Source organism: Eubacterium sp. AF16-48, from assembly GCF_003479405.1.
In the GTDB taxonomy this organism is placed as follows: Bacteria; Bacillota; Clostridia; order Lachnospirales; family Lachnospiraceae; genus Eubacterium_G; species Eubacterium_G segne.
Window position 1 is genome coordinate 57,672 of record NZ_QUHB01000009.1, and the last position, 52,118, is coordinate 109,789.

Genomic DNA, 52,118 nt, shown 5'->3' on the forward strand with positions numbered 1-52,118 from the left:
AAGCTCTCGGACTACCTAACTCTTTATATTTTTGTAATGCATCTTTCAGAATGCTCTTTTGAGATTCAGTAAATACTTTTCCCTTATATCGTTCATTGTATATTTTCTCCAGTTCGCCAAGTTCCCGTTTTATATCAATGTCTGTTATTGCATCACTGATATCCATGTTTTTTGTATTTCGGGAGAAATCCATATTATCCTTTTCTGTTACATATGAAGTTCCACCACCTACTTTAGAACTATCCACCTTATACACTACAATATTTCCATTATTATCATATCCAATTGTGATATCAATGTCTTTCATAAATTGACCTGTTTTATGTGCAAACCATTCTTGATAAAACATTTTTGCTTCCATTTCATCCTTAAATCCATAACGTTTTGAATTATGAACGATTTCCTTTATTGTTTCTGTACTCTCTCCCCATATAGATTTTACTTTCGGATTATTCAATAAAGCATCAAATTCCGTTCTTAAAAAAACCTTATTAGGATTTAATTCCCACATTAAAGGTTTCACATCCCCTGCTGCCACTTCAAGCATCAGTCTTTTTGATGTATAATCACTTAGATTTAAAACACCACTGCCCTCTTTAATTTCTAACAAGCCATCCTTTCCTCCATAAAGAACAAGTTTTGCATTTTCTATGCCAATCTTATTCCCTAATGCTATACCTAATGGTTTATCATTAATTAAATTTCCCAATTCCGTGCTACTAATATATTGATATTTTTTTTCTTTACTCAATGCTTCGGCTACTTTATAAAGTGGAAGCCACGCCTCTCCCACCTTGGCGCCTCCACAGTAAGGAAGTACTTCTCCTGTCACTCCGTTAAAACTTTCCCTATTCAAAAATTTTTCCAATGCTCTGGTAAATTCCACCAAACTAGATTCCGTAATTTCTCCTTCATTATCGTGCTTTAAACCATCATATCCTTCAATAAACTCTATTGTTCTTTCTGCTAACTGACTCATTTTGCCCTCTTTTCATTTAATATTCTAACGTTTTTTCATATAACATAAGCTTTCTCAAACTAAACTTCTAAATTAATTATCTCGCTCTAGATTTTTATTAATTTACAATCTCAATTTTTCGATTTTCAAAAGCTTTGTCCAAAAATATTTCTAATGCATTTCTCATTGCTTCAATAACATACTCTTCCTCTTTCTTTAGCACTTCATCTACCCTAAATTCTTTATATTCTACGTAAAGTACAAATTTGTCTTCATAATAGTCATATTTTATAGTATTAACTATATTTTTATATATAAAATTTGCCACTTGGGGACCATCTACTCCCTCCAGCACCAACCCTAACGGAGCGTCATTATCCACAAAATACATCCCCTTTTCCTTATCATAAACCCAATACACCACATCTACCATTCCACCATGATACACCCTATTAATATGAAAAGATTCAATAAATTTTCTGTCTTCCTCTGTTATCTTTTCATAAACAAAATTAAATTTTTTTGTTTCCATCATTTTCTCTCCTTAACTTTCTTATTTATTTTATACAAAAATTTTGTGCAATAATTTACCAAAATACAAACACTGATAATCCATGAAAACTGTTAATAGATATGTTATTTCTGACAAAGAATATTTCGTTTTTCTACAAGAAAGATATCCTCAATAAATCGTTATCCTTTTTATAAGAATACATCTGAATTCCATTCCTCTCCTGTGCTTTCCGACCTCTCATACATAATAATAACCTTTCCTCTGCAAGATATTTAACCTCTTTCATTCGCTCTCAACAGCAAAGAGTACTTCTTTCGCTATTATTTATGCTGTATTTTTTATAAAAACATTATTATGATACCATATATGTATACCAAAGTAAATATATTGTTTTATATTTATCAAAATTATATCGTATTTAAATCCACATATTATTTTACATTTTTCAAGCTCAAATTTTATTTATTAATTTGCAATCTCAATTTTTCGATTTTTAAAAATTTTACCTAAAAATATTTCTAATGCGTTTTTCATTGCTTCAATAACATACTCTTCCTCATCCTTTAACCTTTCATCTACCATAAATCCTTTATATTCTATAGAAAGCACAAATCTATCAGAATGATAAACATACTTTATAGTATTAACTATATTTTTATATATAAAGTTTGCCACTTTAGGTCCATTCACTCCATCTAGCACTAATCCTAACGGAGAATCATTAATAACTAAATACATTTCTTTTTCTTTATCAAAAGCCCAATATACAACCTGTACCATTCCGCCATGATACACCCTACGAATATGGAAGGATTCTATAAATTTTCTATCTTCCTCTGCTATCTTTTCACATACAAAATTAAATTTTTTTGATTCCATCATTTCCTCCTAAACTTTATTATTTATTTTGCATTGTGCTTATGTAATTCCCTTGCACAAAGTTTTTATCAATTTAAAACCTTCATTTTTCGATCATCAAAAAAATTCCCCCAAAACACTTCTAATGCTTTTCTCATTGCTTCAACAACATACTCTTCCTCATCTTTTAGCCTTTTATCTACCCTAAATTCTTTATATTCTATAGAAAGTACAAATCTGTCAGAATGATAGTCATATTTTATGGTATTAATTATATTTTTATATATAAAGTTTGCCACTTTAGGTCCATCCACTCCCTCCAACACTAATCCTAATGGAGAATCATTAAGAATGAAATACATCCCCTTTTCCTTATCACAAGACCAATTTGACACATCTACATTTCCACCATGATACACCCTATAAATCTGAAAAGCTTCAATAAATTTTCTGTCTTCCTCTGCTATCTTTTCACATACAAAATTAAATTTTTTTGATTCCATCATTTCCTCCTAAACTTTATTATTTATTTTACATTGTGCTTATGTAATTCCCTTGTGCTAAGTTTTATCAATTTAAGGCCTTCATTTTTCGATCATTAAAAAAACTCCCCCAAAATACTTCTAATGCTTTTCTCATTGCTTCAACAACATACTCTTCCTCATCTTTTAGCTTTTTATCTACCCTAAATTCTTTATATTCTATAGAATGTACAAATCTATCAGAATGATAGTTATATTTTATAGTATTCACTATATTTTTATATATAAAGTTTGCCACTCTAGGTCCATTCACTCCCTCCAACACTAATCCTAATGAAGCATCATTAAGAATGAAATACATCCCCTTTTCCTTATCACAAGCCCAATACATCACATCTACCATTCCACTATGATACTCCTTCTCAATCTGAAATGATTCAATAAATTTTCTGTCTTCCTCTGTTGTCTTTTCATAAACAAAATTAAATTTTTTTGATTCCATCATTTTCTCCTAAACTTTCTTATTTATTTTGTACAAAAATTTTGCACAATAATTTACCAAAATACAAACACTGATAATCCATGAAAACTGTTAAAGATATGTTATTTCTTACAAAGAATATTTCGTTTTTCTACAGGAAAGGTATCCTCAATAAATCGTTATCATTTTTATAAAAAAATAAATCTAAATTTTATTCCTCACCTGTGCTTTCCGGTCCCTCATGCATAATAACAAACCTTCCTCCTCCATTTCCTTCATATGACACTTTTGTTGATGAATCTATACATAATGCCGGTCTTATCCCGCCTTTTCATATGCATTTTATATCGATATCTTGTCATCCCAGGTAAAAACACAAACTGCAGAACTATAATAAGTTTCCGGTGTTCTTAACATCCAGGTAACACGCTCTCCATTTAATGAACATTTTTTATTACGATTCTTTTTTAAATAATCAATGTTTTCCCCTCTTTCGCTATAATATACATACCACTTTCCATGTCCTCTATAAGAAAAGCGGCACTATCGCTTTATTCAACGCCATAGCACCGCTTTTATGTCAATATGAATGTATCACTGCCACTCACCATTGTCTACGGATTACTTTCTTGTTACGTAATTTCCGAAAACTCACATCACATTAAACTAACTTTGCCAGTTCCTCTGCTTTATCAGTCTTTTCCCAAGGTAAGTCTAAATCATTTCTTCCAAAATGACCATATGCAGCTGTCTGCTTGTAAATAGGTCTGCGAAGGTCTAACATCTTTATAATACCTGCAGGTCTTAAATCAAACTTATCACGAATGATTTCCACTAATTTTTCATCTGAAACCTTTCCTGTTCCAAATGTATCTACCATTACTGATGTAGGATGTGCAACACCAATGGCGTATGATAACTGAATTTCACATTTATCTGCTAATCCTGCTGCCACAATATTTTTTGCAACATATCTTGCTGCATAAGCAGCTGAACGGTCAACCTTTGTACAATCCTTTCCAGAGAAAGCACCACCACCGTGTCTTGCGTATCCACCATAAGTATCAACAATTATTTTACGTCCTGTAAGTCCGCTATCGCCATTTGGTCCGCCTATAACAAAACGTCCTGTTGGATTTATAAAGAATTTTGTATTTTCGTCTACCATATCCTGTGGAAGAATTTCATCAAATACATATTTCTTAATATCTTCATGTATCTGCTCCTGGGTAACTTCCGGATCATGCTGAGTCGATAAAACTACCGCATCTAATCTAAATGGCTTTCCATTTTCATCATATTCTACTGTAACCTGTGTTTTTCCATCAGGTCTTAAGTATGGAAGTGTTCCGTTTTTTCTGACCTCCGTCAGTTTTCTTGCTAACTTATGAGCCAATGAAATAGGATATGGCATTAACTCCTCTGTTTCGTTAGTAGCATATCCAAACATCATTCCCTGGTCACCGGCACCAATTGCATCAATGTCCTCATCCGACATTTTGTTTTCCTTAGCTTCAAGAGCCTTATCAACTCCTAATGCAATATCTGCTGACTGTTCATCTAATGCTGTTATAACTCCGCATGTGTCACAGTCAAATCCGTATTTAGCCCTGTCATAACCGATTTCCCTGATAGTATTTCTTACTATTTTTTGTATATCAACATATCCCTTTGTAGTTATTTCACCCATAACCAACACAAGACCTGTTGTAATACTTGTTTCACAGGCTACACGGCTCATAGGGTCCTGACGCATTAATTCATCTAATATGGCATCAGATATCTGGTCACACATTTTGTCAGGATGACCTTCAGTTACTGATTCAGATGTAAACAATCTTTTTTCCATTTACTTCTCCTTTTCTTTGTTTTAAATGCTTTAACTATAGTATCTTACAAATATTTATTTTCTACTTGTGAGAATTTATTTTTCTTTAAACCTTATTTTTATAAAAGAAAAAGTCCACTAAACAGTGGACTTGAATTCAAGGTATCAAATCCTCTTATTGATCAAACTTGTGTCTGCTCAGGTTGGCACCTTCCTGACAAATGTCGGGGTTGCCGTGGCTTCTTCGGTCCTTGTACCTCCACCACTCTGAATAAGAGAAAATATTTATTTGCAATGGTTATATTACTATTATAGCATACATATGTCAAGGAATAAATCCCAAAAACATTAATCTCTGCTGTTTCTAAACTGTACCGGTGTCATTCCGTACTTTTTCTTAAAAAGGCGGTTAAAATGTTCAACATTCTGGTATCCTACCTTTTCTGCAATAGATTCAACAGTCATGTTTCCCCCCTTTAAAAGAGTTCTTGCCTTTTTCATTCTGACATTTTTAACTAACTCTCCAAAGGTCTTTCCTGACTTATCCTTAATGTACTTTGATAAATAAGGTTTTGAAAGATGGAACTGATCTGCTAATTCATCTAAAGAAACCGTTAAATAATTTGTATTAATATAATTAATTATTTCAGTCAGTCTCTCGTCCTGGCAGTCTTTTTCACCTAATTCCTTAATAACCTGATTTACGGCTACTGTTAATGCATGGATTGATGATTTAATAATATCCTCGTCTAATCCTACGCCCCAATGCATAGCTCCGTTATAGCTTATTCCCACATAAGAAACAGCCTTTGAAGAAGAACCTCTTGATAATGAATGTTCCTCGTATACTGAAAGTTCGTAGCTAATATTAAAATACTGCTTAAATGCATTACTTACAGCATCTAATCTACCGTTACCTGTACTCTTAACAATTCTTACCCCGTCATTTTGTGCAATGGTAACTTCTGCCATAATGCCGTTTTTCTGCTGGAAATGTACTTCCGGAACAGAGAATGCTCCCACATCATTTATGTATTTATCTTCAAATATCTGATATACCCAGTCAGGTGATAATTCCTTATGCTCCTTATCTGAAACATGCTTAACTGTATATCCCACTTCTTCCTTCATCTTATCCGGCAAATCCAGTCCGAAGTTCTGCTTCAAAATGTAACTTACGCCACCTTTTCCTGACTGGCTGTTAATTCTAATAACATCAGAATCATATGTTCTTCCAATATCTACAGGATCAATAGGAATATATGGAACAGTCCACTCATCAGTTTTGCCTGCTGCCCTACATGCCATACCCTTGGCAATGGCATCCTGATGTGAACCTGAAAAAGCAGTAAATACTAAATCTCCTGCGTATGGCTGACGTGGACCTACCTTCATTCTTGTAAGTCTCTCGTAAACCTTGCTTATTTCATTTAAATTGCTAAAGTCAAGCTTTGGATCAACACCATGAGATAACATATTCATGGCAAGAGTAACTATATCAACATTACCTGTTCTCTCACCGTTTCCAAACAATGTACCTTCAATTCTATCTGCTCCTGCTAATACACTAAGTTCAGCTGTTGCCACACCGCAACCTCTGTCGTTATGTGGATGAACTGATATTGTTACTGCATCACGATATTTTAAATTCTTATGCATATATTCAATCTGGGTTGCAAATACATGCGGCATTGCATTTTCCACTGTAGACGGAAGATTAATAATAACCTTGTTATCCTTTGTTGGTTTCCACACATCTAATACTGCATTACATACGTCTAATGCATAATCCATTTCTGTTCCTGAGAAACTTTCAGGGCTATATTCAAATGAGAAGTTGCCGTCTACTTCCTTTGCTAATTCATCAAGAAGCTTTGCACCATCTACGGCGATTTTCATTATTTCTTCCTTGCTCTTTTTGAAAACCTGTTCACGCTGTGCCACTGATGTGGAATTGTACAAATGAATAACTGCGTGCTTTGCACCCTTTACAGCTTCAAAAGTTTTCTTAATAATATGCTCTCTTGCCTGAGTTAAAACCTGAACTGTAACATCATCCGGTATCATGTTTCTTTCAATCAGGGCACGCATGAAATTGTACTCTGTTTCTGAAGCAGCCGGGAATCCCACTTCTATTTCCTTAAATCCGATATCCACAAGCATCTGGAAGAACTCCAGTTTTTCTTCGAGACTCATAGGCTCAATTAAAGCCTGATTTCCATCTCTAAGGTCAACACTACACCATATAGGTGCCTTTTCAATGTACTCCTTCTTTACCCAGTCTGTAGTTACTACAGGTGGCATAAAATACTGTCTCTTATACTTCTTGTAGTTCATCATGATAATTATCTCCTTTAATCTTGTTTTAAAAAATATCTATATAAAAGTTTCCAACTTTTAATGCAAAAAAATATCCCTGTGCTCCATCTGTAGGAAGCACAGAGACGTAAGCTTTACTTGCGCGGTACCACTCTGTTTCATGTAATAAATACACACTCTCATAGGATGCATTCACATCCCTTCCTTTTAACGGTGGATTTCCGTCCTGACCTACTTGATGTTTTCAGCCGGAAGCTCCGGGGCGAGTTCATTAACCTGCATCTGATGTCTCGCACCTTCCGACATCTCTCTTGGTACAGCTCATTAATTACTATTCCTCTTCATAGCCTTTGCAATATTTTTAGGATGAACATATATTAACATATGCCTTTTCCTTTGTGTAGTGACAATATTAATCAGTTTTATTGATTTTTTTTATCATCCTACTTTTAATTTAAACTTCTGTTCTTCCCTTTCAGAATCTACTTTTGCGATAGTTGCTCCAAGTCCTGACAACTTTTCATCGAATCTTTCGTATCCTCTCTTAATGTATACAATATCATCTACCGTAGTAAATCCCTCAGCTGCAAGACCCGCAATAACCAATGCTGCTCCTGCCCTAAGATCAGTTGCCTTTACTTTAGCACCCTGAATACTTCCAACTCCGGTAATAATGGCTGTTCTGCCTTCTACCTTAGTTATGGCACCCATTCTGTTTAATTCTGCTACATACTTAAATCTGTTTTCAAAGATACTTTCCGTAACGGTACTTACCCCATTAGCCATAGTAAGCACTGCTGCCATCTGTGGCTGCATATCTGTAGGGAATCCGGGATAAGGAAGTGTCTTTATGTTAGCACATCTGATAAAATCACCGGCTTTAACCTTAACTGAATCATCATATTCTATAATTGTGCATCCCATTTCCATTAATTTAGATGAAATACACTCTAAATGCTTAGGAATAACATTCTTAATTAAAATCTCTCCACCTGTTGCAGCTGCCGCACACATAAATGTGCCTGCTTCAATCTGGTCCGGAATGGTAGAATACACTGTTCCGTGCAATTTCTCAACTCCGTTAATTCTAATCTTGTCAGTTCCTGCACCTCTAATGTCGGCACCCATGCTGTTTAACATATTAGCCACGTCAACAATATGCGGTTCCTTTGCCGCATTTTCTATAATAGTCTTACCTTCTGCCATAACAGCTGCCAAAATTATGTTAATGGTAGCTCCAACTGAAGAAACATCAAAGAAAATATTGTTTCCTCTTAATACATCTGCATGTGCATTAAGCATTCCGTGATCCTGGATAACTGTAGCTCCTAATGCCCTGAATCCCTTAAGATGCTGGTCAATAGGTCTCTCTCCTATAACACAGCCTCCCGGAAGAGCCACCTCTGCCTTTCCAAACTTTCCAAGAAGGGCACCAAGAAGATAATAAGAAGCTCTTATTTTTCTCATCTGTTCTTCTTCCACAATACAGGAATTAATGGTTCCACCATTTATAATTACACAATGTCTGTCAACTCTGTTTATCTTTGCCCCAATTGTTTCTATTGCATCTATTAACTGATTGATGTCACTGACATCAGGAATATTTTCTAAAGTTACATCTTCATCGGTCATAATTGCTGCTGCAATCAAAGCCAATGCTGCATTTTTCGCCCCGCTTATATCAACTTCACCATAAAGTGGTGTTCCACCTTTAATAATATATTTTTCCATTATTCACCTCGGGTTTTATGTAAACTCCAAAAATTTACTCAAATAAATAACAGTGTGCCTTAATTCTTGTCAAAATCTGCTTTTTTCACCTATTGATATTTTTATGCACACTTTCATATATTATAACACAATCTCCTACTTTGTAAACAGCTAAAGGCTTTTTATAATTTTAGAATATGCACTAAGCGGGTAAAAGTTACCCACCGTTTCCGGACTTTACATAATTAACGGGATTAACTTTTTTTCCATTAATTATTACTTCAAAATGAAGATGAGGACCGGTACTGTCTCCTGTATTTCCACTTAATCCTATTACCTGTCCCCTTGAAACCTTCTGCCCCTTTTCCACATTTAATTCCGACATATGAGCATATCTGGTTTCCACAAAATTTCCGTGATTAATTAAAACGTTGTAACCATAGCTTTCACTATAATACGCTAAGGTTACCCTTCCTTCCTTTGCCGCTTTTACCTTTGTTCCCACACATACTCCCCAGTCATGTCCTAAATGCCTTGAGCTTCTTGATATTGTATCCCCAAACTTTGAGGTGGTAATTCCTCCATTTACAGGCATAATAAAAGAAGCCTCAGAACTTTTTGCCTTTTTCTTAATGGTTTTCTTTTTAGTTACAACTTTTTTTGCCATTTCAGCCTTATCTTTAGCTTCTTTTATTTTTATATTTTGCCCGGCAATGAAACTATAAGCATGTATTTCCATTGCCATCTGGGAAAAAATAATAACTATCATCATTTGTAAGGCAAGAGCTGATACAGCCCAAAACCATCTCTTCTGATTAAATAGATTATTAATAATTTTAATTTTTCATTTCCTCCAATTTTTCAACAATTTTGTTCACAGTTTTCTGTATTGTACTGTGGTGCTCATTTACTATTATATCCGCATATTTTTCATATAACGGTGTTCTTTCATTATATAAATCCTTAAGAGTCTGTCCTTCCTTTAAAACCACCCCACGTTTTTTAAGACTTCCCAGTCTCTTTGACAACTCATTAAGTTCTAATTCCAGATACACAATGGTTCCAATTTTTGCAAAATGCTCCATTGCCTCCTGACCGTAAACTGCACTTCCTCCGGTAGCTATTATCGCCTTTGTTGTGTTAAGGGATTTATTTACGTCATTTTCAATCTCCTTAAATTTCTCTGTACCTTCTTCAGCAATAATATCCTTAAGGAGGCGTCCTGTTTTCTCCTGAATAACTAAATCAGAATCAATAAAGCTATAGCCTAATACCTTTGCCAGCACTACTCCTACAGTGCTTTTTCCAACTCCCGGCATACCTATCAATATAATGTTATCGCTGCTTTTGCTCATAATTTTCAGCCTCCTGATTCTTATTTTCTCTTTTTGTTTTTTCTCACTGAGAATCCAAATCTTCCCAGTTTTTTTCCTACTCCGTAATACTGTCCGTGGGAATAAACCAGCGGTGCTGCCATTGCCAAATCAAACTTTCCTTTAGAATCCATATATTTTTCATCAGCATGAACGCATAAAACCTTTGCCAAAAACATGTCGTGAGTTCCCAGATGTGTAATTTCAAGAACCTCACATTCAATGTTTACCGGACTTTCCTTTATAAGAGGTGCCGCAACATATTTTGCCTCCTCCTTTGTAAGATTCATTGCCTTAAACTTGTCCTCGTCTCTCCCTGACTTTACGCCACAGTAATCTGTAGCCTTGGCAAGTTCCTCTGTAGTAAGATTTATAACAAACTGACCTGTGTGTTTTATCATATCATAAGAATGCCTTGAAGGTCTTACTGAAATGTACACCATAGCAGGATCCGAACTTACCGTGCCTGTCCATGCTACTGTAAATACATTATCATTTCCTTCTCCGTCTGTAGCAGTAACTAAAACAGCCGGCAGGGGATACAACATATTTCCCGGTTTCCAAATATCTTTTGCCATGTAATTATCTCCTTTATTCCTTCTTAGTATTTTTGTTTAATAACTTTATATCCGTAAGTGAAATATCATCACCCTTTAAGGTATAGTTTAAAGTCATTTCACTTTTACATTTTCCGGATAGGGTATACACATAACTATTATACAATGTGGTCTTTGTAGATGCCATATAATTATAGCTATAAGTATATTTTAAAGTATAAACCTTTGTTTTGTCATTATACGTTATGGTATTCTTTAAATTATTTATATTAAAGTCAGATACCTTATAGTCTTCTATATTTTTAGTATCCGGCGGATATATTATATCCTGTGTCTTAGTAACAAGGTCCTTGACCTTACTTTTCAGCTTTTTATTATTAGGAAAGCATTTTATAAGGTTTGGATAGGATGGTTTTTTATCCCTTGCCGCCTTATAAAATAACTTAATGACTTTATCTCCTGACTGTTTTATTTTCCCGGAATATTCTTCACTGGCAGTGTAAGATTTTTTTGTCATATCAAGCGTTGTATCAGGTTTCTTTAAATCCACCTGACTGTTTACTGCATAATATTTGTTTGTAGCCACTACCTTGTAATCTCCCAAAAGAATACCCTTAAATTTATAAGTCAATTTACCATCCTTTTCTTCTACGGAAGCATTATCCTTTGTAATGGTTTTCCCGTTAATTTTTAATTGATTTCCACTGTTAATAACTACAGTAAAATTTTTTACAATCATGCTGTCGCAATTAACAGAGTATTCCGGTATAATATTCATTCCCTTTCTTATTTCATCAACATATATTTCAAAATATCTGTTTTCTTTTTTTGAGTCATCTATACATTTTACCCTGACTAACTTTTGTCCGTTCTTTTTCTCCGGGTCTAATATTTCGTAAGAATCAATTGTATACTGTAAGCGCATTTGCTTCATGGCTTCGATATATGTTTCTTTATTTATGTAAACCTCTTTTTCCTTTGTAAGGTAATCATACATTTTATTAAAATCACTGCTTACAAACGCTCTGAAATATCCTGCGGCAACATCTGTGGGATCTGACTCATGGTTTATATATGCCATTCCTGCTCCAATTCCCATGCAAACTGCTATAAATATTAATATGAAAAAAAGAGATACTACTCTTTCCCTTATTATCGATTTCTTCTTCATAAGTCTACTCCTGCATTAATGTCTGTTTTATATATACGTGTACTTAAATGTTACCCATTATCCTTGATTTTTGCAAGGCTTTTATGTATCATTAACATAACATATGAAAGGATTCAGTCGGATAAAAAGTTTTTCCGACTATTATATTGTTATGGATAAAAAAGCACAATTTAACGAGGCTCTTACTTCTCTTGTGGATTACGCAGCTACAAAAGGTAACGAAATCACTCAGGAAGATGTTAAGGTCTTTTTCAAGGATTTAATTGATGACGAAAGTCAGTACGGTTTTATTAACGACTATTTAAGCCTTAATAAAATAAAGGTTTTAGGATTTACACCAACGTCTTTTTTTGACACATTAAATGAAGATACCACAGAAAGCATAGCGGAGGATTCCCCTAATGAAGGCATTCCTGAAAAAGTTTCAAATTTTAAGGAGTCCCAAGAGGAAATCGCTTTCGTCAATATGTATATGTCAGATATGGAAAACATTGAACCTTTGTCTGACACAGAAAAGGTTGAATTAATAAATCAGTTACTTTCAGGTAATGCCGAAGCTTCAAAACGTTTAGTTGAAGGTAGTCTTTCATTAGTAGCAGAACTTGCCGGTAATTTTCGTGGCAAAGGGGTCTCCTTTGGCGACCTTATTCAGGAAGGAAATATTGGCATGATGCTGGCGGTATCTGATTATAACAGTAATTGCGGTGACTTTAATGAATTTATTACAAACCGTGTTACTGATGCCATAAAAAATACCATTAACGAACAGATTAATTCTGACCGCATAAGCCAGCATTTGGCTGACCAGCTTAATTTACTGGATAAAGTTACAAAGCAGTTAAGTGAAAAGCTTGGTCGTGTTCCTGAATTAGCTGAATTATCTGAAGCTATGGGTATTGACGAAGATGAGGTATCTCTTTTATTAAAAACATCCATTAACACTTTGTCAGTTAATCAGGATACCAAAATTGCAGAGGATACTTCCCAAACCGGAAATACTTCAGATTTAAACGACAATGATAATAATCAACCTCTTACATGGAGACATAGTAAGTAGTTTTTTTAGCTTAATAAGGCATAAAAGAGGCTGCGGCTTTGACTTATCAGGTCAAGACCACAGCCCTTTTTAATGAGATTAAGTAAAATATATATTTAAGAACAGAGTTCCAAAATATCTAACTGATATACAACTCTTTTCCTGTTTTTTATTTATCCTTGTAAGCTAATGCTTCCACACCAACTTCACCTGTACGAACTCTCATAACATCTTCTACATTTGTTACGAAAATCTTACCGTCGCCATAGTGTTCAGTATTAAGTGCCTTTCTTGCTGCTGCCACAACAAGTCCCGGATCAACTGTTGAAACTACTATGTCAACCTGTACTTTCTTATAAAGGTTCATTGTGGTTGGTACACCTCTGTATCTACCTGTCTTACCTTTCTCAGCTCCACATCCCATTACCTGAGATACCGTCATTCCCATTACTCCAATAGCATTCATTGTGTCACGAAGTACACCAAATCTTTCTTCCGGACATATAATGGAAATCTTTGTATATCTGCCTTCTTCTCTTTCGCCAAGAGCAAGAGCAACCGGTTTAACATCTGAAAGGTCAACTGAACCTTCGCTTTCTCCTGCATATGATGGTGCTGCTGGGAGGAAATCTGCGTAAGCTGATGCAAGGCCATGTTCTGAAATATCCATACCAATGATTTCTTCTTCTGGTTTAACTCTAAGTCCAATTGTATGTTTAATAATCTGGAATACAATTGTCATCATTATTGCTGCGTAAACATCAATTGCTACAATACCTAAAATCTGGATTCCTAAAAGTTTTGCTCCACCACCATAGAATAAACCTGCGTAGTAAGAACCATCTGCAAATGCATTAACTGTTTCTCCCCTACCTGTTGCAAATAAACCTACGGCAATTGTTCCCCAAACACCGTTTGCCCAGTGAACACCAACGGCACCAACCGGGTCATCAATGTGGAACTTCTTATCTAAAACTTCTACTACTACATCCACTAATATACCTGAAACTGCACCAATGATTAATGCTCCTACAGTATCAACTGAAGCACATCCTGCTGTAATTGCTACCAAACCTGCAAGGGATGCGTTAAGACACATACCAACATCAGGCTTTCCGTCTTTAATCCATGTAAATATCATACAAACTACTGTTGCTGTTGCCGGTGCAATTGTTGTATTCATAAAGATTGATGCTAAGCTGTCATTGTTTGTAGCTGCTGCACCGTTAAATCCATACCATCCAAACCAAAGAATGAAGCATCCTAATGCACCAAGAGTTATTGAGTGACCTGCAATGGCGTTTGATCTGATTTTACCATTAGATCTCTTTGTGTACTTGCCAATACGAGGTCCCACAATAATGGCTCCAACTAATGCCGCCATACCACCTACAGAGTGAATAACTGCTGAACCTGCGAAATCTACGAAATGTAACTGCTGTAACCATCCGTTGCCACCATAGTTCCAAACCCAGCCTGCTTCAATAGGATATACTATTAAGCTGATTGCTGCTGAATAAATACAGTAAGCACTGAACTTTGTTCTTTCAGCCATAGCACCTGAAACAATTGTAGCTGCTGTTGCACAGAATACTAACTGAAATACGAACTGTGACCAGTTAAATGTGTCATAATGGATAAAGATATCAAGATTTGGAATACCAATAATTCCCATTACATAATCCTCTGACATCATAAGCCCGAAACCTAATACTATGTACATTATAGTACCGATACAAAAGTCCATTAAGTTTTTCATAATAATGTTGCCGGCATTCTTTGCTCTTGTGAATCCTGTTTCAACCATTGCGAAGCCTGCCTGCATAAAGAATACCAGGCTGGCACCAATAAGGAACCAAATAGCAAAACTGCTGTCTGTTGCTGCTTTAATAATCTCTTGTGCTCCCATAACTAATTCCTCCATTCTTTTTTAGTCCTAAATAATATTTTTACCTGGAAAACATTTAAAGGGGATGTTTTCCCAGACGACACAATTACTGAATTTGCCATTGTGCTTTTCAATAATTATGTGCTCTCAGAAACGAAAAAGGGAGCTAGACCTTTACGTCTGCTCCCTTGCATTTCGTTCAACATGCATTAGTATAACATCATATTTTTTTATTTCAATGGATAAATCACTTTTGCTAATAAAAAAAAGTCCAAATTTAATTTTCTTAAATTCAGACTTTAATTTATTAATGTTAGGTTTTATTTCGTAAACTTTTTTCCGTTTTTTATAAACTTTATTAAAGATTACTGTATATTCTCCTTAATTTTATTATATATGCCTTCTCCATCCAGTCCAAACTCTTTTATAAGCTCTAAAGCCGGTCCTGAATGTCCAAACACGTCATTTACACCTATCTTAGTTACCTTTGTAGGGCATTTTGCACTTAATGCATCACATACTGCACTTCCTAAACCACCAATTACGGAATGTTCTTCCACTGTAAACACATTCTTAGTCTTTTCAGCGGATTTTACAATTATATCTTCATCTAAAGGCTTAATTGTATGAATATTAATAACCTCGGCACTAATTCCCTCTGCTGCAAGTTTTTCTGCTGCTTCAAGGGCATAAGACACCATAAGACCGGTAGCAACAATTGTAATGTCACTTCCCTGACGCATTAATATGCCTTTTCCAATTTCAAATTTATAATTGTTTTCATCATTAATAACCGGTGCTGCAAGACGTCCAAATCTCATATATACAGGGCCTTCCATTTCATATGCTGCCTTTACTGCTGCACGGGCTTCCACATCATCACATGGATTTATAACTGTCATTCCCGGTATAACTCTCATAAGCGCAATATCTTCATTACACTGATGTGTGGCACCGTCTTCTCCTACAGAAATTCCTGCATGAGTTGCCCCGATTTTTACATTAAGGTGTGGATATCCTATAGTGTTTCTCACCTGCTCAAAAGCTCTTCCTGCTGCAAACATTGCAAATGTGCTGGCAAAAGGTACCTTTCCACAGGTAGATAATCCTGCTGCTATTCCCATCATATTAGCTTCTGCAATACCGCAGTCAATATGTCTATCAGGAAACTCTTTCTTAAAAATGGCAGTTTTTGTAGCTGCTGCAAGATCCGCATCAAGTACCACAATATCGTCATGTTCCTTTGCAAGCTCTACAAGTGCTTTACCATAGCTTTCTCTTGTTGCTATCTTCTTTACTTCTGACATAATGCTTCACCTGCTTTCTCTAATTCTTCCATTGCCACGGCAAACTGTTCATCATTAGGTGCTGCGCCATGCCAATTTACCTGATTTTCCATAAACGAAACCCCTTTTCCCTTTACGGTATTCATAATAATGGCTGTAGGCTGTCCCTTTGTATTTTTTGCCTCATTAAGGGCATTTCTTATTTCATCAAAATCATGTCCGTTAATTACAATAACATGAAAATTAAATGCTTCAAACTTCTTATCAATAGGGTATGGTGAACATACTTCTTCCACTGTTCCGTCAATCTGAAGATTATTGTTATCTACTATTACCACAAGATTGTCTAACTTTCTGTGTCCGGCAAACATTGCTGCCTCCCAAACCTGTCCTTCTTCTATTTCACCATCACCTAATAATGTGTATACTCTGTAATCCTTATGATCCATTTTGCCTGCCAATGCCATACCTACTGCTGTAGATACTCCCTGACCTAATGAACCTGATGACATATCAACTCCCGGAGTATGCTTCATATCAGGATGTCCCTGCAAATATGAATCCGGCTTACGAAGTGTCACAATATCTTCTTTTGGAATAAATCCTTTTTCAGCAAGTACTCCATATAAAACAGGTGCTGCATGTCCCTTTGATAAAACAAATCTGTCTCTGTTAGGATTTTTTGGATTTTTGGCATCAACATTCATTTCCTCATAATACAGGAAAGTTACCATATCAGCAGCTGATAAAGAGCCGCCCGGATGTCCTGATTTTGCACTGTGAAGACCTGTAACAATGTTTTTCCTTACTTCGTTAGCAATCTTTTTTAACTGTAAATTTTCCATTGTTTCTTCCTTTCTTATACATTAAAATCTGATTCTACCAATATGTTATTACCTTCCTCATCTTTTTTAGATGCGAAGATACCCTTTAGCTTTCTTCCTATTCTTCTTGATTTAGAAATAGCCTCATCTACAATGCTTTCAACATCACTTCTGCCAATTCCCTTATTTACACCAAAGAAGTCATCTATAGCCTTATAAAATGCAAGGTTTGCAACCTCGTCAAAAACATATCCCTTGTCTTTTGCATAGCGTTTACCATATTCTACCCATTCCTTAATGTCGTATTCTCTTATGGTAACTACATGATTAAATACCCTTGCAGCCCTCTGGGATTCATTTAATATCTTTGTCATTCCATCAGTTTCGCCTTCTAAGATAATAATCATGTCATCTGTAAACATACCTGATACATCTGTTATTTCACTTAATGTCATAGGTCCTAACCTGTCAGCATTTTCAATAATCAAATCACTTCCAAGAAGCTTTGATAACACTGTTCTAAAACCTTTTCTGTTAAGTGCCACAGCATCTATTTTTGCCAGTTTTCTGTTTCTTCTGCCACGCTTTTTATTTACAAGCTTAATAATTTCTATGGCAAGTGTGGTTTTACCCGTCTTTTCACTTCCCATAATAACTATATTGCCCTCTGCTGAATTTCCATTAGGCTTGTAATTAATAATTAAATCCTTTAAAACATCCCTTATATTGGTGTCAAATCCTTCCACATTAAGATAGTTTTTAAAAGCTGACAGTTCTTCCTCTGTTAAAACTATTTCAGGCTCTACGTCCTCTGCAGAATCTCCATTAGTCTTATCGGTAGGCAGAATCTCCTCATTATATATCGGCTTTGCCTTTTTCCTTACTATAGCCTTGTCAGTATTTCCTTCTTTTCCTTCTTCCTTTGTATCATCCGGTTTTGCCTGTTTATCTTCCGGTTCTTCCGTTACCTCCGGTGTCACTTCTTCTTCCTCTTCCTTCGGCTCTTCTAATACTTCAGGTGATTGGCTTAAATTTTCATCCGGCTTTTCCTCTTCTACCATGTCAGGTACCTTGATTTCTAATTTTCCTTCTTCTACAATACCTGCTCCTGAAAGAATTTCTATACTTGCTGATGTAGCATTTTTAACCTTTAAATTCATGCCCGGCTTTTCAGCCTTTGGTGCCTCTGACTTTTGATTTTCAGTTTCTCTGACAGCAGATTTTAATTCATCTTCTGTTGGAAGTTCCTGGGTAACAAATCCTGAGTTGTCTATCTTAAGGTCTGCTACCATATCATCTTCTATTTCTTCCGGTTCTAAATTATTCTGTGCTTCCCTTTGGGCTTTAGGCTCTACATCCGTTTCCGGCTCAATTTCCGGTTCAGATTGTGCTTTCTGTTCAGCTTTAGCCTCAGGCTCAATTTCTGCTTTCTGTTCAGCTTCAATCTCTACCTCAGGCTCGGTTTCTACTTCCGGCTGTGGTTTTACCTCTGCCTCAGGTTCATTTTCCGGCTCAATAACCTCCTCTTCAACCTGTCCATCCTTCTGCAAATTATCTTCGCTGTTAAAATGAAGTAATTCATCCTTTTCCTTTAGAGATTCCTCTAACTCCTCTCTTGCAGAAGTTGCCTCATCTATAATATTTACAGCCTGCTTAACAGTATCCGCCTTTAATATGCCTCTTTCCTGAAGTTTCCTTAATATATCCGCAACTCCATTCATGTCACTAATGGTATTTTCGGCTTCATTCTGTTCCTGTACCGGCCCTGTTTCTTCTTTCAAATCCTCCGAATGGGATTTTTCCTGTATTTCCGATGTTTCATCTTTTTCTGCTTCCGGTTCTTTCTTATCCTCCGTAACTTCTGACTGCAAAGATGATTCATCAGCCTCCCTGCTTTGGGCTTTTGCCTTTTCACCTTCTAAGTCCGTTACTATTTCTTCCATTACCGGCTCTTTTTCAGTTTCATCCTCTTCTTCAAGTTCTGAAACCTCTTCCTCGATTTTTTCTTCATCTACCGGCTGTTCAGCTATTTCTGCCTCTTCCATTAACTCCTCAATGGTTTTATTGTTTAAGTCATCCTCTTCGGATTTTAATATAATTTCTTCCATATCGCCATTCATTTTAGGAAAAATCTTTGTTTCTCCTAAATTACCTGAAGCTGTATTGTCAAAAATTCTTGTTTTCGAAAGTTCGTCCTCTGTCTCCTTATTCTGTGCCATCTTAGACTGTTCTTTCTTCTCGTCTGCAAGAATCTCTTTCACGCTGTCTGCCACTGCTGCCTGAATATCCTCCTCCGCAGTTTGTGGTTCCACCTTAATTTCAGGAATATCATGAACAATATCCATTTTAACATCTAACGGCTTTAATTCCTCCGCATGCTTTTTAGCTGCTTCGGCTTCCATTGCTATTTTTTTCTTGTTTTCATCATATTTTTCCTGCTGTGCAGGGGTTAGCGGGCTATACATTTTCTTAAGATCCATTGCCTTAAATACATATTTTCCCTCAGCAAACCAAAGGCATATTTCATCACATATATCAATACATTTCTGCTTGTCACCGATTATGTGATACAGTTTGGCTAACTCATATGCCCATCTTTCCTCCATATCAATATTAACATACTCCTCCAGTATGCCAATTAACTCTTCAATAGGCTTTTCCTGTGCCTTTGCCATTTTGTATTTAAGCACAAATCTTGATGTATCCCTAGGTGCCATTTCCACGAAATCTTCGTAATAATCCTTAGCTGCGGTAAAATCTTTTGTCTTTATTGACAAAAGACATAGCTTATACGCTATATGACGACCGGTATTTGTGTTTTCATAGGCTGTAAGAAGCACTTCTTTTGCCTTCTCATAATTATGGTTTAATTCATATGCATTTGCCACGATGTTAAGTAAATTGTTATCTTTAATTTTCTTTATATCCAAAGCATCTGCTATTTTACCTGCCTCTTCGTAATCCCTGTCATGCAGTGCTCTTTTTATTTCCTCTAATTTCAGCTTCTGCTCGTTTTTGTCCATTTGAATTCCTCTTATTTTAATATTTATCCATGCTTACATTTTCTAAACCGTAACTCGTCCCTGTAATGCCCTGAGCAATGTTACATTATCAATACATTCTAAATCTCCTCCTACAGGAACACCGCTGGCAATTCTTGTAACCTTTATTCCCAAAGGCTTAACAACCTTGCTGATATACATGGCTGTTGCCTCACCTTCCACACTGGAATTAGTAGCAATAATCACCTCATTTACGTCGTCCTTCAGACGTTCAAACAGCTCTTTTAAGCGGATATCATTTTGTCCTATACCTGCCATGGGATTTATTGCTCCGTGAAGTACATGATAAACTCCCTTATACTCTCCGACCTTTTCGTATGCCGCCATGTCTTTGGTAGACTCAACTACCATAATAGTCTTATGGTCTCTTTCCTTACTACTGCAAATAGGGCATTCGTCCTGGTCAGTAAGGGTACAACATGTCTTACAGTATTTAACATTTTCCTTGGCGTTTATCATGGCATTTGCAATATCCTCTACCTGCTCTTTGGGCATGTCCAAAATATGAAATGCCAGTCTTCCTGCGGTTTTTGCACCCACTCCCGGAAGAGTCGATAATTCTTCAATTAGTTTTGTTATATATCCACTGTAGTAATCCAATGTCCTTACCTCTTTCTTTAAGTCAAACTATTAGAACAGTCCGCCTAATCCTCCGGTAATTTTGGACATTTTCTGTGTTGACATTTCTTCCATTTTTCTTATAGCCTCATTTACTGCTGCCATAACTAAATCCTCTAACATTTCAATGTCATCAGGGTCTACAACTTCCGGATCAAGTTTAATTTTTGTAATTTCCTTTGAACCTGAAATTGTAACTTCAACGGCTCCACCACCTGCTGTTGCAGTATATTCGGAAGCTTCAAGTTCTGCCTGGGCTTCCTCCATCTGCTTCTGCATCTTCTGTGCCTGCTTCATTATATTATTCATATTCCCCGGCATTCCTCCCGGAAATCCACCTCTTTTTGCCATTTTAAAAATCCTCCTGTACTACTTCCATATTAATATTCTTTAACACAACCTCCTGGAAATAATCTCCAAAGTTTTGGTTGCCTTCAAGCATTGTCATTTCTACCTTGACCTGCTTATTAATTTCTTCACTTATTATATTATTAAGCATTTCTATAATCTCAGGTTTATTGCAGCCCTCATATCCGATAGCTCCCGGATTAAATACTATAAGAAGGGTATCATCCCCTTTGACACTAAACCTGGCATCATTTAGAAATGTCTTATACGGATTTGAAATATGTCTTTTTACCTTTCCCCAGTTATCCACTACATACTGGATATCTGCCGGAACAGGCTTGTCAAAGACTTTTTTAGGTTTACTTTCTACCTTCTCCTCAGTTGCAGGCACCGCTACCTTTGCCACAAAATCCCCCTTTTCCATTTTGTTTTCCAAAATAGAAATTCTGTTAATTAGGGATGCCGTATCATTTTCCATCTGAGGCTTATTTAGTTTTATAAGTGCAATTTCTATCAGCACTCTTTTATTTGAAGCATATTTTATCTGACCGGCAAGTTCTGAGAACACCCGTATATATCTCATTATTACATCTGTCTCAACCATTGATGCTTCTTCCTTTAATGCCTCTATACGTTCTGCCGAAGCATCTATAAAATCCGTTGCTCCGTCAGAAGTCTTTATAAGCATTAAATTACGCAGGTACCATATAAAATCACTGACAAACTGCCCTAGTTCTCTTCCCTGCATAACCATTTCATCTAATATGTTAATACATTCAGTAACATTCCCTGCAATAATACTTCTGGTAAGTCTGCTGAAAATTTCATTGTCAACTGCCCCTAAAACCTCTAACACATTTTCGTAGGTTAGCTTCTGTCCCAGATAAAACGCTATACACTGGTCTAAAAGACTAAGAGCATCACGCATGGAGCCATCCGCTGCCTTTGCCACATATCTGATAGCCTTATCCTCTACCTCTATGCCTTCCTTTTCCATTAATTCCGTAAGTCTGGCAGCTATTGTATCTATGGTGATTCTTTTAAAATCATACCTCTGACACCTTGATAAAATAGTTATTGGTATTTTATGGGGTTCTGTAGTAGCCAAAATAAACATTACATATGACGGTGGTTCCTCTAATGTTTTTAAAAGTGCATTAAAAGCACCAATGGATAACATATGCACCTCGTCGATAATGTACACGGTATACTTTCCATTAGCCGGCGTATATTGGATTTCATCTCTTATCTGACGAATATTATCTACACCGTTGTTTGATGCCGCATCTATTTCAACTACATTCATTGCACTGCCTGAATTAATTGCCCGACACGTTTCACATTCATTGCACGGGCTTCCATCTATAGGGTGTTCACAGTTTACAGCTCTGGCAAAAATCTTCGCCACACTTGTTTTTCCTGTTCCCCGTGTTCCACAAAAAAGATATGCATGTCCTATTCTGTTAGCATTAATCTGATTTTTAAGCGTCTGTACTATATGATCCTGCCCTTTAACCTGCTCAAATGATGTAGGTCTGAATTTTCTGTATAATGCTGTATAAGACATGTTTTCTCCCTTCGTAATATTCACGCAAAATTGTTTTTTTAGATTTTGGGCGCACTACACCCATTGCGCCTTTGGAATCATTATAAACCAAAAAAGTTTTCCATACAAGACGTTGGAAAACTTTTCTATATTTTTATTAAGTATATTGACACTTATATGTCTTTATTTAATTTTACTCATTATGTAATCATATACCTCTGTTGGAATCTTATAATAACTTTTATCTACACGGCAATATCCATTATTATCGTCCGGTGAATATATTTCCACCATATCTCCTGAGGGTTCAATTTTTAAGTATGCAACGGGAGCTGATTTAAGCTCAAATCGGTTAATCTTCTCCCATTTTCCGGTATCCTCCACACTATCTGATGCATTGTCAATGCTGTTGGAATTTTGCTTATTGGTATTTTCCTCATTTTCCACTGCCTGTTCATATGCTGACTGTGCCTGAGTAAGCTGTTCCTGCAATTTAGTAAGCTGCTCTTCAAGTTGTGTTTTTGTCTATCCGGTGTTAATAGGGTGTATTTTTCGTGAGAATTAAATGAATAAAACCAGGCACACAAAAAGGGAGTTAAAACCAAACAGCTAAATAACTGTTAATGTTCTAACTCCCTTATATGTTTTATTTTATTAATCCGTGCGGTTTGCTTTGTGAATATCCCATAAGCGTTACCTTTACAGTTAACTCGGTCCAGGCACCCTCATGTCACACGAGATGATCTGCTTAGTGCTGCTCCATTCCTGACCTGACACGGTTCACAGGACCCCGTTGCATAAGACCCGGACGTCAACATCACTTATAAAGGGCAGCCCTACAAGATATACCCGACACAAACCATCACCCCTGCTATAGCGGATTGCAGGTTCAGGGCGCCGCTACCTCCCCGGCTGCACGGAAGTGTTATAACAAATTCATTTGTCAGAAATACAGTATAACCCAATGACTTTTTCTTTGTCAACTATGATTTTCTAAGATTTCTAAAAAAATCCTTTAAAAGGCTGCTGCATTCTTCTTCTAATATGCCCTTTTCAATCTCTACCTGATGGTTAAATTTGTCCACCTGCAACAGATTCATAATAGAGCCTGCACATCCTGCCTTTGGATTCATGCATCCTATATATACTTTTTTTATTCTTGCCTGAACTATGGCTCCTGCACACATCTGGCACGGCTCAGTGGTAACATACATCTCACAATCATCAAGCCTCCAGTCATCAAGCTTTTTACTGGCCTTTTTTATGGCATTTAACTCGGCATGGCTTAAAGTATTTTTGTCAACCATTCTTCTGTTATAGCCTCTGCCTATTATTTTATCCTTATATACAATAACGCATCCTATAGGTACCTCACCAATATCCCATGCCTTTTTTGCCTGCTTTATTGCCTCTCTCATGTACTTTTCTTTCATCTTAATATTCCATCTGATATTTTATATAAACTTTTAACATATTTATCCCACATATCTTACCTGATAACCGGCTCTTTTGCCTTCCTCCATATCAGCCCTGAATTCTCCACCTTCGTACTCATTACTAAATATGTATATTCCTGCTATTTCCTCCATGGAAAATCCGTTTTGTTCTAATTCATTCTTATCTACCTTTATGGTGTACATGGAATTTTCCACCACAGGATTTAAGGAACCAATTTTGTATCCCTTCTTACTTCCATAACGGTATAAGTAAATATTAACAAACTCTGCAAGATATCCCTTTGGTATTTTTAAAGTAAGATTAAATTTACAGGTAGTGTCCTTTTCCTTACATTCCACAAATCCTACATTCCTTACTTTTCTTCCGTTTACATAATAATAAATATACAATAACTTCCTATTATTCATTTTTGCCTCACTCCTTCACTGAATTATATGAGGCAAAAATGTAAATTATAACTATTATTTAAAATATTCTGAAATTGTTTTCCAGATGCCGTCCTCTTCCTGACCTAATGACCAGTAAGCAGCTCCTCCTAATTTGTACTTATTCATTAATTCCAGCCTTGACTTAACTGATGTTTCATCCTCAAGCCAAATCATGAAAGTACTGCTTCCCTTTGTATACGTTACAAAATTCTGTCCTGTAGTTTCGTCAAAAGCCGGCTTAACTCCTGCAGCCTTGTATTCTTTCTTTGCGGCATTCATTCCAACAGCCTTGCTTGATAAATAATAATTTCCATTTGCTGCATCTTCAATAAGCTTTCCTGAACCATCTGCATTGCCATCCTCTTCACTTTTTGTTTCCCAGATTCTTGTATAAAACGGCATTCCATTTATTACTCTGTCAGAATTTCCTGTTTCTTCCAAAGTATCTTTAATTGAATTTTGTGCATAAGACATAGATGACACTGAACCTGCCTCATCACTTGCAGAAGTATGTTCATCATAATTCATTATAATCAAATAATCCACTAATTTAATCTGCTGCTTTCTGTCATAATAGGCACTCCATTTAGATGGTGCATAATTATCTACCGAAAGAACTTTTTTAGCAGCCCTACACTCAATGGATAATTCCCTAAGGAACTGAAGATAGTCATCAATAATCTCTTCTGTTATATATTCAAAGTCAATATTAACGCCGTCTAGTTCATAACTGTCTGCAAAATACATTATATTGTTAATAAATTTCTTTCTAAGAGCAGTTGATGTTAATACCTTCTTTGTAAGTTTCCTGTCTGTAAAGTCATTAACTAACGCCCACACCTGCATTCCCTTTTTATGGGCTTTTTCCACATAATTTAAATCTGCAAGGGATGACAGATTTCCGTTTTTATCCACCAATGAAAACCATGTAGGGGAAATAACATTTACCCCTTTAACATTTGCTGTCAGTTCATCAAAGTTGTTATTGGCATTCTGATTATATATCTGATTCCATGCCAGACTCACCTTTGTATCTAATGTTACATGAGTGTATGTATCATCGTCATTTTTAAATGAAACCTCCTGAGTTCCACTATCATTTAACTCCGATACGGGAATGTATCCGATATAGCCGTTTTCTGTTCGTACTTTATCCCAGTTCTTGCCACTTTCTATAACCGTAACCTTTGTTCCCTTTGAAATTTCTTTTACTATAAGGTTCTGGTAATCACCTTTAGTACGCATTTCAATATTACTGTCAGTAGTCATTATATTTTTCTTTCCACTTTTATATGTAATACTTAAAATAGCCGGTGCATCACCTTCTGCCTTAGTTAATTTATAATTAATATCTACAAACTTTTTAACGGTTTCTATATTTATATAGCATTTTTTATTTTCTTTAATGCAGGTTGTATAATTAACCTTTTCCTTGTCTATAACATTTTCATTAAGAGGCATTTCATAGGAAGTTGTTGCGTTGGTAAACATTAAACTCCCATTGCTTTTATCATAGTAAAATCTTGGGTCTATATTGTCTTTAACCATATCAATGCTTACAAATACATCTGCATCCTTCATAATTCCGTACTGTTCGCTATATTTATCCTCTAATGCAACTGCCACTACACTGTCACCGCTTTTGGTAGTGTAATTAACATCCTTGCCATTGTCATCTTCATAGGTAAGTCCCATATACCATTTTAAATCCACTTTTCCATCATTAGTCTTTCTAAACATATCACATCCTGATAAAACAAACGCTGAAATCACTAATGCGGTAAGTGCAATATATCTTACGTTTTTTCTCACTGTAATTCCTCCTTATAATAAATGTAATGCCCCTACCTTTAATCAGAGGCATTTCGTCGGAAATGTCCCATAAATGGAACATAACACTTTTATCATACCATAAATAAAAAAGACTGCATACAGTATTTTCCCTTACATATGAAAACTTCTGCACTATAATAGTACAGAAGTCTACATTCATGGGGAAACCATAAACTTTCTTGTGAAATACTAATTTTAGTTATTGTTATGCTATGTTTCCGTATTATTCATTTAACCTTAAACCGATTATATCATATTGTTTATATATTGCAACCTATTTTTTGTAACAGCTATGCCTGTGGATTCGAGCTGGGATGGCTGAGCTGTAACTGTATCGCATGGCTAAGCTGTTACCATTTTTAAAAATTTTGTCATACTTTGTACATTTTTACAGTATATATATTGTACTTGTAAGATATTGCTAACCTAAAATCTTTACACTTTTAGGTTTATTGGATATACTAGTATCATAAATGTTTTTGTATTATAACGAATCTATTCGAATGAGAGGTGATTTTTATGAAAATTGAAAAAATCAATGACAATCAGATTCGCTGTACCTTAACCAGGGAGGACCTTGAGGATCGTGACATTACAATAAGTGAGTTGGCATACGGTTCCATGAAGATTAAAGAACTTTTTCAGGACATGATGCGTCAGGCAAATGATGATTTTGGTTTTGATGTTAGTAACATTCCGTTAATGGTAGAAGCCACACCGATTCCTTCTGATGGTATTGTTCTGGTTATAACTAAGGTTCCTAATCAGGATGAGGATGGTCATCACTATCCTTCATTGTTTTCCAACGGTTTTCCTGAGGAATTAAAGGAAAAAATTAAGGAAAGCTTATATGCACATTTTGGTGATGCAGGGGTTGAACTTGATGATTTTGATGAAATAATAGAGGATTCTTTAGATGACTACGATGACGAAGCTCCTTTAGATGAGGAATCTTCTTTAGATAAAGATAATAATCAGCCTAAATTAGAGGAATATTCAGTCCATCTTCTTTCTTCTTATGATGATTTGAATGTTTTAATTGATTTAGCAGGAATTTTAAATGATGAATTTTCAGGTGAAAGTTCCCTATATAAGTCTCCTTTAGATGGCAGATATTATCTTAACGTTCTTTTTACTTCAAAAGACGAATTTTTTGTAGCAAGGGCCAGAGGACTTATTTCAGAATACGGCAGGACCGAAGATGTGACGGCTTTTAAACCGGCATATCTTAATGAGCATTATGAAGTAATTATTGCAGATCATGCTGTTGAGAAGCTGGCTTCTATTGCCTATTAATTATAACCAAAAATAACCGGGTTCTAACGATTTCAAATCGTTAATGCCCGGTTATTTTTATGTTAATTATATTTCATCTATTGTATTTTGTCCCTGACAGCTTTTGCTTCATACATAAGAATTGCCGTGGCAATTGCTGCATTTAATGATTCCACCTTTCCTTCCATAGGTATCTTTATAAGTCTATCCGCCTTTTGTGACACTTCCTGACTAAGGCCCCTTGCCTCGTTGCCAATTAGCAGTGCAACATCCCTGTTAAACACACCGTTGTGGTACAAATCCCCCTTTAGATGTGCTGCGTAGGTTGTAATACCCCCTTGTTTTAACTTGTCTATGTCCTCCGGCAAATTATGGGAAATGGCAAAAGGAACCCTGAATATGGAACCCATAGTTGAACGTATTACCTTTGGGTTATATATATCTGCACAATCACTGCTCATTATTATGCCTGAAATTCCTGCTCCCTCACCGGTTCTCACAATTGTTCCCAAATTTCCCGGATCCTGCAACCGGTCTAATACCACAATACAGCTGCCATTTTTATTACGTTTTTCAATTATATCCTCTACGGTATATTTTTTTTGCTTTACTATGGCTAAAACTCCCTGCGGTGTAACAGTATCTGATATTTTTTTAAATATGTTATCACTTACTATATTGTAGCTATAGCCTTTAAGACTGTCCTTGTTTTCTTTTTCAAAACTTTCTGAAACATAAATCTCTTTCAGTTCGTCCCTTGGGACCTCCAAAAACATCTTAATGCCTTCTACCGTAAACAACCCGGTGGATTTTCGCACTTTAGACTTTTCTTTAAGACTTATAATATTTTTTATATGAGCATTTGTAGCTGATGTAATTAGCATATCCTAATCTCCCATTTTTTACTGAAGAAGCTTTACTAAATCCTCTCCGTAGATTTCCTTTAATTTTTCAACAAAATTCTTATTGGCATCTACCCTGTACTGTGCCGGCATCATTTTTCTCTGACGCTCCTTCGCCAATGCTATCATAACTCTGTCATTTCCTTTATTTTCAGATAAAAGACTGATTAACTTCTGTTCCCCGGCAATATAGGCTTCCTTATCCTTAAAGGCTATCCAAAGCTCTGACGGAACCTGAACAAACTCTTTTATTTCACTTGCCTTAACCTTTCCCGGAGCATTTTCCTGTATATCTGCCTCTCCTGTGATAAATATTTTTCTGCCTTCCATTAGAATTTCCCTATATTTATCAAATTCTCTTGGAAAAACAACGATTTCCACAGTTCCCACTAAATCTTCCAAAGTTAAAAACGCCATCTGTTCTCCACGCTTTGTGAATTTTCTCGTTACAGTGGTTATTATACCTCCTACCGTAACCCGGCTTTTGTCCTTTATTTTATAACTTTCCCCTTCTTCAGGAACAGCAAAATCAAGACTCATATTTGTAATAACACGTTTCCACTTTTCTTCCATGTCAGATAGAGGATGACCACTGGCATATATTCCAATAACTTCCTTTTCAAATTCAAGCTTCTGGTCATTATCATATTCACCAACATTTGGCATTTGCATTTTGTAATTCTTTTTCTGGTCCTCATCGGCAATGTCAAACAATGACATTTGTCCCTGCATGGTATCTTTTTTATCCTGGTTTACACTGTCCACAATCTGAACATAAACCATCATCATCTGCTTTCTCGTGGCACCAAATGAATCAAAGGCTCCCGCCTTAATGAAATTTTCAATGGCTCTTTTATTTACTCCAAGAGGTGCTGTCCTTGAAATGAAATCTTCAAGGTCTTTATATATTCCACGAGCCTCTCTTTCAGCTACTATATTGTCGATAACAGCTTTTCCTACATTTTTTATTGCTGTAAGACCATATCTGATACTGTCTCCTTTAGCTGAAAATCCGCTTTCACCTTCATTTATGTCCGGTGGCAAAATTTTTATTCCCATGGAGCGACAGGAATATACATATTCTGCTACCTTGTCAGTCATATCCATAACTGACGACAACATCGCTGCCATAAATTCAGCAGTATAATAATATTTAAGGTACGCTGTCTGGTATGTAACCACAGCATATGCCGCAGCATGGGACTTGTTAAAGGCATACTGGGCAAAATCCGTCATTTCGTCGTATATTTTATTGGCAATTGACTCGCTTATTCCATTGTTTACACATCCCTTGATGTTTTCTGGCTCGTCACCGTAAACAAAAACCTTTCGCTCCTTTGCCATAACATCCGCTTTTTTCTTTGACATTGCTCTTCTTAACAAATCGCTTCGTCCCAGAGAAAATCCTGCCAGGTCACGGACTATCTGCATTACCTGTTCCTGATAAACGATACATCCGTAGGTTGGCTCTAATATACTCTCAAGTTGAGGACAATCGTAGGTTACGCTGTCTGCATTATTTTTTCCCTCAATATATTTTGGAATGAAATCCATCGGTCCCGGTCTGTACAAAGAAATTCCCGCTATAATATCTTCAAGGCTTTCAGGTTTTAATTCCTTCATGAAGCTTTTCATTCCGCTGCTTTCTAGCTGGAATATTCCTTCTGTATTTCCGGTACCAATATAGTGAAGTACATTTTTATCTGAATAATCTATTTTGTTTAAATCAATATCAAGACCTCTGTTTTTCTTAATGAATCTTAGGGCATTTTGTATAACCGTAAGGTTTCTAAGACCTAAAAAGTCCATTTTCAAAAGTCCCAGTTCCTCTAATGTTGTCATTATGTACTGGGTAGTTATGGAGCCGTCTGAGGCTCTGGACAAAGGTACATATTCATCTACCGGCTTTCCGCAAATAACAACCCCCGCCGCATGCATGGATGCGTGTCTTGGGAGTCCCTCAAGTCTTTTTGACATATCAATAAGATACTTTACATCCGAATCCCCTTCATATAAATCCCTTAATTCCTTGCTTTGCTTTAATGCTATATCAAGAGTCATATGGAGATCATTTGGTATCATTTTGGCAATGGCATCTGCCTGGGCATAAGGCATATCAAGTACCCTGGCCACATCACGTATTACTCCCTTTGCCTTCAGTGTTCCAAAGGTTACAATCTGTGCCACATGGTCTTTTCCATATTTTCTTCCTACATAATCAATAACTTCCTGTCTTCTTTCAATACAGAAGTCCACGTCAATATCAGGCATGGAAACTCTTTCAGGATTAAGGAATCGCTCAAAAATCAGATTATATCTCATTGGCTCTATATCTGTAATCTCAAGGCAATAAGACACAATGCTTCCTGCTGCAGAGCCTCTTCCCGGGCCTACGGCAATTCCGCTGGATTTTGCAAAATGAATAAAATCCCATACAATAAGGAAATATTCAATGTAACCCATACTTTTTATTGTATTAAGTTCATAATTAAGTCTGTCTTCTAATTCTTCCCTGGAAAGCTTACAGTTTTCGTCCTTTTCACCTTTAAACGCCGGATATCTTTTATGTAAACCATTTTCACATAATTCCTTTAAATATGTCCATGATGTATACCCCTTTGGAACAGGGAAACTTGGGATTTTAGTTACTCCAAATTCAAAGGTTACATTACAACGCTTAGCTATTTTTTCTGTATTTTCCAAAGCCTGAGGAGCATACTTAAATAAATCCGCCATTTCCTCAGGAGATTTTAAATAGTATTGTCCCCCTTCATATCTCATTCTGTCTTCATCAGACTTCTTTTTTCCTGTCTGAATACACAATAAAATATCGTGGGCTTCCACATCATCTGCATAAGTGTAATGAACGTCATTGGTACATACTAAGTCCACTCCCAATTCATCACTTAATCTTAAAAGCTGCTGATTAACAGTTTTTTGTTCCGGAATACCATGATCCTGTAATTCCAAAAAATAATTATCCTTACCAAATATATCTAAGTATCTAAGTGCTGCCTCTTTTCCTGCCTGATAATCCCCTCTTGCAAGAAATCTCTGGACTTCTCCTGCAAGACAGGCACTAAGGCATATAATTCCTTCGTGAAACTCCCTTAATACTTCATAATCTACTCTGGGCTTATAGTAAAAACCATCTACAAATCCCTTAGATACTATTTTGCATAAATTAGCATATCCTTTATTATTTTCTGCAAGCAAAATAAGGTGATAGTACCTGTCCTCACCTGCATTTGCTTCTTTATCAAATCTTGAACCGGGAGCTACATACACCTCACAACCTATTATGGGTTTTATGCCGTTAGCCAATGCCGCACGGTAAAAATCTATTGCCCCATACATTACGCCATGGTCTGTAATGGCAAGACTATCCATTCCCAATTCTTTAGCTCTCTTAGTTATTTCTTTTATTTTACTTGAACCGTCTAACAAACTAAACTCTGTATGGACGTGTAAATGTGTAAAACTCATATATACCTGCTTTCCTGTCTTTATGCCCATGCATATTTTCTACACCGTCAATTCTAAATACAAGTATAACACAGTTTCCCTTCCATTTGGTTATAAAATTCTTAGGTTCATATTTCCGCTTTTTTATAATAATTACTGCATTTTAAAACCCCAGGCCTTAAAAGACCCGGGGTTTTAAAAAATTATATAGAGAAAAACATTCAAAGATAGTTAATATGCTAATAATATTTTTTTTGCTTTTCATTTGTTAGTATTAGTATCTTATTTTTCACATATTTTTTCAAGTGTCCATTTTTTTGTATATTCTGTTATTTTTTAGTTTTCCTGATATAACAACATCATTACTCCCCTTTTGTCCATGATAAAAAGAACCGGCTCCATAGTTGACTTTATCAACCCTAAGCCGGCTCGTTTTATTTTACTCTAATTTAATTTCTTAATTTTTGTTTCCTAAATATTTTTCTATGCTTTCTATTGCCTGTGCCTCATCTGCACCATCTGCAGAAACCTTTACTGTCTGTCCCGGCACAAGTCCTAAAGCCATCATTCCCATAATGCTCTTTGCATTAACCTTCTTTGTCTCGTACTCAACATAGATTTTACTTTCAAACTGGCTTGCAACCTGTACACATTTAGCCACCGGGCTAGCTTCCACACCCTGCTTGATATCAATCGTAATGTCCTTTGTTGTCATTTTATACTTCCTTTCTAAAGGGTCATTCCCTTAATTCATTTGCAATGGGACCAAATTTTCAGCAGTTAATCCCTCAATTCGTCTGCAATACGACAAATCTTTCTTAACCGATGATTAACTCCCGACTTTCCTAATGGCGGGTCCAGCATTTCCCCTAGCTCCTGTAATGAAGCATCAGGATTTTCCACTCTGACAGTAGCAATATCCTGTAATTTTTCAGGTAAATACGACAAACCTTTTTTTTCTATAATCATATTTATGTCATCAATCTGTCTTATAGAAGTAGAAACCGTCTTTTTAATGTTTGCAGTTTCACAATTAACCTGCCTGTTATAGTAGTTACTCATATCCTTAAGAATACGGATATTTTCCATCTTCATTAAAGCAACGTGAGCCTCCATAACATTTAAAACATTAATAATTCCTTCGCCTTCTTTGATATATACCACAAAATGACCTTTTCTTGCAACTGTTTTCGCTTCAATATTGAAATTTTTAAGTAAATTTATTATTTGTTCCGACTTTTTATCACTGCTACACTTTATCTCAAAGTGGTAGGATTTCTGAGGATCATTAATGGAACCTGCTGCCATAAACGCCCCTCTGATAAAGGCACGTTTGCAACAGTCCTTCATTATAATAACATTATTTGTTATTGATAAATTCTCCTCTATATCACCATAAGAATTAATCAGTTTCGTTGCCTGCAAAACTTTTAACGCCTCATCATGTTCCTTTATGGTAATAGTATATGTCTTTTGACTTTTTGAATATGCATTATTTCTTGATACAATTTCTGTCTCAATACGAAAAGTTTTCCATAAAAGCTGCTTAAGCTTATCTGCCGTTACCTTGGTTTCAGTACGGAATCTCACGGAATACTTTCCATTTTCGTCAATGGCAACACTTCCACACATGGATAAAATAGCCGCAGTCTCTGCGATCTTACAATGCATTGCACTACTTATGTGAGTGGCTAACTCTTCTTTCACCTCTTGGGAGAAACTCATAATATTTTCCTCCATGATTTTATCTGGTAATATCCCTATGGGCTATTCTGATGCCGTATCCTGCATCTGCGCTGTCAAGCTGCTTGTACAATTCCTTCGCCACGGTTACTGACCTGTGATGTCCTCCGGTACATCCTATTCCAATAACCAGCTGGTTTTTTCCTTCATCTATGTAATTAGGAATCAAAAATTTTACCATATCCGTAAGTTTCTCTAAAAATTCCTTAGATACTTCCGAATCTAATACAAAATCCTGCACCTCCTTATCTTCACCGGTTTTATGCTTTAACTCCGGAATATAATAAGGGTTAGGCAAAAACCTCACATCAAAAACCAAATCACAGTCTGCCGGCACTCCAAATTTGAAGCCAAAAGACATTATTGTTACAAAAAGGTTTCTGTATTCCTTATTCATAACAAAAATCTTTTCAATTTCAGTTCTTAAATTTCTCACAAGAAGATTGCTGGTATCAATAATATAGTCTGCCTGCTTTCTTAAAAATGCAAGCTTTTTTCTTTCTGTGTTAATTTCATTTTCAACACTGTCCGCATCACCCATAGGATGGCTTCTTCTTGTTTCTTTAAAACGCTTAATTAAGGTGCTGTTATTGCAGTCTAAAAACAGAATCTCATAATTCTGGTCCTTAATACGCAGATTTTCCAATACTTCATTTATTCTGTCTAAATTGTTGCCACTTCGTATATCAACTCCAATGGCAACCTTGTTTTTTTCGCTGGTCTGACTAAACAGTAAATCAGCAAAATTTTCTATTAAATCTATAGGCAAATTGTCTACACAATAATATCCATTATCCTCGAATATCTTAAGAGCCGTAATTTTTCCGGCTCCTGACATTCCTGTAACTATAACAAACCGCATTGCTGTCTCCCTTTAAATAATTTTAACTTCCGGTTCTAATGTAACATTAAATTTCTCTTTTACAGTTTTCTCCACGTCATTTATAACCTGCAAAACATCAGTTGCCGTTGCATTACTGTAATTAATAACAAATCCACAATGCTTTTCTGAAACCATGGCACCGCCTACCCTGTAGCCTTTAAGACCTGCATCTTCAATAAGCTTTCCGGCAAAATAGCCCTCAGGCCTTTTGAATGTACTTCCGGCACTTGGAAATTCCAACGGCTGCTTTGCCTTTCTCTTTTGCATAAGCATCTGCATAATCAAACTGATTTCCTCTGAAGTTCCTATAAATAAGCCAATGCACATCTGAAGAACTATCATTCCTTCTTTTGCAATTCTGCTGGTTCTATATCCCATATCAAGCTCTGATATATCTAGTTTTCTGACATTTCCATCCCTGTCTAAAACCTTTACCCACTTAATTACATCCTTCATTTCACCACCATAAGCCCCTGCATTCATAACAACGGCTCCGCCTACATTTCCCGGTATTCCATGGGCAAATTCAAAACCACCTAAGTCATTTACTGCTGCCGTCATGGCAATTGCTGATAATTTGGCTCCGGCATCTGCCACAATTTCCTCTCCGATAACATCTATGGTATTAATCCTTGAATTTACTTCAATTATTATGCCATCATATCCCTCATCTCTTACAAGGATATTACTTCCGTTACCTATAACCATATATGGTGCATTTTCCGCTCTGCATGCCTTTACTGTATCCACTAATTCATCTATTGACCCCGGAATTACGTAAAGGGCTGCATTTCCACCGCACTTAAAGGTACAGTGCTTTGCCATATTTTCGTTTTCCTTAACAAATTCTTCTCCAACAATTTCCTTTAATCTGTCTATTAACTGCTGTGTCATGAAAAAATCACTCCTAACAAATTATTTTATTATTAATGCTGCTGAACCAAACATTCCTGCATCATTTCCCAATTCTGCCAAATGAACTGCTGCATCTCCACATGCTGAAAAACATGTTTCCCTATATGTATCCTTTACAACATCAATAAGGTATGAACCTGCCTTACTTACTCCTCCACCTATGATAAACGCCTGTGGGTTTACTGTCGCTGCAATATGTGACATAGCCTTTCCAAGATAGTTGCCCATCTGCTTTGTTATGGTTATTGCACCTTCATTTCCTTCTTTTGCCAAATCAAAAACATCCTTAGCTGTAATATTTTCCCCGAATTCATTTAATTTTTCGTCACTATGAGCTGCCATATATCTCTTTGCAAGTCGTACAACTCCTGTGGCAGATGCATACTGCTCCAGACATCCATGTCTTCCACAATTACACTGTTCCTCTTCTCCATCCTGCATATGCATATGTCCGATTTCTCCTGCACCACCATTGTAGCCTGTAAGAATCTTACCATTAATAATGACTCCGCCACCTACACCGGTTCCAAGAGTAATCATTACAATGTCATCATAACCTTTTCCGCCACCTTTCCATGCTTCACCAAGGGCAGCTACGTTTGCATCATTTCCGGCTTTAACCTTTATACCATGGAACATTTCAGAAAGCTTCTGTTCAACATTGAAAGTTCCCCATCCTAAATTTACACACTGTAAAACTGTTCCATCTGCTAAAACAGGTCCCGGAAGTCCAATTCCAATACCTTCTATTTCATCAAGGCTGATGCCTTCTTTTACTAATTTACCCTCTAAAGCCTCACATATATCTGCAAGAATATTTTCACCAAAATTTTCTGTTCTTGTAGTAATTTCCCACTTATCTAAAACTTCTCCATTATTTTTAAAGAAACCTATCTTTATTGTAGTTCCTCCAACATCAATTCCAAAACAATACTCTTTCATTTTTTCCTCCTAAATTATTTTATTCATCGTCTTCTGTTGCTTTCTTCATATTTTTTTCTACACGATTATATAATTCCTGTGCCGCATTATATCCCATTCTCTTCTGTCTGTGGTTAACCGCCGCTGACTCAACAATAACTGCAAGATTTCGTCCCGGTCTGATAGGAATGGAGTGACACACTACTTTATTTCCCAGAAATTCAATGTAATTGTCCACAAGACCCATTCTGTCATATTCTTTTTCTCTATCCCACTCTTCCAGTTTAATAACCATATCAATGTTTGCCGTATCCAAAATACTTTCAACACCAAACAATGCCTTAACATCAATAATTCCAATGCCTCGAAGTTCAATAAAATGCTTGGTTATTTCAGGTGATGTTCCAATCAATGTTTCATCACTTACTTTTCTGATTTCCACCACATCATCTGTAACTAAACGATGTCCTCTCTTTATCAGTTCAAGGGCTGCTTCACTTTTTCCAATTCCGCTTTCACCCATAATCAGCACACCTTCACCATAAACATCCACCAAAACTCCATGTCTTGTAATGCAAGGTGCCAGTTCAACATTTAACCATCTTGACAGTTCAGCGTTAAATCTGGATGTAGCCATATCTGTTGATAAAATAGGAACTCCATGCTTTGCTCCAATTTCAATCATATCCTCATCCGGCTTATTTCCACGACAAAGAATAAGACACGGTATACCGCTGCTCATCAGTTTCTCATACACCCATTGTCTGTTTTTTCTTTCCATGTTATCTAAAAATGCACATTCCACATTTCCAATAATCTGAACTCTTTCTTTATCAAAATGTTCAAAAAAGCCTGCCAGCTGTAATGCCGGTCTGTTTACTTCCGGTATGGTAATCTTAATTTTATCTGTATCCACTGATGGTGTATGATTTGTAAGTTTGTAATACTCTACAATCTTTGTAAATTTGATGCTGATATCTGATTCCATTTTATGCTCTCCTCTCCTGTTATTATTAATATTTTATAACTTTACTCCTGTCTGATATAATATCATCCGGGCATTTTTTTGTACACATTATTTTTAAATTTAGTGAAAGAACTTATATACATCCTTAGCTACATTTTCATTCATAGATGGTGCTTTCTCCAATTCCTCCACCGTGGCAGTTCTGATATTTTCCAGAGTTTTAAAATGTCTCATAAGTGCTTTTCGCCTTGTAGGTCCCACTCCCGGAATATCATCTAAAATAGAATGTACCTGTCCTTTATTTCTAAGACTTCTATGATATTCAATGGCAAATCTGTGGGTTTCATCCTGTATTCTTGTAATAAGTTTAAAACCTTCAGAATGGCTATCTATTGGTATTTCCACATTATTATAATATAAACCTCTTGTTCTATGATTGTCATCCTTAACCATTCCACATACAGGAATATTTATTCCTAAATTGTCAAGAACTTTAAGAGCTACATTTACCTGTCCTTTTCCTCCGTCCATTAAAAGCACATCCGGAAACTTACTAAAACTTCCCATATTGTAATCACCGTCTTCTAAATCCAGTTTCTCACGCTCTTCCAAACCATGTTTAAAACGTCTTGTAAGAACCTCTTCCATGCTGGCGTAATCGTCCGGTCCCTTTACGGATTTAATTTTGAACTTTCGATAGTTATTTCTCTTTGGTTTGCCGTCCTCATACACAATCATGGATGCCACAGATTCATATCCATTGGTATTTGATATATCATATGACTCCATTCTGTGAATTCCGGTAATTCCCGTAAGTTCCTCTATTTCATGAACTGCACCTGTGGTCTTTCTCTGCTCACGTCTGTATTTTTCCTTGTTTTGCTCTAACAGATTTTCAGCATTCTTAGCTGCCAGTTCCACTAACTTTTCCTTACTTCCCTTTTTAGGATTTACTATTTTAACAGTATAATTCTGATTTCTGCTAAGCAATTTTGATAATAATTCCGGCTCTTCTACCTCCTCCTGTACCAGTAATTCGTGGGGAATAAAAGGTGTTCCTATATAATATTGTTTGATAAAGCTCGTAAGAATGTCCCTTCCCGTATCTCCCGGAACTGTTGTCAGATAAAAATGTTCCCTTCCTATGAGTTTTCCGTTTCTCACAAAAAATACCTGAACCACTGCATCATTACCCTCTTCTGCATATGCAATAATATCTCTGTCTTCAAATTGATGGGTTGTTATTTTCTGATTACCTGCCACGTGGTTAATACTGTTTATTAAATCACGGCACTCCATAGCCTTTTCAAAATCCAGTTCTGCCGATGCCTTTTGCATCTTTTCCTCTAGTTCCTTGATGGTGTCTCTGTAATTACCCTCTAGAAATTTTATTGCCTTATCTACATTCTCCCGATATTTTTCTTTCGATATATATCCCTGACACGCTCCATCGCATTGCCCAATATGATAGTACAAACAAGGTCGTCCATTAACATGGGGAACTTCCTTTTTATCCTCCTGTTCCTCCCATGGTTTTCTATTATCTATTATGGTTTTATTACAATTTCTGATTTTATACATTTTCTGTAATAAATCTATGGTGTCACGAACTGCCCCGGCACTGGTAAAGGGGCCAAAATATTTATTATTGTCTTTTTTCATTCTTCGGGCTAAAAGTATTCTCGGATAATCTTCACGCAAAGTAACCATGACATATGGATAAGTCTTGTCATCCATAAGCATGGTGTTGTACTTTGGTCTGTATTCTTTTATAAGGTTACACTCTAAAATGAGGGCCTCTAATTCGGAATCTGTCAATATATATTCAAACCTTTTGATATTTGAAACCATTGACTGAATTTTCAGGCTCTTCTTAGTGCTTTCCCTAAAATATGAACTTACCCGCCTTTTTAAATTAACTGCCTTACCTACATATATAACGTCGTCCCGTTTATCATGCATAAGATAAACTCCCGGCGTTTCCGGCATTTTCTTCAATTCCTCTGAAAAATTAAACTCACTCATATGGCTATTGTACCAAATTGCAGGCAGTATGACTAGCCACTAATCATTGGAAATACATTTTGAATTTTAGAAAATAACGTATAAAAAAGCTGCTTCTTTAAAGCTTACAAAACTCTGAAGAAACAGCTCACATATATTTCAATTTAAATATTTAATTTTAACTCTTTATTTCCTTCAAGAATATTCACGTCCGTTTCCAAAGTATTATCCTTGCATGAAACCGTTACATAATACTTATATTGACTTTTGTCCTTTAATTCCACCAACATATTAACATCCACTGTGTCATCTTCCCTCAGTAAGTAAGTATATTTTACATTTTCAAGAGTTTTGGAATATTTATTCTTAATTTCATTGTCAATTTTTTCCTTTACGTTCTTAGCATTTGACATTTTAAAGAATTCCTCTTCTGATATTTCTTTAGCCTCGTATTCCTTACATGTCTTCGAATTATCATCCCATTTAAAATGATATTTCTGTTGAGATAAACTCATCCAGTCCTTAAAATCGGATTGTAATTCATAATATGAATAGTTATATGCGTACAGTTCATTATTTTCTACGAATAAATTAATTCTATTTTTAGAATACAATTCGACTGCCTGATTTTTTTCCACTCCATATATTATGGTCTTCATTTCATCATTCTGTCTCACCTGTACCTCATTAAAAAGCACATACTTATGCCCCAGATTAATTGTTTCAATTGACGTATCACTTGTAGCTATGAATGCATCTGCTAATTTTTTGCTTTCCTTCGAATTTAAGAACCAAAGTTCAAACTCACTTTCATCTCCGTTCTGTTTGCCCTTTGTTAATGCAAATGCCTCTTCCTCTCCATCCTCATCAAAATCGTCCACAACCATTTTAAACACTTCTTTATCAGTTAATTTTTTAATTTCATTTTTATAGTTCACTGTTATTTTTTCAGAAGTGTCGTTTTCAACCTTGTTCTTTGATGTACCACATCCTATTAAAGTTATCACTAATGCTGATAAAATAGTTACTAATGCTATCTTTTTCATTTTGTTTTCTCCCTACTTTTCTCCTACAAATTCTGCCCTGCCAATCACCAGTGAATCAGTTTCCGCATCATATTTTAAATACACGTTCAGCTTACCAATCTCTTTAGAGCCAATAGTAATCCTCAGTGAAGTCCTGATTGTTTTATCATCATTTCTTTCTTTGAAATAATCATATTCCGCATAATGGTTATCCCATGTTTCTGCCATTAAAGCATGTAAACTCAATGCACCGGCTGTATCTTCTTCAGTCATTCCAAGTTTGCCTTCTTTGTAAACACGAGCAGCCTGATTATCTGATCTATCCAAATCATTTGGATCTACATATTCCAATTCACTTTTTTGGCATCCTAAATCTAAAAGAGAAATTATCTGCTCATAATTAAATTTAACTCCTGTGATTTTCATTTTATAATCGTCCAACAATTCGACACGAAATGCATCTCTCTCCAACTCTGCCGTCTCAACATTACTGTATATTCTTTTTAATTCCTTACCTGTGAATTCATAAAGATTCCAGTCAACATGCATATTAGGTTCGCTGGACAAAATCACTTCATCTTTACCGTCTCCCGTAACATCCCACAGATTCAACTGTTCGTCTCTGCCACCCAAACCTGCAAATATGTCAGTCCTTGTCAGATAACTTTTCTTGTTTTTATAATCCAGCACTGCAATATAAGCATAATTTTCATTAATATCCACATTTTTGTTTTCATCAATAACTAATACAAGACATTCCCCTTCTCCGCTAATATTACCTACAGTAGCGTTAGTGATATATACCCTATCCTTAAATCCAAGATAGGATAAATCATACGTTGGTTCATCCTTTTTTTCCGTGCAAAATGTGGCGTCAGTTTCTTCTGCATATTGACATTTGTGAATAACAACCTCAACTGTTCCATTTGTCTTTTTAGGATCAGGCACTTCAAAACCTTCATCTGTTTCTTTTGTCTGTGTTAAATGGATTTGTGATTTTTCACCTGACATTTTCATAACATCATTCCCACTTGTTTCAATACCCGTTTTTTCTTCAACACTACCACATGCAACCAAGCCGAAAGTTGCAACTCCCATTAGCACTAATGCCATGATTTTTCTTACTGTTTTCCTCACCGTTTTTCTCCTTTGATTCATACATTAAATTTCAATTTTGTAGTAGCATTCATACCCAAATATCTACTTTCAAAACTAATTTTATTCTATCACAAACACAACTCTTGTCCATCATTTTTTGAAAAATTTTTACATTATTTTTTTATTTTTTTACAACCTATTGTATGAAAAAAGTTATAGGACCATCCCCCTAAATCGGGCTTTGAATTCTATAACTTTGTTCTAATAATTATGTCTTTTAGGCTGTCTGTTTCTCGGCAAGCTGCCTCTTTAATTCCTCTATTTCTTTTTCATATCTTCTACGTTCTTTTTCTATTTGACTTTGCTTTTCGTCCAGCTTCTCCTGCATTCTTTTACGTTCAGCTTCTCTTCCTCTTGCTTCTCCTCTTGCTTCTCCTAATGCTTCCCCACTCATTCTTGCATCCCTCATCATGTCATCAATTGCCTTACACATTTCCTGCTTTTCCTCCTTCTCGTCAAACTTTATGTTAATGTTTGCCCATTCCCTAATTACCACCATGGCATCCCTTTCCATGTTTGAGTATATGTTATGTTTTTCATTTAAAAGACTGTTCATCTTTTCCTTATCCCCTGATGCCTTCATAAATTCTATTATGTATCTAAAATCCGACATAAACTTCTCTGAATTGTTAATCTCATGGGGATCTATGAGATTAATCCTGTAATCCGGAATTAATTTTAATATTTCCTTATCATCAATGCTTAACATTTCGTGGAGACTTCTTGGGCCGTCCCATGGTCTGTCTCCAAAATATACCGTCAGGGTTATTATTCCGGCTATCTTGTCTTCTTTCTTAAGCCCTGACAAAAATTCACTGCTGTCCCTTAGCTTTCTCTTTCTTCTGTTTTCTTTCGACTTTCTCTCCACCTGGTCGGCGTACCCCATAAAATCATACAGACCGTTTCTTACCGGTTGGGCATAATGTACATTGGATGCATTTTCAATTCCCAAAAGCATGTAGACAATGTTACCGCTTTTCTTTATGACACACATCTTCTCCAAGTCCCTTACTCTGTCCCTGGTAATTAGTCTTCCATTTTCCCCTTCCATTAATAACAGTTCCTCTGCACTGATTTCCTTTAACATGTCATGTTTTATAATCTGCCTTCCCCCATATATGGCATAGTTAAACACATCTGCAAATCTCACGTTATCTGACATGTACTTTTTAGTTGCTATATCCTTTTTTCCCATATAACACCCCTCGTATAATATTTCGAGGTGTATACTATTAGTTTTTCTTAATTTCTTTATAGTATACACCCGATGTAAAAAAAATACAATAGTGAGCAATAAAATCCACTTTCGCCACTCGAATCATAATATTTATTTACATCTTACATTTACTATATTACATATATTTTGTTGTGTTGTCAGGTTGTATCTGTTCACTTATATATTTTTTGTACATTTATTCAAAAAGCTGTCATTAATGCACAAAAAACACTTTCTCAAAAATGATCTCTGCATAAACCTTCCATTCCAAATTATGTACATTTAATTTATCCGTAATATGTAAATATCACACCACTGGCACTGCCTTGTTCTGACCATGCTGTATTCCAGACTGTCATTTTCCACTTTGAATCCTTTTTCTTAAGCCAAACAAAATTTCCCATACTATGGTTTATATCAACATAATATACTTTTTATTGATTACTTCAATTTTATTCTTTATTCCAAGCAATCTTGTCATAAAATATTATACAGTAGCTTTTTTATCTTTTTTCAATCTAATATATATCATATACACAACCTGAACCGGCAAAATTAACATTATCATAATAAACCAGTCTTCTGACTGACCTGCGATTGACATATCTATTTTCCATAAATATGTAAAAAAGTAATAATAATCTACATTCGTTAAAAACTTCATCACACTGCACAAATCGTATCTGTGCCAACATACAATTCCTGCCGATACTTCCAGTATTCCAAATATTGCATACAAATACTTATTATATAAATATCTAATGGAATCTTTTCTATTAATCAAATATTCACCAATACAGATTATCAGAGAAATGACAATGGCAAACATAAGGCTTGCATTGTTAACTGAATAATGTAATTCATTACTAAAATAATTACAAATGACAATTATGGTCGTTTTTAGTACCAACGCAAATAATGCATAATTTATCTTATTCCCGCATGTGAATGTTATTAATAAAGCAACAATACTTCCTATACACATTCCTACTAACATTCCGGTAACTGAAAATAGCAATTCAAATCCTACGGCACTGCCAATTCCTATTCCTAAATAAATTGCAATAATAAAATTTATCAGACTATAACCTTTTTTTAATGGTGACAAAATCATAATTGTAACACCTAAAACTACTTCTAATATATTTATATTATAAAATACAGACTCATATTGAATAATTATATCTTCTAATTCCTTCACAGTATGCTCCTATCTAAATTAATTTCTATATTCATTCGTGACAAGCATAGTTACTTTTTTATATTTCAAATAGGCTTTTCACTCTTATTTATAACATTCGTATTTTTTCTCAATATATTAATAATTATTTTGATTATTAATACAATGAATAAAATAAGTATAGGTAGCCAAAATTCGTCATGACTATAATTTATATTCCACAATATAAACCATAAATCTTTTGTTGTATATGGAATTTCTAATGGATGTAATGTATTTGCAAAAACAGCTCCCACTATGAAAAATATTCCCAACCAAAAATGTTTATTTTTCTGCAAGTAGTTCCTTGCTTTTTCCTTGGTACTTATCACAATATAACTGATGACTGTTATATAGAGAGCCACCACAGCTTTAAAATACATGTTTCTGTTATCTGCATAAACATCCATAATATTAGTAGCAAAGGAAGAAAAATCAAAGTTAAACGCATATACTATTACTTCCATTATTTCATACATGGCAATGAATATTACTATTAAATTAGTAAAATCCTCTGTTTTATTATAAATAGTTAACATTACACTAACAACCAGTCCTAACACAATACCTATTATCATACTTGATATTTTGAGATTTGATACATAAGTTGTAATCATACATACCAATACTCCATAATAAGATGTTACAATAAATTCTTTAAATCTCCCTGGTATTATTTTCTGACTGATAAGTAACAATATACCCAGCATTATTCTTAATAAGGTAACTACTATTTCTCCATGCATATCTTCATATAATTCAACCATAATTTTTATTTTCCTTTCATGCAATAGCTGTACCACCAATGTATACTTTGTGGTCGTCTATGACCTTCAATCCGTTACCTCTATCTGATTTCCTCTCGCATCCACATCTAGACGATATTTTATAAGAGCCTTCCGGTGATTGCCCTCTTTTTACATACTTATAAATCTGTTTAAGCATCCTATTGACATTCACTTTTTACTCTAATTTTCTAAATTCATCTATTGTGATTTTTCCGTCATTGGAACATATTTCATACAATCTGAACCAATGGCACCACACATCAATGTCCGGGCTAAAATAAATACTTTCATACCGCTTTTGACTATTTGTAGCAATCATATCTCTTCCCATTTGTTCCACATAATAACCTTTTTTCTCACACATCTTTTTATAATAACCAGAATAACTTCTACCAATAAAAAAATCTGCATTATCACTTTCAGATACTGTAAATCCATCACTTACCCTCATCCAAACAGCAACTGTCTTTAGTAATTCATTTATTCCGTATCCATATTCATGTAGATAATGATAAATAATTACAGAATTTACACATATATATCCTAATAATATTGTAAAAATGACAACGATTGGTTTAATTATTTTTTTCACAAATAAATCCTCTCCCTTTGTAAAATTTAATAACTAATCTCTCCTGTCTACCTGAATCTCTAGTCTCTTTTATGTCCTATTTTTTATTTGTTTCCGACAGCTTGATTTTTATTATATAATACATTCATCTGGAAATTATCATACTCGTCATATGTATATTTTTTGTATCCTCCATCCCTGTATTTTACTTTCGGTTTGGTACCATTTAAAAAATTCATTCGCCTCATCCTCATTCAAATCCTTTATCTCTTTTGAAAGTGGTGGAATTAAAACTGAATAATTAAATTTCTTGTTCAAATATATATCCTCCAACTCAGTTTTTTGTTATTAAGTGAATTTGTAGGACAAGTACTGTTAACTATCAACTCATCTATTATTTTATTTGTATAATAATTAATTTGTTTTTCCACTTGTCACTCCTCCTACTTTTTTCATAATGTTTTATTTGACTTTATAAAACTGTTGCTTTATAACTCTCTTTACACTTGCCATTCTTCGTGTTTTTTGGATATTTTTATTCCATCGTATGAAATCTCCCTGTTAAAATTTACACATTACCTTAACATTGGATATCCGAAGAAATCCAGTAGGCATATTCCAACGCAACATACTTATTCCCCTTGGAATCCCTAAATACATGATTTTCCTCATCAATCAAATGTAGTTTATCCTTTTCCATAATGACTAAATATCCTAAAACATCGATATAGGCGTCTGTAACGCGATATTTTAAGTTCTCGTTATTAACATTGATTATGTATGCATCGTTCTGAACATATATTTCCCCATCCCCCATATAATATTGCGCGGAATCTTCATCACTTCTTATTCCCATTTTATCATAATGTCCCATAGCACAATAAATAAAAACCACCGCAAATATACTCAAAGAAATAAAGAATGTCTGAACTTTTACTTTCATTTTTCTTTTTTCATTCAAAAATATTTTTCATTTACATTTCCTCTCCAATAAGCATATTGGTATTCACAAAAAAATTTCTACAGAAGTATAAAAACAATATACTAATAATAAGAAACATTAACATTATAAATATATGTAATATTTTTTTGTCTGTACGGCTTTTAATATACGTATAAATCTTGTATGTAGAAAAAACCAAAAATACTGTTCCTGTTATAATCATTCCTATAATTGATATTATATATAATTTGTTACTAATAGAATTATAATTATATTTTATATAATCATACTTATTATTTTGTATTTTAGTCGCTAATTGAATTTTCAAGCCATCGGTAGCATATATATAAGAAAATACATTATATAGTATAATGATAATTCCCAAATATATTTTACTAATATTTTTTTTCATTACTGAATCGCCCTTCAGAGTTATATGCATTCGTAATACTCCTTTCTTGTATTCCATTACTTATAAACAAAAACCTCTTATACAAACTACGGTCTTTTGTAGTATACAGGAGGTTTCTATTTTATACAAATTAAAATTTATAAGCAATAAATATATTAATTGACTTATTTAAATGGTATGGTAATTTTATTATCAAGACTTCTATCAGACCAAATGCCTGGTATTCCCGCAACAAATCCTCCTACAGAAAGAAATATTGATATATTGAGTACCAATATATTTAGTATAAAGTTTATACTTACTGATGATACTATTCCTACCTTTTTAAAGTGCAATAAGTGGTTTTTTAGTTTTTTCCTTTATATGTTCCTTCTGCAATCTGCTGTGCGATTTCATCCGTATAAGTCATATGTATTAAATACCGTAAGAAAAATTATCATATCATCTTTTAACATTTTTAAAACCAAATACTTGGTAAAGATTTATCATAATCTGTAATATATTCTTCCAATACCTTTGCCCGTTCTTTTGCATCTTTTTCTAATACAAAATTATTAATATATTCTACAAATGCATCTCCTCTAAAGCACGGACAATACTTTTTGTTATGTTTATATATCCAATAACTATGGTTAACTGATTTGTCATGTATCCATTCATCAAATTCTTCTTGTATTTTTATCAAATCATGTACTAATTCTTTAGGGATTTCTATAATATCTGCATCAAATGTCATCTCAACAACAATCTTTTCCAATCTGTTCTACCTCCATTTTTATCACACTCATACGCAACTTTGATTCCCACTGTTGCAACACTTCTTTGTCCACAGTCCCTTTTCATTATAACTGTATAAGACCGCACTGTCATCGAAAAAGATTATTTTTTTAAATCTTTTTAAACTCTTTTCCTCACCATTTGTCTCTACTCCAGACTTTCCACCGAGAGCATCTATTATAATCATTGAAAAAGATTTTAGTTCTCCATCATTGAAACTTTTAACCTGAGGATTTCTCTCTTCAAAATCCAATAGTATCAAAAAATGGATGCTGGTAAATCAAATTTTCTATCACTATAAGTTACCTTGCCATATTCATTTTCTATTAGCGACAACATTTTTTTCACTTCATCATAATCATCATCATATTGATATGTAAGAATAATGTACTGCGAATCATCCAATAAACTTTCGATATATTTATACTTATATTTGATTACTTTTGATTTATCAATCTTATTCTTCGGAAATAAAGTAATATCATAGTAGAAATTTCCTTTGAATTTACCAATTGAATCTATAGAAGTAGTCTCATATTTTTCTGTTCTAAGGAGTATGCATCCTAACACTAAAATGACTAACACTGTAACAAAAATAAAGAAAACCTTACTTATCCTTTTTATCATATTAAATAACTCCTAATATCCATATTAAATTATGTATTATCATCCTTGCCTTGAAAAAAATTGCTCAGTACTTTTCTCACATATTATTAAAATTTTTCGAAAATGATTTTTCTCTTGCATATATGTATTATTCCATTTTTCTAAAAAACTTACATATTCAAATAATTAAAGGGTAGTCATTTTTTTTGAGGGGATGTCTTTTTCAAGGTGCAGTTTAAGGGGTTGGCAACGCCAACCCCTCCCGAAGAATCCCCAAAAATTTGTTTTTTAAAAACTTAGTCTCATAAACGAAACCTTGCACTATACAATAAAAGAAAAACTATAAATAACTTATTGTTACGACATCAGCATTAATCCATTAATTATCATATAATCCGTCATTCAAACAAATTTCTGCATATTGGTTACTGTTATACATAATCACTTTACACATACCTTTCCTCTTCTTTAGTTCGTTGGTATTTCACCATTTTCAATCACTATTAAACAGCTCTTTTTCCAACGTGTCTTTTATAGCTTCGTTATCATATTTCTGAATTTTTATCATTACCTTAATCACACAAAGCAAAGCACATTTTATGGTAAAACCCGCACCGTTTACTTATCTGTAGGATAACCTTTCATCCACAAAACGTCTTCCTTTTTCTCCTGTTTTTCTAAAAATGCTTTAACTTCCTCTTTGCTGACATTCTTCTTATTGATGTGATATACCTGATTATCATCATCCAGTTCATCATCAGCACACATCTCATCATAATAGCATTCTCCATTGGCAAATCTTATTTTTCCTATATAAGTATTTGCTGCACTACTTGAACCTGCAAAACTTCCATCTGTTTTAATCGATTTCATTCCTCTATAGCGAAATGCATAACAATATACTTTATCCTTTTCACTGTGGAAAACTAATACTATTTCATGTTTTGTCTCTAAAACTACTTCCTTGTTACCATCAGAGTCCATATCCACCTGACACCAGTTGTCCACACTTAAATTGTAGCTACTATCATCTCCACTTCCACAATATTCGTATTTGCCGTCATTATTATCGACCATATAATTACCTGAACTGTAGTCCTTTAGGTAACGATAATCATTAAATTCTGTATTAAAATACTTCTTTTTATTTTCAAGAACCTTCAATATATTTTTATCCTCAATACTGAATTTTTCAGCAGTGGTTTCTGATGCCTCACCAGTCGAAACTGTTTCTACACCATTACCGTTTTCTGTTGTGACTTCATCAGAAATTCCACTTGTTTCTGACACTGTGTTTGTTTTAGTTCCGGCACAACCTACCATATTCAATGATAAAGCCAAACATAAAACAATTCCCATTTTTCTTACCTTTAAAATTTTTCTCTGATACATAGTTTTTTATCCTTTTCATCTTTCAATATTGTAATATAATTTATCACATCGTATTTCTTTAAATACTTTCATTTTGCATATTGCGAATACTTCCGAATATGATATGTTATTTTAACCTTCATGATGTTACTTTAATTTTTCTTTATGAATTTTACTTGAAGCAAATCCCTCTGTGCTCCATACCCATTTTCAAAGAAATTAATATTTCTTTCCTTTCCCCATTCTATGTTATTATAATAATTTGTCTCAACCAAATATGTATATAATTTAAATTTCGTTATGCCGTCAATATTTACTATACTGTAATAAAGTCCCTTTCCATTATCGTTTTCAATATCCTTTTGCTGATATACTAGCTGCAAATAGTCATCTTTAATTTTTTCATTATTACTGTCATAATCATCAACTATATATATTTTTTCATTTTCCACATAGAAATGAGCCATACTTCTATTTTTAACATTTCCATCATTGGAATTAATTATAATATTATATATTAAACCATCCTTATATTCTCTCTCTTTGTGTATTTGTGCTGTTCCGTCTGAATCAAATAAACTTTCTTCTCCATCCATCACATATCTCATTTTTATTAAATATGTATTTCCATCTATCCAAAAATCTTTTGCATCGCTTTCCTTCATAGGTTCGCATTTTGTCCCCATTTCATCCACGCTGCTTTCCATTTCCGTTGTAGCCACAACACTTTCCTGTTCTGTAGTATTAATCTCATTTTCCTTAACACTACTCTCCTCAACTACACTCTCTGTAGCCTTTCCATTATCTGTGCCACAACCTGCAAGACAAACTAATGCTACAATTAAAATTATTATTTTTTCACCTTTTTTCATTTAAGCTTCCTCCACTATTTATATTTATAGGATACTCCAATTTTCTATATTCTGCAACTAGTATATATATCCTGTTTCCATTAAAAAGCATGGATATTATGGCAATGATTTCTATAACAGGCCGAAAAAAACTGCGCTACAACCCTGACAGGCCATTGCGCAGCAATTTGGTTCAATTCAATTTTGTTATTAAGTTGTTTCTAAAATCCGATGTACAACAACCGGCTTTTTCATAAATACATTTGTATATTAAAACTTTCAGTCTTTAACTTATTCTACAGTTTAATTTTTTTTGTTATTTCTTCATCATCTTCAGAAAAATATGTAACTTTAACAGTGTTATCATCTAAAAATTCAGCTGATTTTATTGCACTATTAGGTTCTGCCGTGTCACGCATATCCAATTTGACTTCCTTATAATAATTTGATTTATCAAACATATCCTGAATTATCATCTTTTTGTTTTCAAATCTAATTAATTTATTATTATACTCATCCCATGGAGTATAGTAAATTTCAGAAATCTTACTGTTTATAGTGTCAAAATATCTAACCTGATAAACAGAAGAGCCTGCCGAAACTCCAACCCTTACGACCTCATTGTCTAATTGTTCTACATTCGGTTCTCTGTATAACCCGGTTTCTTCATATACATTTTTACCTTCAGAATTAAGCAATGTATATTTATAAAGAACCTCCTCATTTTCTTTATACGTTTCCACTTCTACAAATTTATCTTCACTACCTTTTTCATAAGTTGTATCATTTTCAACTTGTTTGCTGCTACTGATATTTTTTGCTCCATAAGCAGCTACAATTACAACAACGATACATATAAAACATATTAATGCTTTTTTCACATTCTTACCTCCAATCCTAACTATTTATATTTATAAAACCTAAAATTATTAGAAGCGATCCCTTTAATTTTAATTTCTTTTAACTTACTAAAATCCCATGATGGCTCACTTCCCCTTGGATTCATCGATTTAGGACTATAATACAATAATGCCCCTTTAGTTATATCCTTCTTCTTACCCTTATAAATAGGAATAACTGCTTTTATTAATCTCTCATACCTTTTATTTTTAGGTTTCCTCTTTTTCAAATAATTCTTTGCTTTTAAATACTGCCTGTCTTTATAGAAATAACTTGAAAACTGATATGGCTGTTTAATAACTTTGGTAACTGTATTATAATTTTTAAAATCGTGCGTTTTATCTCTAACTCTATTCATAATAATATGAGCTATAGCCTTCCATGATTTTTTGCCTTCTCCTATTGCCTCTCCTGCAATTACAGCAACAAATAATTTTTGCACTTTTGTTAATTTATTTTTTTTCTTATTATTCTTATTGTTACTATTACTATCCTTTTCAATTTTTTTAATTGACTCCCATGCTTCTGCCGGCAAGTATTGCCCACTTTGTATCAAACTGGCTGTATGTCCACTCGGATCCACATAGTTAATTGGATTATTTGCACAATAAGCATATAAATTCCAACA

General features: G+C 34.8%; 49 protein-coding genes, 1 other RNA gene, 1 riboswitch and 1 other annotated feature (1 of these 52 only partly in view). Of the genes, 2 read left to right on the forward strand and 48 right to left on the reverse strand.

Annotated features, from left to right (window positions below; genetic code table 11):
- The 12 genes from DWW68_RS10325 to DWW68_RS10380 form a co-directional block, all read right to left on the reverse strand.
- On the reverse strand, window positions 1-979 hold the 5' portion of the coding sequence (locus DWW68_RS10325; RefSeq protein WP_118595000.1) for a calcium-binding protein. It extends 2,909 nt beyond the left edge of the window; the window shows 979 of its 3,888 coding nt (coding positions 1-979); its start codon is at window positions 977-979; its stop codon lies beyond the left edge, outside the window.
- A 97-nt stretch (window positions 980-1,076) separates the two neighbouring features.
- Entirely contained in the window at window positions 1,077-1,493 is a 417-nt protein-coding gene (locus DWW68_RS10330) for a hypothetical protein (protein ID WP_147365673.1), read from the reverse strand.
- Window positions 1,494-1,937: 444 nt separating this feature from the next.
- Entirely contained in the window at window positions 1,938-2,354 is a 417-nt protein-coding gene (locus DWW68_RS10335) for a hypothetical protein (protein WP_147365755.1), read from the reverse strand.
- Between the two features lie 65 nt (window positions 2,355-2,419).
- Window positions 2,420-2,836 (reverse strand): hypothetical protein, encoded by a 417-nt coding sequence (locus tag DWW68_RS10340; RefSeq protein WP_147365758.1) that lies wholly within the window; start codon window positions 2,834-2,836, stop codon window positions 2,420-2,422.
- Between the two features lie 64 nt (window positions 2,837-2,900).
- Window positions 2,901-3,317 carry a hypothetical protein gene (locus DWW68_RS10345; protein ID WP_158576883.1) on the reverse strand — a complete coding sequence of 139 codons (417 nt, stop codon included), beginning with the start codon at window positions 3,315-3,317 and terminating at the stop codon, window positions 2,901-2,903.
- Between the two features lie 637 nt (window positions 3,318-3,954).
- Complete coding sequence (gene metK, locus DWW68_RS10350) at window positions 3,955-5,142, reverse strand: methionine adenosyltransferase (protein ID WP_021951808.1); 1,188 nt, start codon at window positions 5,140-5,142, stop codon at window positions 3,955-3,957.
- Window positions 5,143-5,293: 151 nt separating this feature from the next.
- Window positions 5,294-5,399: riboswitch (SAM riboswitch) on the reverse strand.
- A 70-nt stretch (window positions 5,400-5,469) separates the two neighbouring features.
- Window positions 5,470-7,461: a 2-isopropylmalate synthase gene (locus DWW68_RS10355; protein WP_118589919.1), complete on the reverse strand. Its 1,992-nt coding sequence runs from the start codon at window positions 7,459-7,461 to the stop codon at window positions 5,470-5,472.
- Between the two features lie 97 nt (window positions 7,462-7,558).
- Window positions 7,559-7,794, reverse strand: a binding site (T-box leader).
- 84 nt (window positions 7,795-7,878) lie between these two features.
- Window positions 7,879-9,171 carry a UDP-N-acetylglucosamine 1-carboxyvinyltransferase gene (locus DWW68_RS10360; RefSeq protein WP_021951806.1) on the reverse strand — a complete coding sequence of 431 codons (1,293 nt, stop codon included), beginning with the start codon at window positions 9,169-9,171 and terminating at the stop codon, window positions 7,879-7,881.
- Window positions 9,172-9,367: 196 nt separating this feature from the next.
- Window positions 9,368-9,922, reverse strand: coding sequence for a M23 family metallopeptidase (locus DWW68_RS10365; protein ID WP_118589921.1), 555 nt, complete (start codon window positions 9,920-9,922; stop codon window positions 9,368-9,370).
- 64 nt (window positions 9,923-9,986) lie between these two features.
- The gene (locus DWW68_RS10370; protein ID WP_118589923.1) at window positions 9,987-10,505 is read right to left on the reverse strand and encodes a shikimate kinase; all 519 of its coding nucleotides are present in this window, start codon (window positions 10,503-10,505) and stop codon (window positions 9,987-9,989) included.
- A gap of 20 nt (window positions 10,506-10,525) precedes the next feature.
- Complete coding sequence (locus tag DWW68_RS10375) at window positions 10,526-11,101, reverse strand: flavin reductase family protein (RefSeq protein WP_118589925.1); 576 nt, start codon at window positions 11,099-11,101, stop codon at window positions 10,526-10,528.
- A 13-nt stretch (window positions 11,102-11,114) separates the two neighbouring features.
- A complete protein-coding gene (locus DWW68_RS10380) occupies window positions 11,115-12,251 on the reverse strand; it encodes a hypothetical protein (protein WP_021951802.1) in 1,137 nt (378 codons plus the stop codon).
- Between the two features lie 103 nt (window positions 12,252-12,354).
- On the opposite strand from DWW68_RS10380, the gene DWW68_RS10385 reads away from it, so the two are divergent.
- A complete protein-coding gene (locus DWW68_RS10385) occupies window positions 12,355-13,308 on the forward strand; it encodes a sigma-70 domain-containing protein (RefSeq protein ID WP_118589927.1) in 954 nt (317 codons plus the stop codon).
- A gap of 148 nt (window positions 13,309-13,456) precedes the next feature.
- Here the strand turns inward: DWW68_RS10385 and DWW68_RS10390 are convergent, their stop codons facing one another.
- The 12 genes from DWW68_RS10390 to DWW68_RS10445 form a co-directional block, all read right to left on the reverse strand.
- Entirely contained in the window at window positions 13,457-15,196 is a 1,740-nt protein-coding gene (locus DWW68_RS10390) for an ammonium transporter (protein ID WP_243053111.1), read from the reverse strand.
- A gap of 344 nt (window positions 15,197-15,540) precedes the next feature.
- Window positions 15,541-16,482: a transketolase family protein gene (locus tag DWW68_RS10395; protein WP_021951799.1), complete on the reverse strand. Its 942-nt coding sequence runs from the start codon at window positions 16,480-16,482 to the stop codon at window positions 15,541-15,543.
- Window positions 16,470-17,306 carry a transketolase gene (locus tag DWW68_RS10400; RefSeq protein ID WP_118589931.1) on the reverse strand — a complete coding sequence of 279 codons (837 nt, stop codon included), beginning with the start codon at window positions 17,304-17,306 and terminating at the stop codon, window positions 16,470-16,472. The genes DWW68_RS10395 and DWW68_RS10400 overlap by 13 nt, the downstream gene beginning before the upstream one ends.
- Window positions 17,307-17,320: 14 nt before the next feature.
- Complete coding sequence (locus DWW68_RS10405; RefSeq protein ID WP_118589933.1) at window positions 17,321-20,308, reverse strand: hypothetical protein; 2,988 nt, start codon at window positions 20,306-20,308, stop codon at window positions 17,321-17,323.
- Between the two features lie 42 nt (window positions 20,309-20,350).
- Complete coding sequence (gene recR / locus DWW68_RS10410; RefSeq protein WP_021951796.1) at window positions 20,351-20,947, reverse strand: recombination mediator RecR; 597 nt, start codon at window positions 20,945-20,947, stop codon at window positions 20,351-20,353.
- Between the two features lie 30 nt (window positions 20,948-20,977).
- Window positions 20,978-21,316 carry a YbaB/EbfC family nucleoid-associated protein gene (locus DWW68_RS10415; protein ID WP_021951795.1) on the reverse strand — a complete coding sequence of 113 codons (339 nt, stop codon included), beginning with the start codon at window positions 21,314-21,316 and terminating at the stop codon, window positions 20,978-20,980.
- A 1-nt stretch (window position 21,317) separates the two neighbouring features.
- Complete coding sequence (gene dnaX / locus DWW68_RS10420) at window positions 21,318-22,880, reverse strand: DNA polymerase III subunit gamma/tau (RefSeq protein ID WP_021951794.1); 1,563 nt, start codon at window positions 22,878-22,880, stop codon at window positions 21,318-21,320.
- A 162-nt stretch (window positions 22,881-23,042) separates the two neighbouring features.
- Window positions 23,043-23,351 (reverse strand): hypothetical protein, encoded by a 309-nt coding sequence (locus DWW68_RS10425; protein WP_118589935.1) that lies wholly within the window; start codon window positions 23,349-23,351, stop codon window positions 23,043-23,045.
- Window positions 23,352-23,518: 167 nt separating this feature from the next.
- Window positions 23,519-23,779, reverse strand: an RNA gene (gene ffs, locus DWW68_RS10430) — signal recognition particle sRNA large type.
- A 63-nt stretch (window positions 23,780-23,842) separates the two neighbouring features.
- On the reverse strand, window positions 23,843-24,298 hold the full coding sequence (gene tadA / locus DWW68_RS10435; RefSeq protein ID WP_118589937.1) for a tRNA adenosine(34) deaminase TadA: 456 nt from the start codon (window positions 24,296-24,298) through the stop codon (window positions 23,843-23,845).
- 36 nt (window positions 24,299-24,334) lie between these two features.
- A complete protein-coding gene (locus tag DWW68_RS10440) occupies window positions 24,335-24,724 on the reverse strand; it encodes a hypothetical protein (RefSeq protein WP_021951791.1) in 390 nt (129 codons plus the stop codon).
- A 54-nt stretch (window positions 24,725-24,778) separates the two neighbouring features.
- Window positions 24,779-26,557, reverse strand: a complete 1,779-nt coding sequence (locus DWW68_RS10445; protein WP_021951790.1) for a glycosyl hydrolase family 18 protein — start codon at window positions 26,555-26,557, stop codon at window positions 24,779-24,781.
- 540 nt (window positions 26,558-27,097) lie between these two features.
- Here DWW68_RS10445 and DWW68_RS10450 point away from each other — a divergent pair.
- Window positions 27,098-27,874: an adaptor protein MecA gene (locus DWW68_RS10450; RefSeq protein ID WP_118589939.1), complete on the forward strand. Its 777-nt coding sequence runs from the start codon at window positions 27,098-27,100 to the stop codon at window positions 27,872-27,874.
- Window positions 27,875-27,951: 77 nt separating this feature from the next.
- Here the strand turns inward: DWW68_RS10450 and DWW68_RS10455 are convergent, their stop codons facing one another.
- From DWW68_RS10455 to DWW68_RS10570, 24 genes are all read right to left on the reverse strand, one after another.
- Window positions 27,952-28,737 (reverse strand): RNA methyltransferase, encoded by a 786-nt coding sequence (locus DWW68_RS10455; RefSeq protein ID WP_118589941.1) that lies wholly within the window; start codon window positions 28,735-28,737, stop codon window positions 27,952-27,954.
- A gap of 18 nt (window positions 28,738-28,755) precedes the next feature.
- Window positions 28,756-32,241: a DNA polymerase III subunit alpha gene (locus tag DWW68_RS10460; protein WP_118589965.1), complete on the reverse strand. Its 3,486-nt coding sequence runs from the start codon at window positions 32,239-32,241 to the stop codon at window positions 28,756-28,758.
- A 436-nt stretch (window positions 32,242-32,677) separates the two neighbouring features.
- Entirely contained in the window at window positions 32,678-32,935 is a 258-nt protein-coding gene (locus DWW68_RS10465; RefSeq protein ID WP_021951786.1) for an HPr family phosphocarrier protein, read from the reverse strand.
- A 65-nt stretch (window positions 32,936-33,000) separates the two neighbouring features.
- Window positions 33,001-33,945: a DNA-binding protein WhiA gene (gene whiA, locus DWW68_RS10470; RefSeq protein WP_021951785.1), complete on the reverse strand. Its 945-nt coding sequence runs from the start codon at window positions 33,943-33,945 to the stop codon at window positions 33,001-33,003.
- Window positions 33,946-33,964: 19 nt separating this feature from the next.
- Window positions 33,965-34,825: an RNase adapter RapZ gene (gene rapZ, locus DWW68_RS10475; protein ID WP_021951784.1), complete on the reverse strand. Its 861-nt coding sequence runs from the start codon at window positions 34,823-34,825 to the stop codon at window positions 33,965-33,967.
- Window positions 34,826-34,837: 12 nt separating this feature from the next.
- Window positions 34,838-35,740, reverse strand: coding sequence for a UDP-N-acetylmuramate dehydrogenase (murB, locus tag DWW68_RS10480; protein ID WP_118589943.1), 903 nt, complete (start codon window positions 35,738-35,740; stop codon window positions 34,838-34,840).
- A 21-nt stretch (window positions 35,741-35,761) separates the two neighbouring features.
- Window positions 35,762-36,703 (reverse strand): ROK family glucokinase, encoded by a 942-nt coding sequence (locus DWW68_RS10485; RefSeq protein ID WP_118589945.1) that lies wholly within the window; start codon window positions 36,701-36,703, stop codon window positions 35,762-35,764.
- A gap of 19 nt (window positions 36,704-36,722) precedes the next feature.
- Window positions 36,723-37,670, reverse strand: a complete 948-nt coding sequence (gene hprK, locus DWW68_RS10490; protein ID WP_021951781.1) for an HPr(Ser) kinase/phosphatase — start codon at window positions 37,668-37,670, stop codon at window positions 36,723-36,725.
- Window positions 37,671-37,769: 99 nt separating this feature from the next.
- Window positions 37,770-39,674, reverse strand: a complete 1,905-nt coding sequence (gene uvrC, locus DWW68_RS10495; RefSeq protein WP_118589947.1) for an excinuclease ABC subunit UvrC — start codon at window positions 39,672-39,674, stop codon at window positions 37,770-37,772.
- 143 nt (window positions 39,675-39,817) lie between these two features.
- Window positions 39,818-40,699, reverse strand: a complete 882-nt coding sequence (locus DWW68_RS10500; protein ID WP_118589949.1) for a hypothetical protein — start codon at window positions 40,697-40,699, stop codon at window positions 39,818-39,820.
- A gap of 12 nt (window positions 40,700-40,711) precedes the next feature.
- Window positions 40,712-41,815 (reverse strand): hypothetical protein, encoded by a 1,104-nt coding sequence (locus DWW68_RS10505; protein WP_118589951.1) that lies wholly within the window; start codon window positions 41,813-41,815, stop codon window positions 40,712-40,714.
- A gap of 238 nt (window positions 41,816-42,053) precedes the next feature.
- Entirely contained in the window at window positions 42,054-43,031 is a 978-nt protein-coding gene (locus DWW68_RS10510; protein WP_118595004.1) for an Rpn family recombination-promoting nuclease/putative transposase, read from the reverse strand.
- 508 nt (window positions 43,032-43,539) lie between these two features.
- Window positions 43,540-44,253, reverse strand: a complete 714-nt coding sequence (locus DWW68_RS10515) for a hypothetical protein (RefSeq protein ID WP_021952937.1) — start codon at window positions 44,251-44,253, stop codon at window positions 43,540-43,542.
- Between the two features lie 65 nt (window positions 44,254-44,318).
- On the reverse strand, window positions 44,319-45,038 hold the full coding sequence (locus DWW68_RS10520; RefSeq protein WP_118589953.1) for a hypothetical protein: 720 nt from the start codon (window positions 45,036-45,038) through the stop codon (window positions 44,319-44,321).
- A gap of 196 nt (window positions 45,039-45,234) precedes the next feature.
- Entirely contained in the window at window positions 45,235-45,651 is a 417-nt protein-coding gene (locus DWW68_RS10525) for a hypothetical protein (RefSeq protein ID WP_118589955.1), read from the reverse strand.
- A gap of 147 nt (window positions 45,652-45,798) precedes the next feature.
- Window positions 45,799-45,948 (reverse strand): hypothetical protein, encoded by a 150-nt coding sequence (locus DWW68_RS13495; RefSeq protein WP_158576885.1) that lies wholly within the window; start codon window positions 45,946-45,948, stop codon window positions 45,799-45,801.
- Between the two features lie 262 nt (window positions 45,949-46,210).
- Window positions 46,211-46,573, reverse strand: coding sequence for a hypothetical protein (locus tag DWW68_RS10530; RefSeq protein WP_147365674.1), 363 nt, complete (start codon window positions 46,571-46,573; stop codon window positions 46,211-46,213).
- An 869-nt stretch (window positions 46,574-47,442) separates the two neighbouring features.
- A complete protein-coding gene (locus tag DWW68_RS10540) occupies window positions 47,443-47,742 on the reverse strand; it encodes a hypothetical protein (RefSeq protein ID WP_021952931.1) in 300 nt (99 codons plus the stop codon).
- A 27-nt stretch (window positions 47,743-47,769) separates the two neighbouring features.
- The gene (locus DWW68_RS10545; protein ID WP_021952930.1) at window positions 47,770-48,024 is read right to left on the reverse strand and encodes a hypothetical protein; all 255 of its coding nucleotides are present in this window, start codon (window positions 48,022-48,024) and stop codon (window positions 47,770-47,772) included.
- The gene (locus tag DWW68_RS10550) at window positions 48,021-48,389 is read right to left on the reverse strand and encodes a hypothetical protein (RefSeq protein WP_021952929.1); all 369 of its coding nucleotides are present in this window, start codon (window positions 48,387-48,389) and stop codon (window positions 48,021-48,023) included. The genes DWW68_RS10545 and DWW68_RS10550 overlap by 4 nt, the downstream gene beginning before the upstream one ends.
- Before the next feature lie 597 nt (window positions 48,390-48,986).
- Complete coding sequence (locus tag DWW68_RS10555; protein WP_021952928.1) at window positions 48,987-49,760, reverse strand: hypothetical protein; 774 nt, start codon at window positions 49,758-49,760, stop codon at window positions 48,987-48,989.
- A 131-nt stretch (window positions 49,761-49,891) separates the two neighbouring features.
- Complete coding sequence (locus DWW68_RS10560; protein WP_021952927.1) at window positions 49,892-50,611, reverse strand: hypothetical protein; 720 nt, start codon at window positions 50,609-50,611, stop codon at window positions 49,892-49,894.
- A 275-nt stretch (window positions 50,612-50,886) separates the two neighbouring features.
- A complete protein-coding gene (locus DWW68_RS10565; RefSeq protein ID WP_118589963.1) occupies window positions 50,887-51,471 on the reverse strand; it encodes a hypothetical protein in 585 nt (194 codons plus the stop codon).
- A gap of 20 nt (window positions 51,472-51,491) precedes the next feature.
- Window positions 51,492-52,118 (reverse strand): cell wall hydrolase (locus tag DWW68_RS10570; protein ID WP_147365676.1); only part of this gene is annotated, 627 nt, incomplete at its 5' end.

What these genes read in the sequence shown, in the direction of transcription:
- DWW68_RS10360 (WP_021951806.1), bottom strand. Translation starts at nt 9,171, where the DNA reads ATGGAAAAATATATTATTAAAGGTGGAACACCACTTTATGGTGAAGTT.
- DWW68_RS10530 (WP_147365674.1), bottom strand. Translation starts at nt 46,573, where the DNA reads ATGAAAGTAAAAGTTCAGACATTCTTTATTTCTTTGAGTATATTTGCG.
- DWW68_RS10550 (WP_021952929.1), bottom strand. Translation starts at nt 48,389, where the DNA reads ATGATAAAAAGGATAAGTAAGGTTTTCTTTATTTTTGTTACAGTGTTA.
- DWW68_RS10380 (WP_021951802.1), bottom strand. Translation starts at nt 12,251, where the DNA reads ATGAAGAAGAAATCGATAATAAGGGAAAGAGTAGTATCTCTTTTTTTC.
- DWW68_RS10520 (WP_118589953.1), bottom strand. Translation starts at nt 45,038, where the DNA reads ATGGTTGAATTATATGAAGATATGCATGGAGAAATAGTAGTTACCTTA.
- DWW68_RS10405 (WP_118589933.1), bottom strand. Translation starts at nt 20,308, where the DNA reads ATGGACAAAAACGAGCAGAAGCTGAAATTAGAGGAAATAAAAAGAGCA.
- DWW68_RS10335 (WP_147365755.1), bottom strand. Translation starts at nt 2,354, where the DNA reads ATGATGGAATCAAAAAAATTTAATTTTGTATGTGAAAAGATAGCAGAG.
- DWW68_RS10390 (WP_243053111.1), bottom strand. Translation starts at nt 15,196, where the DNA reads ATGGGAGCACAAGAGATTATTAAAGCAGCAACAGACAGCAGTTTTGCT.
- metK (WP_021951808.1), bottom strand. Translation starts at nt 5,142, where the DNA reads ATGGAAAAAAGATTGTTTACATCTGAATCAGTAACTGAAGGTCATCCT.
- murB (WP_118589943.1), bottom strand. Translation starts at nt 35,740, where the DNA reads ATGACACAGCAGTTAATAGACAGATTAAAGGAAATTGTTGGAGAAGAA.
- dnaX (WP_021951794.1), bottom strand. Translation starts at nt 22,880, where the DNA reads ATGTCTTATACAGCATTATACAGAAAATTCAGACCTACATCATTTGAG.
- DWW68_RS10345 (WP_158576883.1), bottom strand. Translation starts at nt 3,317, where the DNA reads ATGATGGAATCAAAAAAATTTAATTTTGTTTATGAAAAGACAACAGAG.
- DWW68_RS10340 (WP_147365758.1), bottom strand. Translation starts at nt 2,836, where the DNA reads ATGATGGAATCAAAAAAATTTAATTTTGTATGTGAAAAGATAGCAGAG.
- DWW68_RS10415 (WP_021951795.1), bottom strand. Translation starts at nt 21,316, where the DNA reads ATGGCAAAAAGAGGTGGATTTCCGGGAGGAATGCCGGGGAATATGAAT.
- DWW68_RS10355 (WP_118589919.1), bottom strand. Translation starts at nt 7,461, where the DNA reads ATGATGAACTACAAGAAGTATAAGAGACAGTATTTTATGCCACCTGTA.
- DWW68_RS10400 (WP_118589931.1), bottom strand. Translation starts at nt 17,306, where the DNA reads ATGGAAAATTTACAGTTAAAAAAGATTGCTAACGAAGTAAGGAAAAAC.
- DWW68_RS10465 (WP_021951786.1), bottom strand. Translation starts at nt 32,935, where the DNA reads ATGACAACAAAGGACATTACGATTGATATCAAGCAGGGTGTGGAAGCT.
- DWW68_RS10375 (WP_118589925.1), bottom strand. Translation starts at nt 11,101, where the DNA reads ATGGCAAAAGATATTTGGAAACCGGGAAATATGTTGTATCCCCTGCCG.
- uvrC (WP_118589947.1), bottom strand. Translation starts at nt 39,674, where the DNA reads ATGAGTGAGTTTAATTTTTCAGAGGAATTGAAGAAAATGCCGGAAACG.
- DWW68_RS10460 (WP_118589965.1), bottom strand. Translation starts at nt 32,241, where the DNA reads ATGAGTTTTACACATTTACACGTCCATACAGAGTTTAGTTTGTTAGAC.
- DWW68_RS10455 (WP_118589941.1), bottom strand. Translation starts at nt 28,737, where the DNA reads ATGCTAATTACATCAGCTACAAATGCTCATATAAAAAATATTATAAGT.
- DWW68_RS10440 (WP_021951791.1), bottom strand. Translation starts at nt 24,724, where the DNA reads ATGAATAATAGGAAGTTATTGTATATTTATTATTATGTAAACGGAAGA.
- DWW68_RS10370 (WP_118589923.1), bottom strand. Translation starts at nt 10,505, where the DNA reads ATGAGCAAAAGCAGCGATAACATTATATTGATAGGTATGCCGGGAGTT.
- DWW68_RS10450 (WP_118589939.1), top strand. Translation starts at nt 27,098, where the DNA reads ATGAAAATTGAAAAAATCAATGACAATCAGATTCGCTGTACCTTAACC.
- DWW68_RS10330 (WP_147365673.1), bottom strand. Translation starts at nt 1,493, where the DNA reads ATGATGGAAACAAAAAAATTTAATTTTGTTTATGAAAAGATAACAGAG.
- DWW68_RS10365 (WP_118589921.1), bottom strand. Translation starts at nt 9,922, where the DNA reads ATGATGATAGTTATTATTTTTTCCCAGATGGCAATGGAAATACATGCT.
- DWW68_RS10560 (WP_021952927.1), bottom strand. Translation starts at nt 50,611, where the DNA reads ATGAAAAAAGGTGAAAAAATAATAATTTTAATTGTAGCATTAGTTTGT.
- DWW68_RS10500 (WP_118589949.1), bottom strand. Translation starts at nt 40,699, where the DNA reads ATGAAAAAGATAGCATTAGTAACTATTTTATCAGCATTAGTGATAACT.
- DWW68_RS10485 (WP_118589945.1), bottom strand. Translation starts at nt 36,703, where the DNA reads ATGAAAGAGTATTGTTTTGGAATTGATGTTGGAGGAACTACAATAAAG.
- DWW68_RS10555 (WP_021952928.1), bottom strand. Translation starts at nt 49,760, where the DNA reads ATGTATCAGAGAAAAATTTTAAAGGTAAGAAAAATGGGAATTGTTTTA.
- hprK (WP_021951781.1), bottom strand. Translation starts at nt 37,670, where the DNA reads ATGGAATCAGATATCAGCATCAAATTTACAAAGATTGTAGAGTATTAC.
- DWW68_RS10510 (WP_118595004.1), bottom strand. Translation starts at nt 43,031, where the DNA reads ATGGGAAAAAAGGATATAGCAACTAAAAAGTACATGTCAGATAACGTG.
- rapZ (WP_021951784.1), bottom strand. Translation starts at nt 34,825, where the DNA reads ATGCGGTTTGTTATAGTTACAGGAATGTCAGGAGCCGGAAAAATTACG.
- whiA (WP_021951785.1), bottom strand. Translation starts at nt 33,945, where the DNA reads ATGAGTTTCTCCCAAGAGGTGAAAGAAGAGTTAGCCACTCACATAAGT.
- DWW68_RS10385 (WP_118589927.1), top strand. Translation starts at nt 12,355, where the DNA reads ATGAAAGGATTCAGTCGGATAAAAAGTTTTTCCGACTATTATATTGTT.
- DWW68_RS10395 (WP_021951799.1), bottom strand. Translation starts at nt 16,482, where the DNA reads ATGTCAGAAGTAAAGAAGATAGCAACAAGAGAAAGCTATGGTAAAGCA.